Genomic DNA, 52,127 nt, shown 5'->3' on the forward strand with positions numbered 1-52,127 from the left:
ATGGCGCATTCTACTGCATATTCTTCTGCAGCACCTAATAACGCTTCGTTGAAGGGTTTACCAGCTGCAAGCAATTCTCTTTCTTTATCATCTATGAGTTGAGCCGTGCGGAACAATGCTGATTCTGACGTCCAGGTACGGATCGCCATTTCCGCCAGTTTATGTTTGATAGCGCCGAAGTTGGCGATTGGTTGTTTAAACTGTGTACGGGTATTAGCGTATTGTACGGAGGTATTGATGCACTTCTTGGCGGCGCCCAGTGCGGCAGCGCAAAGTTTCAACCGGCCTATGTTCAGGATATTGAAGGCTATCAGGTGACCTTTGCCAATCACTCCCAGTACATTTTCTGCAGGTATTTTTGCATCCTGGAAATAGATCTGACGGGTAGAGGAACCTTTGATACCCATTTTATGTTCTTCCGCGCCCAGTGTAAATCCGGGTGTGCCCTTGTCTACAATAAATGCGGTGAATTTGTCGCCATCTATTTTTGCAAAGACAGTAAATACATCTGCAAAACCGGAATTGGTAATCCAGCTTTTCTGACCATTTAAAATGTAGTATTTACCGTCTTCCGTCAGTTTTGCAGTGGTTTTGGCTCCCAGTGCATCAGAGCCGGAATCCGGTTCTGTAAGGGCATAGGCTCCTTTCATTTCACCACTGGCAAGTTTCGGAATGTATTTTTGTTTTTGTTCTTCTGTACCAAAGTAAAGGATCGGCAGGGAACCGATACCGGTATGCGCTGCCATGGCAACAGAGAAGGAGTGACCTGCACCCAGTCCTTCGTTGATGATTGTAGCGGTCACAAAATCTTTACCTAATCCGCCGTATTCTTCCGGAAAAGAAGCACCTAACAGACCCTGTTCACCTGCTTTTTCCAAAAGCGATTGCATCAAACCCTCTTCCTGTTTGTCTATTCTTTCTACAATAGGTGTTACCTCCTTACTGATGAACTGATCTGCCATGTCTTTGATCATCAGCTGTTCTTCCGAAAAGTCTTCGGGAGTAAACACTTCCTCAGGAGCACTTTCCTTGACCAGGAATTCTGCGCCTTTCAGCGCAGTCTTATTTTCAACTGTTGCGTCCATGTTACTGAATTTTTGGTAGTTCTGTAATTTACTGAAAAAAGCAGAAAGGGGAATCTGTCTGTACCAGGATTATACTGATTATGCTGATTTCCCGGATTCCTTTATTTTTAACTGAATGTAAACCAATTAGATTACTCATCTTTGCAGCTTGTAATTTTTAACAAAAAATAAATCAGCATCATCAGTAATCCTGGTTCAGACAATTTCCGCGGCTAACTTCCCGCTTTGCGCATTATTCACTATCATTGTCCCCCTTTTATGCCTGATTTTTATCTGTCATATTTGAAAAGCCGGTTTCACGGCACCTGCGAAGGTGCGGGCAGTGAACTATTGATTTGTTTGCATGGCTTTGGTGAAAGTGCTGCTCATTTTCGCCCGCTTACCGCCACTTTAGGAGATACCTTTACCATGGTGGCCCTGGACATGCCATTACACGGAAGTACCGAATGGGCCGAAGACCGGGTATTTGAAAAAGAAGACCTGGTTGCCCTGGTGCAGATGATATTGCAACAACAGGGAAAGGAAAGATTTTCACTGTTAGGTTACAGTATGGGCGGACGGCTATCATTATGCCTGGTAGAAAAGTTGGCGGATCGCATCGATCACCTGATCCTGGCAGCAGCAGATGGGCTGAGAAATAACCCCTGGCATATGTTTGTGACACAAACCTCCGTCGGCAACAAATTATTTAAATACAACACCTATCACCCGCAGTTGTTTTTTACCCTGTTGCATACCTGGCGCAAATTAGGACTGCTGAATCAAAGCATCTATAAATTTGCACTGCACCGGATGAATGAGGTGGAGAAGCGGGAGCTGGTGTATAATGTATGGACAAATCTGCGACATATGATGCCGGATAAAAAGCGTTGTAAACAATTATTATCACGTTATAACGTTTTAACCCTCCTGATCTTCGGGAAATATGATCGTGTAATTCCACCTGTATTAGGTACCCGCTTTGCGGATGATTCATTTCCCTCTAAAATTCTGGTACTGGAAAAAGGGCATCAGCTGATATCGGAGCAGCTGGGGCTCATTATCAAAGAAAATCTTTAACCTGGATGCATTTTTTTGTAATAATAGTAATTGGATTGGCTTTAGGCTATGGTATACTGATGCTTTGGTATAGCCTGGGCTGGAAGCGATTGAAGAAGTTTTCCCCGGTGGCACATCCTGTCGGGCATACAAAGGTAACTGTGATTATCCCCGCCAGAAATGAAGCCGATAACCTGCCCGCCTTGCTGGAAGCATTACACCGGCAAACGTATCATGCCACCTTCCTGGAAGTAATTATTATTGATGATTTTTCAACAGACGATACGGCCGCAGTTATCCGTAATTACCCGGCAGAAAATATTCACCTGCTGGAATTAAGTCAGCACCTGGATGAACAGGAGCGGCTTAATTCCTATAAGAAAAAAGCCATTGAAATAGCCATATCACAGGCCACCGGTGATCTTATAGTTACAACAGATGCAGATTGTGTAATGGGGCCGCGCTGGATTGAAACCATGGTGCAATACTATGAGCAACATCAACCTAAATTTATAGCCGCTCCGGTAAGCTTCTACAAAGAACATAACTTCTTTAAAAGATTACAGTCGCTGGACTTCATGACCATGCAGGGCATTACCGGCGCCGCGGCCGCACTGGCGTCAGGTACTATGTGCAACGGTGCTAACCTGGCTTATGAAAAGCAGGCGTTTCACGATGTAGGAGGATTCAGCGGGATCGACAATATCGCTTCCGGTGATGACATGCTGCTGATGTACAAAATTTATAGCGCTTATCCGGAAGGAGTGATGTACCTGAAATGTGAAGATGCCATCGTACGTACCCTGGCAGTAGACACCCTGAAAGACTTCATGAATCAGCGTATCCGCTGGTCATCCAAAGCAGATAAGTATGAAGATAAAAGACTGACCTGGGTATTATTGCTCGTATATCTTTTCAATGCGGGAATGCTGGCCATGGCGGTGATCGCACTCTTTCTGCCGGTGTGGTGGCCCTGGTTCCTGATCATCCTATTATTTAAAGTAACGCTGGAGCTGTATTTCCTGCTGCCCGTAGCCAGGTTTTTCAATAAAACAGAACTGCTGTTATGGTTTATTCCCGGGCAGATATTTCATATTCCTTATATTGTAATTGCAGGCTGGCTGGGAAAGTTCGGTAGTTATCAGTGGAAGGGCCGCCAGGTAAACTAAATACGTCTCCTTTGTCAAATATGCAATCTTCCTGGAAACGATTACGCCGTAATAAGGGTGCGGTGGCTGGTTTGCTGGTCATTACCCTTTCTGTATTTATCAGCGTAACGGCTTATTTCATTGCACCCGATCATACACCGGATGCCAACAGGATGGTGTTGGAAATAGAGGGGCAACATCCCGGATTCCAGATAACCATGCTGGCCATGCGAAAGGAACAGCCGGTAAAGGCTACTGCTGTTTTTCCCCGTTTGCTGTTCGGCGCGGAATCTGACATGACCTGGATCCCAATACGATCATGGCAGTTCAGAGATAGCGTACTGGTCATTCAGCGGTATGTGGATGAATCTACCAGCCGGGAAGAAATTTATCCGCTCACCACTATCTGGTATGGGAAGCCTCCGGCGTCTCCGCTTTCACCCCGTGATTTACAGGCTAACATCGGGAAAGAACGTATTTTTTCCCGCACCTATTGGCTGGGTACCGATAAATTTGGCCGGGATATTTTAAGTCGTTTGATAGTAGGTACCCGTGTAAGTCTTGGTGTAGGCTGCATCGCCGTTGTCATATCCCTCAGTATTGGTGTGATACTGGGTGCGGTAGCGGGTTATTTCAAAGGACGAACCGATGACGTGGTTATGTGGCTGGTGAATGTGGTATGGTCCATGCCTACGCTGTTGCTGGTGTTTGCGCTCACACTGGCGTTGGGCAAAGGTTTCTGGCAGGTATTTATTGCCGTTGGGCTCACCATGTGGGTAGGGGTTGCCCGTATTATCCGTGGGCAGGTGCTGGCGATCCGGGAACTGGAGTTTGTAGAAGCTGCCCGTGCATTGGGTTACAGCCATATAAGGATCATTGCAAAACATATTTTACCTAATATTATGGGGCCGGTAATGGTAGTTGCCGCCGGTAATTTTGCTACCGCCATCGTAGTAGAGGCGGGGCTTAGCTTCCTGGGGGTAGGGGTACAACCGCCGCAGCCATCCTGGGGATTGATGATTAAGGAGAATTATAACTTTATTATCACCCACAATCCTTTGCTGGCGCTGGCGCCTGGCATCGCTATTATGCTGTTGGTGCTGGCATTCAATTTATTGGGAAATGGATTGCGTGATGCCCTGGATGTGCGAAGTAAAATTTGATTTGCATATAAAAAAAAGCTAATTTCATACTCCTATATACACTTGAGATGATATTATTGAAAACCTACTTCCCAGCATTTTTAGCCATTGCACTGATAACTTTTTCTTCCTGTAAGAAGAAGAAAGGAAGCGATCCCGCGCCTGGTACACAGGAGGAAACACTGGCATTTGAACTGCCGGATATGAAGGTTGGTCAGTACAATCAGGTCCTGGACAGTACTTATGGTTTAAAGGTAAACATCACTTCAAAAATACCGGATAAGGGCGTAAAGGTGACGTTGAATGTGGCCACAGAAACGGGTAATATTGCGTTGGGACAGGACGCTATTGCCGATATAAAGACGACACCTTTTACTATTACACTGAAGCATCTGAAACCGTTAAAAACATACGCGGTAACAATTACGCTGGCCTCCCTGGGTAATACCGCGAATGTTACGTCTCCCAAGGTGTTTTATGTTACCAATAAGTCTGCGGAATAAGCGATAATCTCAAAATCAGTCTCTCCCGAATCTAAAATTGTGTAGGTTTGCAAGCTCGCAGACAAAGGAATCGTTTATGCAAATTGCTGTTAATGCCGCTTGTTTACGACAGGACATGCCTGCCGATACCGGGAGAGTGGCAACTGAAATAATACTGGCGATGTGCCGGCAGCAGCCAGGCCATCAGTTCACTTTATTTTTTGATGGGGAGATACCAACCGGACTAAGCTTCCCGGCAAATGTGACCAAAGTAATATTGCCTCTGAAAGGTAATAAAGCCTGGCATCTTTACTGGTGGCTGGAATGGCAGCTGGTACGGGCTATGAAGCCTTTCCGCCCGGACATGTTCCTGGGGCTGGATGGTGCATTACCCCTTCGTAGTAAACTCCCTGCCGGCCTGCTGGTAAGGGATCTGTCCTTTTTAAGAGATGCAGGTTTACAACCGGGCGTACAACAGCGGGCGTTGAAGAAGAATACCGCGAAATACCTGGAACGTGCCAGGAGAATAGCGGTGTTATCTGATACCAGCAGGGACGAAATACTTCGCTATGCTCCGGCTGTGAAAGATAAGCTGACAAGACTGGATACCGGTTTAAGCACGCTTTACAAGCCATTGGAATGGGAGCAGCGGGAATCCGTGAAAAAAGCGTTTACTGGTGGAGCGGAATATTTCCTGGTAACGGGGAGTTTGCATCCACGAAATAATATTATCCCGGTGCTGAAAGCTTTTTCGGCATTGAAGAAGCGGCAGCGCAGTAATATCAAGTTGGTGCTGGCAGGCACTATTACCGCTGCAGGAGCCGACATTGCTGTTGCCTTGCAAAGCTATAAGTTCCGGCAGGACGTTGTTAACGTGGAGGCGGCAGACGAAGATACCCTGGCGAGGCTAACGGGGGCTGCTTATGCGCTCGTGTATCCATCCAGGTTCGAAGGCCTGGCATTGCCCATTTATGCGGCGCACCGTTGCGAAGTGCCGGTAATTGCATTGGATAGTGCGGCAGCCCGGGAAGCAGGCGGAGATACCGTGTTGTATGCTGATCCGGCCAGCCTGGATGACTTATCCGAAAAGATGAGTCTTTTATATAAAGATGAGCAGTTGCGTACACGATTGCTGGCCAAATTGCCTCCCATTAAACCTTTCAGTAGCTGGGAGCAGGCAGCGGCGCAATTATGGACACATTTAACAGCATAAAAGAGACGATATTTTATGTCCGCCTGGCCTTGTTAATGCCGGCCAATTTCCGGCTTCCGGAAAACCGGCGTCTGAAAATCAGCAAATGATGGCTATTTTTGCGCTTTAATTGAAAATCATGAGTACGAAATCTACTATAAAGATCCAGGTTGGGCTGGACGATCAGAAGGTGCCCGAGTCAATAGAGTGGAGCGCTACAGATAATAAAGATGAAAAAATGATCAAAGCCAAGGGCATGATCGTATCTTTCTGGGATCCGGCTGAAAAGGTGGCCCTCCGCATTGACCTGTGGACAAAAGATATGATGGTGGATGAAATGGCGGATTTCTTTTTTCAGACTATGATGACCATGGCCGATACCTATGGAAGAGCCACTCCTTATAAAGATCAGGCCGATGAAATGCGTGCTTTTGCGAAGGATTTCTTCAAGAAATTCCAGGATAAGCAGGCAGCAGAAGGACAATAATCCATTAAACCTTACCATATGTCATTAGAATTAAATATCAACGCAGAAATCAAAACTGCGATGCTGGGTAAAAAGGAAGCTGACCTGCGTGCACTTCGTGCTATCAAGGCGGCTATACTGGTTGCTAAAACGGCCGAAGGAGCAAGTGGAGATCTGACAGAAGCTGATGAGTCAAAGATTTTGCAGAAGCTGGCCAAGCAAAGAAAAGATTCTCTGGAAATTTTCCGTGCACAGAACCGTGAAGACCTGGCAGTAAAAGAAGAAGAAGAGCTGGTTATTATTGAACGTTTCCTGCCTAAGCAAATGAGCGAGGCTGAATTACGTACAGCCATTACCGATATTATTGCCTCCACCGGCGCCAGCTCACCCGCTGATATGGGTAAAGTAATGGGCGCTGCTACCAAACAACTGGCCGGCAAAGCTGATGGAAAGGCTATTTCCGCGCTGGTAAAAGAACTGCTTAGTAAGTAATTTGAAAGGAGCCGGGCATTTTTTGACTGGATAATGGGTGCTGGCCGGAAGGCTAATTACTGGTTCCTGTCAAAAAATGGCTCGTCCTTATAGCTCTATCATGCCTATAGACATTATTTTTGCTATTATCATGGTCTTTGCCCTTTACAGAGGGTATACCCGTGGATTGATAGTAGCCTTGTTTTCGCTGGTAGCAGTCGTACTGGGACTGGCCGCCGCCCTGAAATTATCAGCGGTTACCGCTTTATATGTACAGCAGCACTGGGATATGCATTCCCGTTGGGTGCCTGTTCTTTGCTTCATCTGCCTTTTCCTGGGAGTGATCCTGCTGGTAAGGCTGGGTGCCGGAATGTTACAGAAGCTGGTAGAAATGGTGATGCTGGGTTGGCTGAATAAACTGGGCGGAATACTGTTGTATAGCGTTATATTTATAATAATTTATAGTGTAATGCTATGGATGGCCAACCAGGTATACTGGCTTAGCCCTGAAACAAAGCTACAATCTGTTGTATATCCATATATTGAGAATATTGGCCCGTGGGTGTTGGATCATATTGGACAGGTGATCCCGGTTTTTAAGAATATGTTTGCCCAATTGCAGTCATTTTTCGAGACGGCGGCGCATCATATCCAACCTGGATAACTCGTTTCAAAGATTATTTAGATTAATAAAAAGAATTATTTTAGCGTAAAATTGACTTTCAAGATTTGGCAATGGATTACGAAATCAAAACACAGGGTAAGTTTAATTTTATAGAAGAAGGAGAAGGAGAACCACTGGTATTATTGCATGGACTTTTTGGTGCTTTGAGCAATTTCTCGCACATGATCGAATATTTCAGGCAATATAATAAGGTGGTGATCCCGATGTTACCCCTGTACGATTTAAACATCCTGGAAACATCGGTAGGGGGATTGGCCAAATATGTGCACAAGTTTATTGAAACCAGGGGCTACAAAAATGTAAACCTGCTGGGCAATTCACTGGGAGGTCATGTGGCATTGGTTTACCTGCTGAAACACCCTGAAGCATCTATTAAATCACTGACCCTGACCGGCAGTTCCGGCTTGTTCGAAAATGGAATGGGCGAAACCTATCCTAAACGCGGAGACTATGAGTACATCCGCAAAAAAGCAGAACTTACTTTTTACGATCCGAAAATTGCTACCAAAGAACTGGTAGATGAAATGTTCGAAATTGTAAACAACCGCCTGAAAGTGATTAAAATTATCACCCTGGCAAAATCCGCCATCCGCCACAATCTCGGCGATGAGTTGCAGGACATCAAACAACCAACCTTACTGATCTGGGGTATGAACGACACCGTAACACCCCCTATGGTAGGAGAAGAATTTAAAAAGCTGATACCTAATTCTGAATTGCAGTTTATTGATAAATGCGGACACGCCCCTATGATGGAAGTACCCGATGAATTCAACAAGATCCTGCATGCTTTCCTGGAGAAACTGAAACATCATCCTGCCAGTTAAACCGGTATTTTCCCGGTTGCTTTCTGACTGTACCAAAAGGTGCAGTGGTTTCGCGTACATGTAATTTCTTTTTCTGTTGGCATATTCTTTCCTATTATTGTGTAAGAATACGCTACACATGATTGCCAGAGAACTCATATCTTCAGTACCTGTTCTGCATCCTTCGGATACAGGAGCAAAGGCGCTGCGTCTGATGAACGAATATCATCTGACGCAACTACCGATGGTAGTAGATAGCAAATACCTGGCCCTGGTGGAGGAAGACGAGATCATGGATCTCGAAGACCCTGATGTACCCCTGGAATCTATGGAGTACGGAAGCACCCGCCCGGCTGTCATGGAATATGCTCATCTCTTTGAAGCGCTTAAACTTTTTTACGATTTTAAACTGTCTGCCCTTCCGGTAGTTACCAAAGAAAATGAATACCTCGGTATCATTACCAAAGATAACCTCCTGGCAGCTTTAGCGAGATATAACGGGGTGAAGGAACCCGGTGGTATCATCTCATTTGAAGTAGATCCGCGCGACTACGCACTCAGCGAAATTGCCCGTATCGCAGAGTCAAATGATGTAACCCTGCTGAGCGTAAATACAATTACCAACCCGGTTACCGGTAAGCTGGAAGTGATATTGAAAACAAACAGACAGGAATTACAGGGATTGGTAGCCACCTTCGAAAGGTTTAACTACGTGATTAAATACATTTTCGCAGAAGAACCTGAAGAAGAACTCCTCAAAAAGAATTACGACCTGTTGATGAATTATATCAGCATGTAGTTTTTCCGGACCCGGATTACATTGATTTTATTTTGTTGGATTTATAATGATTAGCGAAGATAAATGTGGATATACCCACATCTGTCTTCGCTGATTTTTTTATCAGCAGCAAGATAAATCCGCATACAGCTTTTCATTATATTTGGACATTGTCAACATGTTTTAAAATTTTACAGGACCTACATGCTGAGATGCTGTTACTACCTGCTGGCCATGATCTGCCTGTTGGGAATAGTGTTACCGGAAATTGCTGAAGGACAGTCTGTTGCTGCAAAGGATAGCAGCTACCTGGTGGTACGTAATATCATCGTAACGGGTAACAAACAAACCCGCACCTCGATTATTTTACGTGAGATCAGTACTGTACCAGGAGATACGATCTATTACCGCGACCTGGCCAATACCCTCGAAGAGCGGCGTAAACAGCTGCTCAATACCTCCCTCTTTCTGAATGTTACCGCCAATATAAAAAACTGGAATGGAGATAATGCCGATCTCGTATTTGAAGTATGGGAACGTTGGTACACCTTTGCTTATCCTATCTTTAAACTGGCAGACCGCAACTTTAACCAGTGGTGGGTAGAAAAAAAACATAGTCTCAGCCGCGTTAATATCGGCGTAAGCGGTAACCAGGAAAATCTGACCGGCCGTAATGACGCGCTGAATGCGGCTTTACAGTTCGGCTACACCCAACGCTTTGCCCTTCAATATAATCTGCCCTATATCGATAAGCATTTTCGTCATGGGATAGGCATCATCGCTTCCTATAAGCGTAACCGTGAGGTGAACGACAGTACCAGCAATAATAAACAACAGTTTTTCCGGAAAGATGAGTTCCTGCGCCAGGTATATATGGTAGGACTTAACTATAGCTATCGCCCGGCAATTAATACCCGGCACCAGGTTTTTTTGAACTATAACTACGAAAAAGTAGCGGATTCTGTCGCCATTCTTAATCCCAACTACCTGGGGCATGGCCGTACCCGTATACGTTTCCTCGATATCACCTATCGCCTGACCTACATTAAAGCCGATAGCTGGGTATATCCCCTGAAAGGGTTTAACCTGGTGGCAGAAGTGGGTAAAAAAGGACTGGGCCCCTGGGACGATATTAATGATGTTCATTTCCGGCTCAACATGGCAAAATACTGGGAACTGCGCCCCAAAACCTTTGCGGCGCTTGGCATTCGCAGCCAGGCAAAGTTCTCGAACGAACAGCCGTATATTAACCAGCAGGCGTTGGGTTACGGAGATGATTACCTGCGCGGGCTGGAATATTATGTGATAGATGGTACGAGCTTCGCAGTGCTTAAATCCACCCTCCGCCAGGAATTATTGTCTTTTAAACTAAAGCTCCCCATCGTTCCTAAAAAATTTAACACTGTTCCTGTGCGCATCTTTGCAAAAGTATTCGGGGACGCGGGTTATGCCTATAGTAAGTACCCGGGCAACGGTTTCCTGAATAACCGGATGTTATACACTGCAGGTGTAGGAGTAGACATTGTTTCGTTCTACGATACCTGCCTCCGGATAGAGTATAGCTTTAACCAGTTAGGGCAAAAAGGACTATTTTTACACACGAGCGTGGATATGTGACTGTGGAGCTGTTAGCTTTTTGCCATTAGCTTTTAGAAAAGCGGCACTAGCAGCTGGCAGCTAACAGCAAAAAGCTTAAAAAAATTATGCAGGTAGCACTATATAGCAGGGGATTTATTACAGAAGATATTGCAAACATCCGCTTATTGCTGGAAGAATTGCAGCGGGCAGAAATAGAGGCCATCATTTATGAACCTTTTTACCGTACCCTCCAGCAGCATATTCCCTTCGAAAGCGTTCCTTTACTTTTTAGTTCTGCAGAAGATTTGCCGGGTAAAATTGACTTTCTGATGAGTCTTGGTGGCGATGGTACGCTGCTGGACACGGTTTGTTATGTGCGGGATACCAATATCCCTGTGATCGGGATTAATTTTGGGCGCCTGGGCTTCCTGGCCAGTATTGGTAAAGAAGAAATTCATGCACTGGTAAAGGCGTTACTGAACCGTACCTATGTGGTAGATCAGCGGTCGTTGTTGCACCTGGACGCTAATGTGCCCCTGTTCGGAGACGTGCCTTATGCCCTGAATGAGTTTACCATTCACAAAAAGGATACTTCCGCCATGGTGAAGATTCATACTTACCTGAACGGAGAATTCCTGAATACTTATTGGGCAGATGGACTGATAGTGGCTACGCCTACAGGTTCAACCGGATATTCACTGAGTTGTGGCGGCCCAATTGTATTTCCGGATGCCGGCAATTTTGTAATTACCCCGGTGGCGCCACATAATCTGAATGTAAGGCCCATCATCGTTCCAAATAATAATATCATTTCTTTTGAAGTAGAAGGACGCAGTGATCAGTTTCTGTGTACTATGGATAGTCGCATGGAAACAATTGATAATACTGTGCAGCTGGCTATTAAAAAGGAAGAATTCAAGCTGAGCTTGCTAAGGCTGGATGACAGCAATTTTCTGCACACGTTGCGCAATAAATTATTATGGGGTATTGACGCACGGAATACGATTAAAATATAGAAATGTAAAATATATTGTTACATTTACAAATATATTGCCCGCTGATTGTAATATAAATTATGCCCGGGAATGAGGCGTTCGTTTAAACAGTAAGCATAATCATCAGCCATACATTAAATAAATCCGGCATTTTAGCGTTTAAGTAGAACTGATTTATGCTGAAACCTTTTCTATATCTAAAATATATCCCCTTATTATTGCTGTTGGCGACAGGTTGTCTGTTTGCAAATCGTGCATCTGCGCAGAATGAGCTGTCATATGTAGGGGAGTTGGGTTTATCCATTGGCGGGGCACAATACTTTGGGGATCTGAATACCCGGGGAGCGTTAAATACGCTGAAACCTGCTGTGGGCATATACTATAGAAAGTATATGAACGATTATGTAGGGGTACGGGTGCATGGCCGGTACATGCAATTGGGTTACTCCGATGTTTACAACAAAAATGAATTTCAAAATCGCCGCAACCTCAGTTTCAATACTAATTTGTTTGAATTGTCCCTGCAGGGGGACTTTAATTTTTTCCGGTTTGAGCCCGGAAGCCTGTATGAGCGGTTTTCGCCCTATCTCACAGGGGGAGCCAGTATTTTTTATTACAACCCTTATACTTATCTTGGCGGCGTGAAATATTTTTTACAGCCTATGCGTACCGAAGGACAGGGAACTGCCTTGTATCCGGATCGCAAGCCCTATAGCCTGGTATCATATGCCTGGTTAATAGGAGGGGGCTTTAAATATAATATTTCCAAAAAAGTGAATGTGGGTCTCGAAGCCCTGTATCGTTTTACACAAACTGATTACCTGGATGACGTAAGTACTACTTACGCCGGCCCTGCTGCTTTTCCTGCCTTACCTAACGGGCAGCCAACAGTAGCAGCGCAATTGCAGGACAGGTCGGGGGTAAAAGGTACACCTATCGGGGTAATGGGCCGGCAGCGCGGGAATAGCCGGGATAAGGATCAGTTTTTAACGATTGAGCTCACGATCAGCATTCTTTTTACTTCTTACAACTGTAAATTTTAATTTAAGAAGAAAATACTTTCTGCCGGCGGCCTTTCCATACCTGCGAACCGCCTTCATCGGTCTCCGAAATTGCCAAAATCCCCACTGGTATTGAATTCGCTGTTAAAACTACGTTAAAACACCTTCTTAGGCTTTGCCAAAAAAGTCATTACTCTATTTTTGTATCTTTGCACCCTTTTAGTAAATCTGTTATAATCTGTTATAATACGCCTGACACAAATGAGCTTGAAGGATAAATTGGACTTACAACGGTTACCGCGCCATATAGCCATTATTATGGACGGGAACGGCCGTTGGGCAAAGGAGCGGGGACAAGACAGGCTGTACGGGCACCACGAGGGGGTAGAAAGCGTGCGAAATATAGTGGAGACCTGTGCAGAACTTGGGATAGGTTATCTGACCCTATACGCGTTTTCTACCGAGAACTGGGACCGCCCGGTTTACGAAGTTAATGGCATCATGGAACTGCTCGTAAACACTATCCGGATGGAAGTGAATACGTTGTCAAAAAATAATATCCGTTTGAGTGTAATAGGTGACATGGATATGTTACCTCCCCAGGCTCAACGGGAAATGGAGGAGGCAATAGCCCTTACAAGCCAGAATACCGGCCTCAATCTCATTATGGCTCTCAGCTACAGTGCAAGGTGGGAAATCGTGAATGCGGCCAGGAAAATAGCCCTGGACGTGAAAAATGGAGCCCTGGACCCAACAGCTGTTACGCCTGAGGTATGGGAAAAATATCTCTGTACCACCGGCCTGCCGGACCCTGAATTAATGATTCGTACCAGTGGGGAATGCAGGATCAGTAACTTCCTACTATATCAACTGGCCTATGCGGAACTGTATTTTACAGATACCCGTTGGCCGGATTTCCGCAATGAACATCTTTACCAAGCCATCTTAAATTACCAAACCAGAGAACGGCGCTTTGGCAAAACAAGCGAACAAATTCAGCAGAATGAAGAAATTATTTCCTAAGGGCCTTCTGGCTATAGCATTATGTTGCAGTGCAGGCATTCGTGTATCCGCTCAGCAAAAAGATACCGTGCCCCCCTCGCAGCCCCCTGCTAATCCGCCGGCCGTTTCTCCTATTAACATGGGAAATCCGCAACAGTACGAAATTGCCGATATTACCGTTGCCGGTACCCAATACCTGGATAAGTCATTGCTGCTGTCGCTTTCCGGCCTCAGTGTAGGTGACAAGGTAACCTATCCGGGTGGTGACCAGTTTACCAAGGCGATCCAAAGCCTTTGGTCACAAAGACTGTTCGCAGACGTGACCATCTACGTAACCAAAATTGAAGACAATAAGATCTGGCTGGAAATAGGATTAACGGAAATGCCCCGTATGTCCACTTTCTCCTTCAAAGGAATTAAAAAAACCGAAGCAGACGATATTGCTACCAAAGCAACTTTGCGTAAAGGAAGTGTAATTACCCAGGCGATGAAACAAAACGTGATCGGGGTAGTACATAAATTCTATGCCGATAAAGGCTTTGGTAACGCCAGTGTAAAAATTGAAGAAAGAGCTGATAGCGGACAGGTGAACTCTAAACACGTCATCTTTACTGTTACTAAAGGAAGTAAAGTACGTATCGAAACAATTAATCTTGTGGGCAACTACAACATTGCCGATAACAAGATCAAGAAAAAGATGAAGGGTACCAAAGAGCGCTCCCGCTTTACCCTACATCCTGATACGGAACATGTGTATGAAGACTCCCTGGCCCAGCCGGACGATTTCTGGCAAACCTATGGGTTCCTGCAGCCCACCCGTGCACTGGAAAAGCTGGATCCTTATTTCCGCTTTAAACTGTTCAGCTCTGCCAAGTTCAACGAAACCAAATACCTGGAAGATAAAAGTAAAGTAGTGGGTCTCTATAACTCCAAAGGTTATCGTGATGCCCTCATCGTAAGAGATACTACTTACAAAACCCGCACGCAGAATCTGAATATTGATATGCAGATTTCTGAAGGAAAGAAATATTATTTCGGTGATATCACCTGGAAAGGTAATACCCGTTATTCCGATTCTGTATTGACCCGCTTACTCGGTATCAAGAAAGGGGATGTATACAACCTGGAGTTGCTGGAAAAGAGAATTGGTAAACAAATGTCACAGGAAGGTGGCGATATCAGTGGTTACTACATGGACTACGGTTACCTCTTCTTCCAGATCGATCCGGTGGAAATCGGGATCCGTGGCGATACCATCGACTACGAAATCCGTTTACGTGAAGGTCCGCAGGCTACCATCAAGGAAGTACGCATTGCCGGTAACGAAAAAACAAATGAACACGTTATCCGCCGTGAGCTGCGTACTATACCAGGTGAAAAATTCAGCCGTCAGGATCTGATCCGTTCTAACCGTGAAATTGCCAACCTTGGCTTCTTCAACCCGGAAAAGATCGGTATGAACCCCGTACCTAACGTACAGGATGGTACCGTGGATATTGACTATACTGTAGAAGAAAAAGCCAATGACCAGCTGGAACTGTCTGCTGGTTGGGGTGGTTATATCGGGTTAACCGGTACCCTTGGTGTAACGTTCAATAACTTCTCCTTACGTAACATCTTCAGAAAAGAAACCTGGGATCCTTTACCAAGTGGAGACGGTCAGAAACTGTCTGTTCGTGTATCTTCCAATGGTAAAGCTTACCGTTCCTATAACTTCTCTTTCACTGAGCCATGGCTGGGTGGAAAAAAGAGAAACCAGTTTTCTGTGAGCTTCTATAGCAGCTACCAGAATCCTTACGCTTATAATGATTATTACAAGCTGCCCGGAGATACCACTACTTCTACCAATGGTCACTTCAAGGTATTGGGTGCTTCTGTATCACTGGGTAAACAGCTGAAATGGCCGGATGACTATTTCACCCTGATTTACTCTTTGAACTATCAGCAGTATAAACTGAAGAACTATAACTATTTTGGTATCCAGGGTTTTGAAAATGGTACCTCTAATAACGTGAACGTTAAACTGACGCTGGCACGGTCTTCTGTGGATCAGCAGATCTTCCCGCGTAGTGGTTCCAACTTCATGTTATCAGCGCAGTATACGCCTCCATATTCCCTGTTTAATCCTGATAAGGACTATTCCAAGGAACCAGCTTCTGAAGCGTTTAAATTTATTGAGTACCAGAAGTACCGCTTTAACGCAGAATGGTATGTTCCTTTGAGCCGTCCGATGGGTAGTGACAATAAAACGTTTGTATTGAAAGTGGCAGCGAAGTTTGGTTATATTGGCCGTTACAACAATCGTACAACGTTGTCTCCATTCGGTAGGTTTGAAATGGGTGGTGATGGTTTGAGTAACTTTGCTATTTACGATCGTGATATCATCTCCCAGAGAGGTTATCCGGTGTATTATACTTCCAATCCAAGTGTTAATCCTGAAAACGGACAGCCTGCTAACTACTCTGGTTTCACGGTGTTTAATAAGTTTGTGATGGAACTGCGGTATCCGTTCAGTCTGAATCCAAGTTCTACGATCTTTGGTTTGGCTTTCCTGGAGGCTGCGAATGGTTATAAGGATATTAAAGAATACAATCCGTTCCTGTTACGTCGTTCTGCCGGTATTGGTATGCGTTTCTACCTGCCAATGTTTGGATTGCTTGGATTTGATTACGGTATTGGGTTTGACCGTCTTACGCCAGGTGGTGGTCTGAAAGACGCGGCTAAGTTTACCTTTATGCTCGGCTTTGAACCAGAATAATGTGAAAATAAATTATATATTGCAAGTTTAACCGTTGTTTTGGTTTTGCAAAAAATCTATTGTAGCATGAAAAAAATATTTATTACAGCCGCTATTGTATTGGCTATGGGCGGTGCAGCAAGTGCACAGCGCTATTGCGTGATAGATACAAAATATATACTGGAAAGTATTCCTGAATACAAGGAATCGCAGAAAAAGCTGGATGCCGTTGCTGAACAGTGGCAGAAAGAAATTGATGCTAAATTCCAGGAAGTAGATAAGATGTACAAGTCTTATCAGGCCGAACAGGTAATGCTGACGGAAGAACTGAAGCGGAAACGTGAAGATGAGATAGTAGCAAGAGAAAAAGAGGCAAAGGATTTGCAGAAGAAGCGTTTTGGTTACGAAGGAGATCTTTTCAAGAAAAGAGAAGAACTGGTAAAACCAATCCAGGACAGGATCTACAATGCTGTACAGAAATTATCTGCCAGCAGAATGTTTGACTTTGTACTGGACAAGGCCGCAGGTGCCACCGTTATTTTCTCTGATCCCAAGCTGGACAAAAGCGAAGAGATTCTGAAATCCTTAGGGGTGAAGAAATAATCGTGTACCTATTTTTTAACTATAAGTATTTAAATTTTTTTAAACACAGACAACATCATGAAGAAGTACGTAATTATTGCTTTTGTGGCGGTTACCGGTTTGTTCAGCGTGAATGCAATGGCACAATCCAAAGTAGCGCATATCAATGCACAAGCACTGGTAGCCAGCATGCCGGAAGCTAAGAAGGCAGAAACTGATCTACAGACTTTTGCTCAGAGCCTGGAAGGTGAGGGCAAAACTATGGTGGATGAGTACACAAAGAAAATGAAGGATTTTGATGACAAGGCGGCCACTATGACCGACAATATGAAAGAAATCAAAGGTCGTGAAATCCAGGATGCTCAGAAACGTATCCAGGACTACCGCGAAGCTGCTGAACAGAAAGTACAGACTAAACAGCAGGAACTGCTGAAACCTATCTACGATAAAGCACGCAAAGCCATTGAAGATGTAGCAAAGGAAAAAGGTTACGGTTATGTAATCGACAGTTCTGCTGGTATGCTGCTGGTTTCTCCTGCTGCAGATGATATCCTGGCAGCCGTTAAGACTAAATTAGGCGTTAAATAATTAATTATTTTAATGTAAAGGTGGAATGCGGCTAACACTGCATTCCACCTTTACATTTAGGAATTTGGATTTTAATTTTACTTTCTAAATATTTTCTGCTACCTTTGCCTTCCGTTTTAAAAAACAGTATACTTTAATTCGGGAGTTTTAGTATAGTACAGGTAAAAACAAAAAAAAGAAATGAAACGTACTTTTCAACCGCATAACAGACGCAGAAAGAGCGTTCACGGCTTCAGAAAGAGAATGGAAACCGCTAATGGCCGTAAGGTATTGGCTTCCCGTAGAGCAAAAGGTCGTAAGAAGCTGACTGTTTCTGACGAGCGTAAGCTGAAATAATTATAGTAGCTAAATACTATTTGCCATAAAAACTTATTCTTTTAGAAAGGAAGAAAGGTTAAAAAGCAGAAAACTTATTGAAACGCTTTTTCGTGAAGGAAAAGCGTTTTCTGTTTTTCCATACCGTGTGGTATACATGCCCCTACAGGAGCCGTGTAAATATCCTGTGCAGGTAGGCTTTAGTGCCGCTACCCGCAAGTTCCCACATGCAGTAGACCGTAACCGCATCAAACGCCTGGGCCGCGAAGCCTGGCGCCTGCAAAAGCAGGAATTATATGAGCACCTCCAGTCACAGTCCCGGCAGCTCGCCGTTTTCCTGATCTATACCGACAAAAAAATAGCCCCCTTTTCTATCCTGCAAGGCAAAATTTCGGTAATTTTAAAAAAGCTGCGGGAAGCGTAAGGCGGAAAGCAAAAAGCTGAAAGCTATGGGAGCAGAGATGATATTTTGAAGTCACCCTGTTGCTAAGTTTTTCGTTGTTTATCCTTCGCTACAATAGCTTTTTGCTTTATGCCTTAAGCTTTCAGCTTCTTTAAAATATCTTTTATATGAATCGTGTAGTGCGCTGGCTGACTTACCCGTTTATTTTCCTGATAAAGATCTATCAATGGTTTATTTCGCCTCTGCTGGGCAGTAAATGCCGTTATACGCCCACCTGTTCTCAGTATGGGATCGAAGCATTTAAAAAATATGGCCCCCTCAAAGGTGGCTATCTCACCATAAAGCGTATATTGTCATGCCATCCCTGGGGTGGGCATGGATATGATCCGGTTCCCTGAACAGTGAAACCGGTTGCCAACTATTAATCGTTCATCTTATACATTCTTGCATGCGTGCGTTTTTTAATAAAAGAAAGAAACTGACAGCAGCGCTGTTGTTGCTGATTACAGCAGCAGGCATCTTTGCTTTCAATGAAAACGATAAATATTTCCAGATTGCCAAGAACCTGGACATATTTGCGGCTTTTTACCGGGAACTGAACACTTACTACGTAGATGACCTGCCTCCCGAAAAAGTGATGCGCAAGGGCATTGAGGCCATGCTGGAAGAAACCGATCCTTTTACAGATTTCGTTTCCGAAGAAAATCTCGATGACCTCAAATTCATGGCCACCGGCAAATACGGCGGCGTAGGCGCCTCCATTAATACCAACGGTGAATGGACTTCCATCACAGATGTATACGAAGGCAGTCCCATGGACAAAGCCGGCGTAAAACCAGGTGATATCATTGTGAGTATGGATGGTAAATCCATAAAAAATGTAGCCCAGGAAGACGTGAGCAAACAACTGAAAGGTGCCGCAGGTACCCCGCTGGACATGGTTTTCAGAAACCCGGTAACTGGTGTGGAAACCCCTAAAAAGATTATCCGTGAAGAAATTAACGTAAAGTCCGTGAGCTATGCCGGCATACTGAAAAACGACATAGGCTACATCAAAATGACCCAGTTCACCGAAAACAGCGGCGCCATGGTACGCCGGGCGGTAGAACAACTGAAACAAACCAACCCTTCCCTGAAAGGAATGGTGCTGGATCTCCGGGGTAATCCCGGCGGTTTGCTGGATGAAGCCGTAGTAGTCGCCAATATTTTTGTAGATAAAAATAAACTCATTGTCAGCACCCGTGGTAAAGTGAAAAACTGGGATCGCAGCTACGAAACATCCGATCAGCCGGTAGACGTACATCTGCCATTAGTAGTACTCACCAATCATTCCTCTGCTTCTGCCTCAGAAATAGTGGCAGGCAGCATTCAGGACCTGGATCGCGGCCTCGTAATCGGCCAGCGCTCTTACGGGAAGGGACTGGTGCAAACCACCCGTCAGCTGCCTTATAACACCAAATTGAAAGTAACTACCGCTAAATATTATACGCCCAGTGGTCGTTGTATCCAGGCAATAGATTATTCTCACCGCAATGATGATGGCAGTGTAGACTATGTACCGGATTCCCTGCGTAAATCATTCACTACTGTTGGTGGCCGCGCCGTGAAAGATGGTGGCGGTATAGAACCGGATGCGAAAGTAGAGCCTACCTACATCAGCCAGGTAGCGATTACCCTCATCCGCAAACAATTTATCTTCGACTATGCTACCAGCTATTATTACAGCCATCCGAAAATAGCTGCTGCCGGTAGCTTCACGCTCACGGATGCGGAATTCGAGGATTTCGAACGCTACCTCGACAACAAAGACTACAGCTATAAAACCCGTAGTGAAGAAGCGCTGGACTCTTTCAAAAGCACTGCTAAGAAAGAAAAGTATTATGATGCGGTTGCCAAAGAACTGGAAACACTGGAAACTAAAATGAAACACGATAAAAAGCAGGACCTGCTGAAAAATAAAGAAGAGATAAAACGCTTGCTGGAAGAAGAAATCGTTAACCGGTACTATTTACAGAGAGGTCGTATTATCAAATCACTGGAATGGGATAATGAAGTAAATACAGCTTCGGACATCCTGCATAATCCTGCTAAATATAAACAGTTGCTGACAGCTGCGAAATAAAAACACAGGCCACCAGGACTACTAATTTATTGATAATAAGAAATATAAAGCGCGCATTTCGGCCTGGTCTGGAATGCGCGCTTTATATTTTTGACTGTTTACTAAAATTATGAATTCCGGTGAATTGTTTATATTTTGAGAAATCTCAGTGAATAATAAACAGTTATCATTTACAACCTAAAAGGGTTAAATCATGCCAGTAAATTCCAATGAAGACTCTCGCCGGAGTTTTATCAGCAAATTTGCCAAAGGAGTAGTGGGCGCATCGCTGCTACCCAGTATTCTGACTGCTGCTGACAAAAAAAGAAATATTGAATCGCTTTCCCGTTTGAGGGAAAAGTATAGTGCAAACGACCAGATTCAGATAGCGCTGATAGGTGCTGGTGGAATGGGTACTGCAGACGCCAACACCGCGATTACTGTACCGGGTGTGAAGCTGATAGCCGCCTGCGACCTTTATGATGGCCGCCTGGCAGATGCTAAAAAGAAATGGGGAAATGATATTTATACGACCCGCAATTACCAGGAAATTCTTGACCGCAAAGACATTGACGCTGTAATTATTGCAGTGCCTGATTTCTGGCATAAGGATATTTCTGTGGCTGCTATGAACAAAGGTAAATCCGTGTATTGTGAAAAGCCAATGGTGCACGATATCACAGAAGGACCTGCTGTAGTAGAAGCACAACAACGCAATGGAAAAGTAGTATACCAGGTAGGTAGCCAGGGGATGAGTTCTCTGGGAAATGAAAAAGCAAGACAGCTGCTGAAAGATGGCGCTATTGGTAAACTGAACTATGCAGAGGGTTTCTGGGCACGTATGTCGCCTACCGGTGCATGGCAGTATCCGATTCCGGCTGATGCATCCACCAAAACGGTTGATTGGGAAGCTTATCTCAAAAACGCACCAAAGCGCGATTTTGACCCATTACGTTTCTTCCGCTGGCGTAATTATAAAGATTACGGTACCGGTGTATCCGGTGATCTGTTCGTACACCTGTTTTCCAGTCTTCACCTGGTAACCGGTTCACTTGGCCCCAACAAAGTAATGGCCACAGGTGGATTACGTTACTGGAAAGATGGCAGGGAAGTACCTGATGTAATGCTGGGTATGTTCGATTATCCTGAAACAGCTATACATCCTGCATTTAACCTGTCGCTTCGTGTAAACTTTGTGGATGGTACCGGTGGCACCAATTACCTGCGTATGGTGGGCAGTGAAGGCTCCATGACAGTTGAATGGGATAAAGTAACCTTGTATCGCAACAACGTACATGTAGACGAGAATGATCCGCTGGCAGCAGCGAATGCGGCTGCGGCCAACACGGGTAAGTCATACGCCTATCACCGTGCAGAGATACTTCCACAGGAAAAAATGGAGTATGAAGCAGAGAAGGGTTATAAAGGAGCTCACTTCGATCACTTCTACAACCTGTTTAATGCGATGCGTACTGGTGGTAAAGTAGCAGAAAATCCTACTTTCGGTTTCCGCGCTGCTGCACCGGCATTGCTGTGTAACGAAAGCTATTTCGAAAATAAGATCATCCACTGGGATCCAACAAATCTTAAAGTGGTGAGCAAGGCATAAAGCCGAAGGCAAAAAGCAAAAAGCTATTGTGTAGTAGAGTAAAGCGTATAACCGCTTATATCTCGTACACAATAGCTTTTTGCTTTTTGCCTTCGGCTTTACGCCTTATTGCGCTGCTTCAAAGCGTTTGCTGATAGCGTTCCAGTCAACTACATTCCAGAATGCTTTCAGGTATTCCGGACGGCGGTTTTGGTATTTCAGGTAGTAAGCATGTTCCCATACGTCTACACCCAGGATTGGCGTACCTTTTACTTCAGCAACGTCCATCAGTGGATTGTCCTGGTTAGGAGTGGAAGAAACCTCCAGTTTACCATCTTTTACCAGCAACCATGCCCAACCTGAACCGAAGCGGGTAGCACCGGCAGTGTTGAATTTTTCCTGGAATGCTTCAAAAGAACCAAAGGTGCTATTGATAGCATCTGCCAGTTTACCACTTGGAGCGCCGCCTGCATTAGGAGCGAGGCTGGTCCAGAAGAAACTGTGATTCCAGTGACCACCGCCATTGTTTCTTACAGCAGGACTGATTTTACCGGCATTAGCTACCAGTTCTTCCAGTGATTTGTTTTCGTTTTCTGTACCTGCAACTGCCTTGTTCAGATTGTCTACATAAGCCTGGTGGTGCTTACCGTGATGAATTTCCATTGTCAGTTTATCGAAATTCGGCTCTAACGCGTCAGTTGCGTATGGTAAGCTCGGAAGTGTAAATGCCATAACTCAATTTTTTATGGGTTTTAAAATATGATTTCTTGATAGTCGCCAAATTTACTGCCAATCCGTTAAAATTTAGCCATTTAATTATTTAGTTATTTAGATATTTAGTTTCAGTTAACCGCTTATATCTGTAAAACCCAATAACCAAACAGTAAAATCGGGAAATCAACCAATGCCTGGGCTTGATCATATGGAAAATTATTTTATATTTACGGATACTCGGTTTAACAGGACGTAACATTAGGCATATTTCGTGTGTGCTTGGTTGTTGTTTACCTATTGTTTGTTTAAAACTTATAGTATGCAGACAGGCTCGGACTCAGGGCAAAATTTTTCCCTCAATGCCTTACAAAAGGAAAATGAGTATTTAAGAAATCGTATTCATTGGCTGGAGAGCGTTTTACATCATGTACCCGCCATGATTTATAGCTACGACAATAACAACAAATCCGTTACCTGGTGTAATGAACGCCTGGCAGAAACAGTCGGATTTTCTTCAGAAGAGATGACAGGCATGGGTATGGAGTTTTTCCGGCACATCATGCATCCGGAGGATTTTAAACTGGCAGCTGTAGCGCAGCAATCGTTCATTAATAACAAGGCACAATTTGGAGGCCTGGCCCGCATACGCAAAAAGGGCGAGGTAGATTATAGTTGGTTGCTGGGCCTGGAAGTACCCTTTACGCATGATAAGAATGGGCGGGTGGTAGAAATCATCTGCGCCTTCCTGGATCTTACCAATGCGATTGATACCAATGCACAGCTATCAGAAGCATTGAGCGCTATCCTGCGCCGGCAGAATGAAAACCTGTTTAATAAGCTGACACCGAGAGAAAAAGATGTACTGGCCATGGCCGTAAAAGGACTCAATAACAAGGAGATCGCCCATTCGTTGAACCTTAGCCGTTATACTGTAGAGACCCACCGGAAAAATATTCGTCTGAAACTGAAAGTGCGCAATACTTCCGAGCTGGTAACCATTGCACGCAAGATAGGATTTGAATAAATAGAAAGGAGAAGATAGGATCAGCATGTACGTTTGCACCCCGCGTAGGTGCCTCACACTTTTTTAGACCCCGTGAATAGAACCCATAATTCTAAATTGTATTTTCCTGTCAGCCAATAACTAGCCTAAAAATTTGTTAAAAAGATTTTTGCTAAAAATTGCTAAATTTTTTAAAAATACCCAATCTTGGGTATTTGCTCGTTTTTCAAACTCCACTAATTTAGTGAATTAAATATTACGTGTGTTTTAAACGCCCGACATGATTATTAGCCGAAATACCCCTATGACTATGATAACCGAGGAAAGAGCATATTATATTTTGCAACTGGAAGAATCTGCAACTGCTGAAGAAATTGTGGCCCGCTATGAAATTCTGAAAGACCAATACAGGAAGATAAAAGATGAAACAGAAGACCTTAGAACACGGCTCGCCTATCAATTAAAACAAATAGAACTGGACGACGTATTTATCTATTTCAGAAGAAAACAAAGAATATAAAGGATAACTGACTAAGCTTTTTTATTATTCATTCGTTGTGTTTTTAAGCTCAGCTTTCATCCATTGTTATTTTCTTTATTACCACCTCCAAATTTCTTCTTTTAATATATCCGTTGGGAAAACTATGCCTATCTACCCCTGTTGGCTTTATTTCAGTATATTTACGAGCTTAAACCCTACCTAAACAATCATACTATGAATGTGTACTTGATTATTTTACTGGTATTGGCGTTCCTGGTTTTAATGTCGTGCTTCGTTACTGTACAACAGGGTAACATTGGCGTAACGACCATCTTCGGTAAATACAACCGGGTATTGTTTCCCGGATTGAACTTTAAAATACCTGTTATAGAAAAGGTATTTAAAAGAGTATCTATCCAGAACAGGTCTGTAGAACTGGAATTCCAGGCAATTACCATTGATCAGGCGAACGTTTACTTCAAAGCCATGCTGTTATATGCCGTATGGAACCAACAGGAAGAAACGATTAAGAATGTGGCCTTCAAGTTTATGGATGAAAGAAGCTTTATGCAGGCGCTGGTGCGCACTATTGAAGGTTCTATCCGTGGATTTGTGGCTACAAAAAGACAAGCAGAAGTATTGGGCCTGCGCAAAGACATTACCGAACACGTAAAAGAGCAGATCGACAAAACCCTGGAAGAATGGGGTTTCCATCTGCTGGATCTGCAAATGAACGACATCACTTTTGATGAAGTGATTATGAAGTCCATGGCACAGGTAGTAGCTTCCAATAATCTGAAAGCGGCTGCTGAAAACGAAGGACAAGCATTGCTGATCACTAAAACCAAAGCGGCAGAAGCTGATGGTAACGCCATCAAAATTGCTGCAGAAGCTGAACGCCAGGCCGCTCAGCTGCGTGGTATGGGTGTGGCGCTGTTCCGGGAAGAAGTAGCCAAGGGTATGAGTATGGCCGCTAAAGAAATGCAGCAGGCTAACCTGGATACCTCGGTGATCCTCTTTTCCATGTGGACAGAAGCCATTAAACATTTTGCTGAAAACTCAAAAGGAAACGTCATCTTCCTGGATGGCTCTTCTGAAGGTATGGATCATACCATGAAGCAAATGATGGGGATGAATAAACTGATGGATTCCAATAAGAAATAATTATCTTCTTTGTTCAAAGAAAGTTTTCATCAATTGTAAACTTTCTTCGCTGCACGGACCGGCTTCCAGTTTTGTTTTAGGATGAAACGGGGACCGGTCACCGGTAGCTCTGCGATAGCTGTTCTTGTCATCTGCCGCCGCATACACAATCCTGCCAATCTTGCTCCAGTAAAGGGCTCCCGCACACATCAGGCAAGGCTCTACGGTTACAAATAAAGTGGCTTCCATTAAATATTTACTGCCCAAAGTATTGAACGCGGCTGTTAATGCTATCATCTCCGCATGCGCCGTACAATCATTTAATCTTTCCACATGATTATAGCCGCGGCCAATGATCCGGTTATTTAATACTACCACAGCACCAATAGGTACTTCTCCGTCTTCAAAGGCTTTGCGGGCCTCCTGCAGCGCCTGCCGCATAAAATGTTCATCGGTCATATATTGCTCTTAGCTCTTAGCAGTCAGCGGTTAGTCTTGCTACCGGAGTAGCGGCAGATGAACGCCAACTGCTTTTAGTGAATGATGTCAATTGAATAGCTCTTAGCTGTTAGCAGTCAGCGGTTAGTCTTGCTACCGGAGTAGCGGCAGATGAACGCCAACTGCTTTTAGTGAATGATGTCAATTGAATAGCTGAAGAATAAAAGCTAGAGGCTAATATCTAACAGCTGAATGAATTCTTCTTCTGAAAGTATTTTAACGGTATTGATTTTCTTGGCTTTTTCCAGTTTGCTGCCGGCATCATCTCCCACTACCAGGTAGTTGAGTTTGCTGCTCACCCCACTCACTATTTTGCCTCCTTCTTTTTCTACCATCTCTTCTGCATCACTACGTTTTAGTTTATGCAGGGTGCCGGTAAATAAAAACGTTTGTCCGTTGAGGTTACCTGATGTAGGTGCTGACTTTTTAGTGTTTTCCATGTTGATGCCCAGCGCAGCCAGTTTATCCAGCATGGCGATGTTATCTTCATTGGCAAAAAACACACGTATAGAACCAGCTACTTTCGGGCCTATATCTTCCAGTGCCAGGATTTGTTCTTCTGTCCAGTTCTGGAGATCCATGATATGCGTTACTGCGTTGGCCAGTGTTTTGGCGGTGGTTTCGCCTACATAGCGTATGCCCAGTCCGAATATGAGCCGGTGTAACGGTTGTGTTTTGGATTGTGCAATGGCTGTTTCCAGGTTGGTCAGTGACTTTTTACCGAAGCCTTCCAGTGCACCTATTTTCTCAAAGTCCAGTTCGTAGATGCCCGGAATATCTTTCAATAGTCCTAATGAGAAGAACTTGCGCACATTGCTTTCGCCAAAGCTTTTAATATCCATGGCGTCTTTGCTCACAAAGTGAATCATTCTTTCCACTACCTGTGCTTCACAGTTGATATTGGTACAGCGCCATACAGCTTCGTCTGCTGTTTTTACCAGCTTATCGTGACATACAGGGCAATGGGTAGGGAACACAATATCCTGTTCACTGCCATCCCGCAGGTCGGCTACAGATTTTACAATGTAAGGAATTACGTCTCCCGCTCTTTCTACCAGGACTGTATCGCCCAGCTTCAGGTCTTTCTCTTTAATCACTTCTTCATTAAAAAGAGAAATAGAGCCAACGGTAACACCGCCAATGGGAACGGGATCAATCTTTGCCACAGGCGTAACAGAGCCGGTGCGGCCTACCTGGAACTCTACGCTGCGTAGCTTGCTGGTAGCCTGTCGTGCTTTGAATTTATAGGCAATAGCCCAACGCGGGTGATGCGTGGTCATGCCCAGTTTATCCTGCAGGTTATAGTCGTTCACTTTTACCACCATACCATCTATTTCATATGGCAGGTTATCGCGTTCATTTTCAAACCACAAACAATGATCAATCACGGCCTGAATGCCTTTAACTACTTTCTTTTCTTTGGCCGGGCTGCGGAATCCCAGGGTAGATAATAGTTCCAGCGTACCACTATGCGTTGTGAGCGCATCGGGTTCTGTTTGCCCCTGGTTCATGGTATGATAGCTCATATGGTACAGAAAGGCTTCCAGTCCACGTTTGGCGACTTCGTTAGGATCTACCATCCGGAGGGAACCTGAGGCCGCATTGCGCGGATTAGCCAGTGGCAGCTGATTGTCGGCAATACGTTTTTCATTGAAGGCACTAAAGGTGTTTTTATTGATCAGTACTTCTCCGCGGATTTCTATCTGGTGAATGCCGTATTTGGAGAATTTGGCAGACAATGGAATAGAGCGGATCTGTTTAATGTTGGTGGTAATATCTTCTCCCGCTACACCATCGCCACGGGTGGCGCCCCGTGTGAGCTGATCATCTTCATAAATCAGGGAAATGCTGGCGCCATCAAACTTAGGTTCAATGCAATATTCTATTTCAGGAATGCCGGCACTTTCCCGGGCCTTGCGGTCCCAGTCCAGCAGATCATCTGCATTGTAGGAGTTCTCCAGACTGAGCATAGGCACGAGGTGGGGTACCGTAACAAATTCCTTGGTAAGCCCTTTGGCTACACGCTGGGTAGGGGAGTCCGCTGTGATAAGCTCCGGATGTTCCAGTTCCAGCTTTTTAAGCCAGGCGAAAAGCTGATCGTATTCATAATCACTTATCACTGGTTCGCTCTGCACGTAGTAACGCCAGTCGTTGTAACTGATCACACGGCGAAGGGCATCCAGCGTTTCATCAATGGATTGCAGCAGTTGCTGCTGCTGTAAGTGGCTTAGCAGATCTTTGGCCAGCTGCGCCAGGGTTATTTCTATCTCCTTTGTGTACATAATATATGAAACTGAGACGTAAATTTAAACTTATCTTTCACGTTAGGGATATCTCTTCAAAAAATTCGGTGGATTTTGTTTTAAATGTGGTAATTTTTTCTTTCATTTGATTATAATTCTGCGTAAGAACAATTAACTGCGTTTTTCTGTAATTCCACGTTCCTTATGATGTCTATGTACACCAAGAACATCAATACGCACCTTGTAGAAATAAAGGACTATTTCAAGGTAGCGATTTCTGTAGACTGCGTTATTTTCGGCTTTAACAACGATGAGCTGAAGGTATTACTGATCGAATCAGATCTGAAAGAATACAAGGGGAAATGGTCGCTGCTGGGCGATATTGTCCGGCCGGAGGAAGAGCTGGACGAAGCTGCTTATCGCGTCTTGAAAGCCCGTACAGGCCTGGATACTGTGTACATGGAGCAGGTACAGACCTTTGGTGCTATTCAGCGGCATCCTGCAGGCAGGGTGGTTACAGTAGCTTACTACTCCCTGGTGAATATTGAGCACGTAGAGCTGAAGACGCATAATAACGAACTGCACTGGCATAGCGTTAAAGATCTGCAAGACATGGCCTTTGACCACAAGCAAATCCTGGATACCTGCCATGAGCGCCTGAAACAGCAGGTACTGGTACAGCCTATCGGATTTAACCTGTTACCCCGTAAGTTCTCCCTCCGCGAGCTGCAAAATCTTTATGAAGCCATATTGGATATGGAACTGGACCGCCGCAACTTCAGGAAAAAGTTTTTATCCATGGATTTACTGATGGATTTGAACGAAGAAGAGGAAGATGTACCGCATCGTCCTGCCAAGCTCTACAAATTTAATTTTGATAAATATGACCAGCGTAAGAAGCGCTACCTGGGTATAGGCTTCTAGTGACGTTGTGATGGTACTTTTTTAGCCCGCACACCCCTGTTTCTTACTATTTCTGTTAATTTTCATGAGGTTAAAATCCTTTACCAATAAGGATTTGGCAACGTACGTACCTGCAAATAATTTGCAGCATTCTTTTTCTTCAGAAAAAGAAAAAAAAGTTTGTATTTAACAAAAATTTAAGTAAGATTGTGTAAGATATACACATCCTAGAAAGCAACTTATTATTCGACATAAAACCAAAATTTACGACTGATTCGCACTAAGATTTTTTCACAGTATATTTCGTATGTAGAAAATTCCACTAAACAAGATTTAAAGACTACAAAATCATTCATCAATAAATTGATTTTATAGTTCCACGTTATGAATCATAAGACTGCTAAGCATTACTGCCTTGTGTCTTACTTTACGCTTTCCCTTGTACAGGCATTGTACAGGGGAAAGTTGTTTTAGGGAAATACTAAGCGATTTCGGAATCAGTTAAAAATTTTGCAACAAGACAAGGCCCCTGTTCAATCAATTCTAATTCTGGGTAAACCCGTGCTATACCGGCAGTTCAGCAGGTTTTTCCGTAACTTGCATTCTTCCTGTGGAGGAATGACAAAGACTGGATTACGACTAACGGATACCTAAAACTTACCATCATATTATGTCTTATACACCACAACATAAGGTTCGCATTGTAACAGCAGCAGCTTTATTCGACGGTCATGATGCGGCCATCAATATTATGCGGCGCATTATGCAGGCAAAAGGTGCCGAGGTAATTCATCTCGGGCATAACCGTTCTGCAGCGGAAATTGTAGACTGTGCCATCCAGGAGGATGCACAGGGAATAGCGGTAACATCCTACCAGGGTGGGCACGTGGAGTTTTTCAAGTATATGTATGACCTGCTGCAGGAAAAAGGCTGTGGCCATATAAAAATTTTTGGCGGCGGCGGCGGTACCATTCTGCCGGTAGAAATTGCAGAACTGCATGCATACGGCATTGCACGCCTCTATTCACCCGATGATGGCCGGCAGATGGGATTGGAAGGTATGATTGAAGACCTGATCAGCCAGTGCGACATTGCTGTGAAACCATTGACAGAAGGTGGTAATGTAGAAGATATCCCGCAACTGCAAAAAGAAAAGAACCCGAAAATCATCGCCCGGTCTATCAGCCTGGCAGAAAATGATATGCCGGTAGCACTGCTCAAAGGACAGAAAACCAACACGGCTGTAACGGTGGATGATACTGCAACAGCACATATCACCCATACCGCAGCTGATCCGGAAAGATCTCCCGTATTGGGCATTACCGGAACAGGTGGGGCCGGTAAAAGTAGTGTCACCGATGAACTGGTACGCCGCTACCTGAATCATACGAATGATAAAACTGTAGCCGTAATTTCAGTCGATCCATCCAAAAAGAAAACGGGTGGGGCTTTACTGGGCGACAGGATCCGTATGAACTCCATTCATCACCCCCGCGCCTACATGCGCTCCCTGGCTACCCGCGAAAGCGATAAAGCCATCAGTGAGCATATACAGGAAGCAATCGACATCTGCAAACTGGCCGCCTTCGATTTTATCATCCTGGAAACCTCTGGTATAGGACAGAGCGATACCGCTATCACCGACTACTGCGATGTATCCCTGTACGTAATGACACCAGAGTACGGTGCTGCTTCCCAGCTGGAAAAGATTAACATGCTGGATTATGCAGATGTGATTGCCATCAACAAATTTGATAAAGCTGGCGCACTCGATGCTTTGCATGATGTGCGCAAACAATATAAGCGCAACCACGGCCTCTGGGACGCCAAAGAAGATGCGTTACCAGTAGTCGGTTCGATTGCTTCTCAATTCAATGATCCGGGCATCAACCTGTTGTTCGAAAGGGTAATGGAGAAAGTAGAAGAGAAAACCGGTGCCAACTTCGGCCCTATGGCCCACGAAAGTGTAAAATCTACTTCTACCAAATCACAGATCATTCCACCGGCAAGGGTACGCTATCTCGCCGAAATAGCAGAAGCCATCGGAGATTACAGCAAATGGACAGATGAGCAATGCAAAATCGCCACGCAGCTGTACCAGGTAGAAGGTGTTATGGCTTTGCAGCCAGCCCTCGCCGCCTCCCTCGCCGACATCAAAGCACACCTGGAGAAATCATTACCTCCGGAGTGCAAAAAACTGGTGGAAGAATGGCCTGCCCTGCTGAAAAAATATACCGCTGATTTTTACGAATTCCAGGTAAGGGATAAAGTGATTAAATTACCACTCTATTCTGAAAGCCTCAGCCATAGCAGGATTTCCAAGGTTAGTTTACCTAAGTATAAAGACTGGGGCGATATTCTCCGCTGGCAGCTTACAGAAAATCTGCCTGGTGAGTTCCCTTATGCTGCGGGCGTATTTCCATTAAAAAGAGAAGGAGAAGATCCTACCCGTATGTTTGCCGGAGAAGGCGGACCGGAAAGGACCAATAAACGGTTTCACTATGTTTCATTGGATCAACCGGCAAAGCGCCTGTCTACTGCATTTGACAGTGTAACGTTATACGGCGAAGATCCTGCAGTAAGACCGGATATTTACGGTAAAGTAGGTAACTCCGGTGTGAGCATCGCTACTGTAGATGATGCTAAAAAATTATACAGTGGTTTTGATCTTTGTGATCCTAAAACCTCTGTATCCATGACGATCAATGGCCCCGCACCTATACTGCTGGCATTTTTTATGAATGCCGCTATTGATCAGCAATGTGAAAAATACATCAAAGAAAATGGGTTGACCGACAAGGTAGCCGCACTGATAAAAACGAAATTCAAAGATCATCCGCTGCCGCATTACAGCGGCGACCTGCCGGCAGGTAACGATGGCCTCGGACTCCAGCTGCTGGGCATTTCCGGCGAAGAAGTGCTGGATCGGGAGGTATATGAAAAAATAAAAGCACACGCATTAAGTACCGTTCGTGGTACCGTACAGGCAGATATTCTGAAAGAAGACCAGGCTCAGAATACCTGCATTTTCTCTACTGAGTTTGCATTGAAGTTAATGGGGGATGTGCAGGAATATTTCATCACAGAAAAAGTACGGAACTTCTATTCTGTGAGTATTTCCGGTTATCATATTGCCGAAGCCGGCGCCAATCCTATTACACAGTTGGCGTTCACGCTGTCCAACGGGTTTACCTATGTAGAGTACTACCTGAGCAGAGGGATGAACATTGATGATTTTGCACCTAACCTGTCTTTCTTTTTCAGCAACGGTATGGATCCTGAATACGCGGTAATAGGCCGTGTAGCCCGCCGCATCTGGGCAAAGGCCATTAAGTATAAATACAAAGGAAATGATCGTTCACAGAAGCTGAAATATCATATCCAGACTTCCGGCCGCAGCTTGCATGCACAGGAAATTGATTTCAATGATATCCGCACCACACTGCAGGCATTGTACGCTATCTATGATAACTGCAATTCCCTGCACACGAACGCATATGATGAAGCCATTACCACGCCTACTGAAGAAAGTGTGAGAAGGGCCATGGCTATACAGCTCATCATCAACCGGGAACTGGGTACCGCTAAAAACGAGAACCCGGTGCAGGGTGCCTTCTTCATCGAAGAGTTGACGGACCTGGTAGAAGAAGCCGTACTCAACGAATTTAACCGTATCACAGAACGTGGCGGCGTTTTAGGCGCGATGGAAAGGATGTATCAGCGTAATAAAATACAGGAAGAAAGCCTGTATTATGAATCACTGAAACATACCGGCGAATTCCCGATCGTTGGTGTAAATACTTTCCTGAATAAAAATGGGTCACCTACTATTATTCCGGCGGAAGTAATCCGGTCTACTACAGAAGAAAAAGAATTTCAGATACATACGCTGGAAGCCTTCCAGGACAGACATCAGCACAAGAGCGCTGCAGCGCTGAAGCAGCTGCAGCTGGTAGCAGTAAGCAATGGTAATCTCTTCGCAGAACTGATGGAAACAGTGAAGCATTGTTCTCTCGGACAGATTACACATGCACTGTACGAAGTAGGTGGACAGTACCGGAGAAATATGTAATTAAAGCGGAAAGCTTAAAGCAGAAAGCAAAAAGCTATTGAAGCGAATGATCAGAGCGGGTATTGTTTCCGCTTTATTCATTCGCTTCAATAGCTTTTTGCTTTCTGCTTTAAGCTTTCCGCTCTTTACATTATATTAGTATTACCTTTTACTGAACCATTATCTCCCTGGAGCAGGGCGCCTATTTTTACAGCTTCACTTATCATAATCGTTATGAAGAAAATATTTTTCGTTTTCCTGTTTTTCGTTGGTTTACAGTCAACTGCGCAAATCAAAGATACAGTAGCAAAGCGTATTACGTTACCCAATGGCTGGGCTTTAACGCCTGTGGGGCATTCATTGCCATTGGGTGATTTACCACTGAACATGATACTTTCGCCTTCCGGGAAGTATCTGGCCGTTACCAATAATGGGCAAAGCCGGCAAACCATCCAATTGATAGATGCAGTAAAAGAGCAGCTGCTGGATGAAGTAACGATTCCGAAGTCATGGCTGGGACTGGCCTTTAGCAAGGATGAAAAGAAGTTGTATGCTTCCGGGGCCAACGATAATGTAATCTGGCAATATGCGATCACTGATAATAAATTGCAGGTAACAGATAGTATCCGGCTGGGCCTCGCCTGGCCGAAAGAAAAAATTTGTCCTACAGGTATGGTAATAGACCCGTCACGTAACCGGCTGTACGTAGTAACCAAGGAAGACAATAGTCTTTATGTGATCGATCTGCAGCAAAATAAAGTCATCTCACATATTCCTTTGGGGGCAGAAGCGTATACCGTCCTGCTGTCAAAAGATAGAAGCCACCTCTATATTTCCCTCTGGGGTGGGGATGCCGTGGCTGTTTTTGACATCGCTTCTGAGAAAATAAGTAATACGATTACTGTAGGCAGCCATCCCAATGAAATGATTCTGTCTGCCAATGGGAAATACTTATATGTAGCTGATGCAAATGATAACTCGGTAGCCGTTATCAATACTGCAGATCATAAAGTAATTGAATGGTTGCAAACGGCATTGTATCCGGATGCGCCCACGGGTTCTACTACAAATGGACTGGCATTATCAGCTAATAATAAACAGCTGTACATTGCTAACGCAGATAATAATTGCCTGGCCGTTTTTGATGTGACCAATCCTGGTAAAAGCAGGTCTAAAGGATTTATACCAGTAGGTTGGTATCCTACCTGTGTAAGAGTAACAGGAAAGAAAGTATTTGTTGCCAACGGTAAAGGATTTACCTCTATGGCTAACCCTGATGGCCCTAATCCAATCAACAAGAAAGAGGAGAGTGGCTCACATCAGGCGAATACAAGGAAAGACAGGCCGGTACAATATATCGGCGGTTTGTTTAAAGGGACATTATCTGTTTTTAATGAACCGACAGATGCCTTGTTGAGTCGCTGGTCTGGATGGGTATATGAAAATACACCTTATACAAAAGCGAAAGAACATACCGCTGCCGGAGAAGCCGGTAACCCGATTCCAAGGACTGCCGGACAAACTTCTCCCATTAAATATGTTTTTTACATTATCAAGGAAAACCGTACCTACGACCAGGTATTGGGAGATATGACCGCAGGAAACGGAGATAGCAGTTTGTGTATTTTCCCTGAGCGTATTACACCTAATCAGCATCGTTTATCAGGTGATTTTGTGTTACTGGATAATTTTTATGTAGATGCAGAAGTTAGCGCAGATGGGCATAACTGGAGTATGGCCGCCTATGCTACCGATTATGTAGAGAAAACCTGGCCTACCAGCTATGGTGGTCGTGGTGGTACTTATGACTATGAGGGCAGTCGTAAAATAGCGTATCCTAAAAAAGGATTTATCTGGGATTATTGTAATCGTGCAGGTGTGACTTACCGTACTTATGGCGAGTTTGCGGGTAAGGGAAAAGCGGCGCTCAAATCACTGGAAAATAATTTCTGTACAGATTATCCTTCTTTTGATCTCAATATCCAGGATGTAGCCCGTCAGCAAATCTGGCAACATGATTTTGATTCTTTGCTGGCCATTGACGCGGTGCCACATTTCAACAGTATCCGTTTGGGTAATGACCATACCAGTGGTATGCGGAAAGGGGCCTATTCGCCTTATGCTGCCGTGGCGGACAATGACCTGGCAGTAGGGCAGTTGGTTGATTACATCTCCCATAGTAAGATATGGAAGGAAAGCGCCATTTTTATTCTGGAAGATGATGCCCAGAATGGCCCTGATCACATAGATGCTCATCGTTCTACGGCCTATGTTATTAGTCCTTACATCAAGAGAAATGCAGTCAGTCATAATATGTATTCCACTTCAGGAATGTTGCGTACCATAGAATTGATACTGGGTTTGCCTCCTATGAGTCAGTATGATGCTGCCGCCAATCCTATGTGGGAGTTATTTTCCGCTACGCCTGATTTGACACCTTATACAGTTTTACCCGCCCGGGTAGACATTCACGAAAGAAATGTGGCCTGGAATGAAAGTGCGCGCCGTTCCGCCACTTTTGATCTGGCGCATGAAGATCGGGTACCGGACCTGGAGTTGAATGAGGTGGTGTGGAAGGCTATCCATGGAGAGCATGCTGTGATGCCAGCCCCCAGGAGAAGTGCTTTTGTGAAGTTACAGGCTACGGAAGAAGAGGACGATTGATAAATCGATTAAGCAAATCCAGGAAACTTTTCTATTTTAGGGGTTCCTAAATTCAAAAAACGTTATGGTTGCAAGGAGAGATTTTCTAAAGAACAGCGCCCTGGTAGCAGGCGTTGTTGGGCTGGGACTGCCCAAAACAGTATTTGGCTGGAACGGATATACCTCCCAGCGCCCACCACTGGCAAAGCGGAAATTTACCAGCGAAGCAGTGGAAAAGACGATTGTGAAGGTAAAAGCGCAGATCGCGGATACCAAATTAGGCTGGTTGTTTGAAAACTGTTTTCCTAATACACTTGATACCACCGTTAATTTTAAATCAGAAAACGGCAGACCCGATACTTTCGTGATCACCGGCGATATCAATGCGATGTGGCTGCGCGACTCCTCTGCGCAGGTATGGCCTTATCTGCCACTGGTAAAGGATGATGCGAAACTGAAGGAAATGGTAGTGGGCGTGATTAATCGCCAGACAAAATGTATTCTCATTGATCCATATGCCAATGCTTTCAATGAAGGACCAACCGGTAGTGAGTGGGATAAAGATCTGACAGATATGAAACCGGAACTGCATGAACGTAAATGGGAAATTGATTCCCTGTGTTATCCGGTACGCTTGTCTTATAACTATTGGAAAATAAGTGGTGACAATACGCCCTTTGATGCTAAATACAAACAGGCGGCTCAGTCCATCGTAAAAACATTTAAGGAACAGCAGCGTAAAGATGGCCACGGTCCGTACAAGTTCCAGCGTATCTCTGCAGTGCAGTCCGATACAGTGGCAAATGGAGGCTGGGGGAACCCAATATCTCCGGTAGGCCTGATCGTGTCTATTTTCCGCCCTTCTGATGACGCCACCGTATTTCCTTTCCTGATTCCTTCCAATATGTTTGCCGTAGTATCTCTGCGTCAGCTGGCGGAAATCAGCGAAACTATTTATAAAGATGCCGCCTTTGCAAAAGAATGTACTGCGCTGGCAGATGAAGTGGACCGCGCTATCAAAGCATATGCTATTGTGGAACATCCTAAGCTGGGCATGATGTATGGTTTTGAGGTAGATGGATTTGGCAATCGTTTATTCCTCGATGATACAAACGTACCTAGTCTCTTATCCATCCCATACCTGGGCTATACAGGTATCGATGATCCACTGTACCAGGCATCCAGGCATTTTGTGTGGAGCAATTTCCAGCCCTGGTTTTACAGAGGCAAATATGGTGATGGCGTAGGTAGTCCGCATACGGGGAACGACTATATCTGGCCAATGAGTGTTATCATGAGAGCTTTAACCAGTCATGATAAAGAAGAAATAGCAGACTGCATCAAAACATTACGCAATACAGATGGTGGCACTGGTTTCATTCATGAATCTTATCATAAGGATGATCCGACTAAGTTTACCCGCCCCTGGTTTGCCTGGGTGAATACCTTATTTGGTGAACTGATCCTGAAAGTAAGTCAGGAATATCCTGATCTGCTGAAAAGACAATACGCATAAATCGTCCAGATAACTTTAATCAGGGATTTTATGAGGTATGTTCAATAAATTGTGAACATAAATCATGAGATCCCTGATTTTTTATTAGATAGTACCGGTATTCTTAAATCAATAAACCTGACAGTATTAATGGTAGCAGCAAATATTTACCAGCAACGGATAGATCAGTTCAATGAATCGATGAGAAAGGAGAAAAGATTAACCTCTATTTTATCGTGGGCACGGTTAATCAGTTTCCTGCTGGTAGGCACCAGCGTGGTACAGCTGATCAGGAACGGATGGATGGGAGGCTGGCTGGTGCTGGCCATAGCCGGGGCTATTGCATTTGCCCGGTTACTGATACTTTATACCAAAGCACTGCAAAGACTTCAATTATTCGAAACCTTGCTGGAGCTTAACAGGAAGGAGTTACAGCTTGTCACCTCCTGGCAGTCATCGTTTGAAGACGGGAATGAATTTGTGGATGATAAGCATGATTTTACCAGTGACCTGGATGTATTTGGACCATCTTCTATCTTTCAGCATATCAACAGAACAGGTACTTTGTCCGGTAAACGTATGCTGGCAGCAGCTTTACGTACACCGCTTAAAAGTAAGGCTGCTATCCTGGATACTCAACGGGCCCTGAAAGTGTTGGCCCCCGAATTGGAGTTCCGGCAACTGCTCACCGCTAATGCCCTGCTGGCAAAGGAAGAGGAGAGTGACCGCCGCGAAATTGCCGCTTGGTTGGAAATGCCTTTCCATTTTATCAATAGTAAACTGATAAATATTGCCATCTGGGCAAGTCCTTCCCTGGCAGTAGCCGCCATTGTGTATGGTAGCGTGAGCGGGCATTGGTATCCCTTAACGATTATGATTGTGGTGAATTGGTTTTTATTGGGCATTAATCAAAAGGATATTATGGCCCAGTATGGGCTTATGTCTCATAAGGAGCGCATATTGGACAAGTTTTCGATTTTGCTCAACCTTATTAAAGGTGGTTCTTTTAAGGAATCGACATTGCTTCAGGAGCAGCAGGATATTGCGAAAGAGGCCGATGTGGCATTGAAAGGGCTGGCGCGTGTAAGCGGTGCCTTTGATCAGCGTTTGAACCTGTTGGTAGGGTTAATCCTCAATTCCCTGATGCTGTACGATTTTCATTGTATCCTGCGACTGGAGCGCTGGAAGCAGCAACACAAGCTCCATATCGTCAAATGGTTTGATGTGATTACGCAGTTCGAATTATGGAATAGTATGGCCACTTATGCGTATAATCATCCCCAGTTTTCCTGGCCGGAACCACAGGAAGCGTGTGTACTGGAGGCTACTGCGCTGGGGCATCCATTAATCCCCGCCAGCGAATGTGTAAAGAACGATGGTGCTGCCGGGAAAAAAGACAGTTTCCTGATCATTACCGGTTCTAATATGTCCGGGAAGAGTACCTTCCTGCGCAGTGTGGGCGCCAATTTGCTGATGGCCATGTGTGGTGCGCCCGTATGTGCGGAACGACTGATTTTCAGCCCTATGCATATCATGACCTCCATGCGGATCAAAGATTCCATTGCCAGTCATACGTCTTATTTTCAGGCAGAATTGCTGCGTTTACAGCATATTATCCGTCAATTGAAAACAGGGGAGCGGGTATTTATTTTATTAGATGAAATTCTCAAAGGCACTAATTCGGAAGACAAACTCTCCGGCTCCCGCAGCCTGATCGAGCATTTCCTGCAGTATAATTGCCTGGGGATGATTGCCACGCACGACCTTGAGTTGGGTCAACTGGAAGATGCGTATCCCAATCGGATCCGAAACTACTGCTTTGAAAGCACTATACAGGACAACCATCTTTACTTTGACTATCGCATCCGGGAAGGCATTGCTCGTAATAAGAATGCCACCTTCCTGATGAAACAGATGGAGATTATCTAACCTTACCGCTTAAAACAAATTATGTAAATAACTAAATATTTTAGTAGTTTTACTAAAATATTTAGTCTATGACTTTGCCGTTCCAGGAAGGGGGATCAGAGCCTCAATATTATAAAGGCCGTGGTGCGCAGATAAATCCGAAGAATAAATTTCTGACGGACGAATATGCGCAGGAACACGCCGAAGGTATTGATGAGTGGTGGCAGGCGGATGTACCCACCCAGATATTTGAAGAACATGCAAAGACGCTGGTCAACAAGGTAGATAGTCCGGATGTGGGGATGTGGTTTTCCATGAACCCCTACCAGGGTTGCGAGCATGGCTGTATTTACTGCTATGCCCGGAACTCGCACCAGTATTGGGGCCTGAGTGCCGGTCTTGATTTTGAGCGTAAAATCATAGTGAAACATAATGCTCCTGCACTGCTTCGTAAGTTCCTGGACAACAAGAACTGGGTGCCCAAGCCCATTTCCCTGTCGGGCAATACTGACTGTTATCAGCCGGTGGAGCGTAAGATGTGGCTTACCCGTCAGCTGCTGGAAGTAGCGCTGGAGTACAAACAGCCGGTGGGCATCATTACTAAAAACTCATTGGTATTACGGGATCGCTACCTGTTGCAACAGCTGGCCCAGGAGAACCTGGTATGCGTATACCTATCCGTTACCACGCTACAGGAGGATCTGCGGTTGAAAATGGAGCCCCGTACGGCTACTGCGGTACAAAGACTTAAAGTGGTGAAAGAGCTGAGTGATCTCGGTGTGCCCGTTGGCGTTATGACGGCCCCCATTATACCCGGACTGAACGACCATGAGATTCCCCGCCTGCTGGAAGCGGCAGCGGCCAATGGGGCCAGGTATGCAGGCTATACGGTGGTAAGGCTCAACGATGCTGTGAAGATCATTTTTAATGACTGGCTCTATAAAAACTTTCCCGACCGGGCAGATAAAGTATGGCATCTCATAGAAGGAATGCACGGAGGCACCGTGAATGATAGCGAATTTGGACGCCGGATGAGAGGGGAAGGGAACTTCGCGGACCTGATTAAGCAACAATTTAAAATTCACACTAAAAAGAACGGATTGAACCAGGATCGCTTCGAATTCAATACAGACGCGTTCCGACGGCCAAATTCACAATTGAGTTTGTTCTGAGATAACCGTATGAAATAGTTGCAGTTTAAACTAAATGTTAAGTCTAGGAAAAAAGTAGGGTGTTTTTTTGTGTAATAAAAAAAATAAAAATTATCTTTGTTCCAAGAACAAAAATAACTGTGCAACTTATATCAACATACAAGATTTTAGCGATGGCCTGCAAACAAAAGCAGGTCAAGGCCAGATTGCGGGCGTGTTGCACCGATTGTTAACGATAGAAAAAGTTATCAAACGATATAAACAAAAGTCCCGCACTAGAGAAAGTGTGGGACTTTTTGCTTTTGAAGCAGTACTGAAATGACGACATTGAAAGAATTTCAAAAGATAACTGTAATGCAAAAAAAATACACCTCATGGTGTAAACGGGATGGCTTTGCCTTTAAAAAGCCATACGGACATGGTATGCGGTAATGTGAGATCACTCTCTATACATTATTACTCCCGGTCCGTAAATACGGCCGGGTTTTTTTGTGGCCAAATCCGGCATAAAAATGGCAAACAAAATATTTTTTAAATGAAGTTATGCGCTAACCCATTTCATTAGCAAACAGCAAAGTGCATAATCCCAAAAACGTTAGATGATGAGAAACGTTATTCAAATTGTAAGAGAGGCTTTACTCACCAATTTCAAAGAGTTGGATCAGTGGTTTGAAAAAGACCAGGCATTACTGCACTTCAAACCAGACCGCGATCAATGGAACATCAGAGAAGTATTGGAGCATATTACGCTGACCAACTATTTCCTGCTGTTGATTATTAATAAGAGTACCCGTCGTGCGCTGGAACGTAAAAAGACCGGCCACACCGTGATACTCCCCGCGGATTACCAGGATAAATTAGGTCAGATAGACGTCATCGGTAGCAAATCCTTTGGTTGGGTAAGGCCTGAACATATGGAACCTACCGGATTTAAAAATATACAAGAGGTAAAAGCCCTCCTGAAACAGCAATATGCACAATGCATGTATAACCTGTCTCTCCTGAAAAATGGAGAAGGAGTACTTGTATTCACTAACATGTCTGTAAATCAGCTGGGTAAGCTCGATATATACCAATACATCTATTTCCTCACCAAGCATATTGAACGGCATATCCGTCAAATGCAACGGCTCCAGACAGAGTTCGAAGAGAGTGCGGTATTAATATAATTTTTTAAGGTCGACCATCAACATCTGTATTTGTTAGTCCCGATTGGTTACTGAAGCCGGAAGTATGCACACTTCCGGCTTTTTACTGCTGTTAAAACTGACTATCTACAAAGGATATACGCTGAAGAGCGTAGATCAGCAGGATCGTTAAATAACCTATATCTACGATCATTTACCATAAATGTTAACAGCAAGGAGATGAGTAGATAGGGTGTATGTAATGGTGCACAAGAATAGTTCCGATCCGGTACAGGAATCTTGAAACCCGCTGCAGGTAATAGATACAGCCGTTAATTTTTTAAATAAAAAAGTGTTGCTAAATAAAGCATAGAAAAAATATTTGAAAATATTTTGTTAAAAATTTGCAATATCAAAATATATCCTGTTATCTTTGCATCGTTAAAATTGATAATAAAAAACTTATAAAAATGAAACGCTTCAATCTATATATGGACAACGCAATTCCTTGCTCCGAGCAGGGCAGTGGCGGATTCCGGGCGTTTTATGTTTACAGGTAGATCAAGAATATTTGTAAAAATAACAGAAGCCCGGGTCCTTGGATCCGGGCTTTTTTGTTATCGTTTTTATGATAATGAATTTACCAGCAATTACAGAACGGGTTCAGATCCGCCGCAGTAAATGGTTTCAGGATAGCATTAATTCAATTAATGTTAAATGGCCGGGTTATGTCTTAACGTAGTGTATACGTTAACGTTAGTAACCCGGTCCGTGAAAACAGACCGGGTTTTTTTGTGTTGCAAAAAAAGATTATTTGAGGAGGTACATATAAAACAGGCAGGCGGAGTAATCCTGCTCCGCTTTCTTCTCCTTTTGAAGATATATTTTTTCGTCTCTGTTTGCAATTTAACCCCCAACAATCAGGTTATCATAAGGATAACTTGTAATTTCCCCCATGATAAATATGATTTACCCAGGGCTCACCGCCCTGGGAAATCTTTATCAGCAGGAAGTATTCACATTCAAGAGATAACGTAACATGAAGCATATAGTTAATAATAACATCGAAATCACTGATGGTGAGCATTTTGATCCGAAGGGAGTGTATACCGTTAATTTTAATGCGATTCCGGATATCAACAATATTTATGAAGTAGATGGCGATAAAGCCGCCGCTGCTTTTGCAAAAACATATGTAAATATTATTACGCATACCCATCGCTATACCGATTATGATAACAAAAAGAAAAAGTATAAGCATAATCAAACACTGATGGTGTTGAATAATAACTGCGTAGTAGCGTTCTGGCAATCATGGTGCGAAATATTGCATAATGGACAAATTCCGGCTTTCGTTACCGAAGTAACGGAGATGGTTACACGCTATAAAGAAAAGCAGCGCAGAGAACCACATGAAATAAATCTCATCACCAGTGGACGTAAAGGACTGGAGCTGAAAAGCCTGGAAATAAAGCGTACCCGTCTGGATATCGGGATGTTTTATGATGAAGAATTTAAAGAGATCGATAAAGTAATACAGCAACGACTGAAGAAGGATAAAGACAAGGGGATTGTATTGCTGCATGGCTTACCAGGAACAGGAAAAACGACTTACCTGCGTTACCTGATCGGCAGAATCAAAAAGCGGGTACTGTTTGTTTCTCCCGACCTGGCTAACAATATTATGAACCCTGAATTCATGGAACTGCTGATTGATAATCCAAATTGTGTGGTGATCATTGAAGATGCAGAAAATGTAATTATGGATCGTAAGTTTTCCGGTAATTCTTCTGTATCTAATTTGCTGAACTTATCGGATGGCTTGCTGGCAGATTGTTTGAATATACAACTCGTATGTTCTTTTAACAGCGACTTATCCGCCATCGACAGTGCTTTATTGCGTAAAGGGCGGTTAATCGCCAAATATGAATTTAAGCGGCTGCAGGTGGATAAAGCACAACAGCTATCAAAGCACATGGGCTTCGACAGCGTGATTAATAAACCCATGACGATTGCAGAAATAGCGAATCAGCATGAACCTTCTTTCGAAAGGAAGCAACATGTGATTGGGTTCAGAAGAGAAGCGCTGGAAGAAATAGCATAAACTGAAAATATGACTAACAAAAGAAAATATTTGTCCATCTATATCAGCATGTTAAGGGAGTTCCGATCGAACACCTAAACATGTTTTATGAACGATTATTTATTGGAGTTAAATGACCTGCTGTCTGCTTCACGTATAAGAGCGTCCAGGCAAAGAAAGCGTGCTGCCATTATGCATCAGGACAAGCAAATGCTGAAACTTTACCGGGAGAAAATGGCCTTATGGGAAGTTTTTGACCGTCGCGGTTACGTACCATTGGAACCGCCCATTGTAAAAGGGTACAAACGCTTTTTCGTATTAAGGGAAGATGTAGCGCGGAGTAAAGATGCCGGATTTTATCAGGGTATTCTTGATGAAATTAACACAGTGACTTATTGCGCGGAAAAAAGTTTCCGCGTGAGCAAACGCTACAAAAGAAGATGGAGGTATATTGATTATGTACAACAGTTGTATAAACCAGATGAAGCGACCTTTAAAATGATGGGATTCGGACGGCGTGCAGCGGAATGCTTTGAAGAAGTCATTAAGCAGGATAAACGTACAAAGAAGCCGGTAAAGAAATATCGATTCAAAGAACCCTGGCGTTTTGTACTCAGAGTAAGACCCAACATTATCATGCAGCGGAGAGCAGAGGCGCCGGAATTACTGGCCAGGATCGATCAAATAAATCGTTTCCTTGATAGGAATAAATTGCAGCCAAGACTTTATAAGATAATGGATGGCTGGTATGACTGCTGGAGGAGAGAGTGGCTGGGCGATTGCAATGGCCGGTATCTCATCGATAGATATTTACTACCGGATGCCTTTATACGAAAAGAAGTAGAAGAGGGAATTGGCGCAAACCTATTTGTTAACCTTAAAAAACTAAAGTCATGAAAAAAAATCAAATGTCCATATACAACAGCTTGAGCAATCGCTTCCACAAAAAAGTGGAAGCAATTAAGTGGGAAATGAATCATTGGTTATGGACACTCCGATACAAACGGAAATTGAAAACTATATTGCAGCATCACGAATAAGAACAGTCAGAAGAAGAATACGTGATACGCGCAAGCAATTTGAAAAGCAACTATTACAGTTGCGCAGAGAAGAGAGATCTCTGTGGGACGCATGGGGGAAGCGCGGATATATGCCCCTGGAACCGCCGGTAATGAAAGGTTACAAGCGTTTCTTTGTTTTAAGGGATGATGTGGCCAGAGGGAGGCAGGCGGAATTCTACCAGGAGTTGCTAAAGAAAATCAACACGTATGATTATAGTCATCGGAAGGATTTTAAAGTGAAGAAGAGATCTCATGGAAGAAAGAAATTAGTGGTGAGAGAGCAGCATTTAGCGCAACCGGATCTTGATCAGTTTATAAAATTAAAGTTATCTGCTAAAGAGGCGGATTGTTTTGAAGAACGTCTTTTCTTTCATAGACAAAGCCTGATACCAGTCCGGCGCATGGTTATTAAAGAACCCTGGAGATTTGTGTTGCGGGTAAGACCCAATATGATCACACAAACGAGGATGATAATACCTGAGCTAAGTTCACAAATTCAACAGTTGAAGAATTACATAGATCATCATTATTTGGATCATAAGATCAGGAAATTAGTGGATGGCAGCGTATACCGGTGGAGTGGCTGGCTCAGTATTGAAAAAGGAAAGTATAAATTTAAGAAGAAGCCCCTGCAACAAATGTTGCAGGAAGAATGGTATGACAAAAATAACCCCATATGTCAAATTTTAAAGTAGGCGGTAAAACCTTACTGGAATTAGGTTACCCAAAAAGTCCTGTGTTCCGTTTAGCCATCAATGTAATGGACGAACATTTCAGTCATCTGACCCGTGACGAAGCGATAGATATTTTGAAGAAAGTGTTGGCAGATCCTGCTGCTTATGTAGCGGATGATAAGTTAGGGAAGGTGGCAGAACAGTTGCTGACCCCAACTGCGCCGGAAGAAATTGCATTGCGTGAAACGCCGGTGCCATACGTCGTTTTCGGGCTGGACAATATTGCGGACGGCGCGATACAGCAGCTGAATAATGCAGTTCGTTTACCCGTAGCCGTAGCCGGATCTTTAATGCCGGATGCACATCAGGGGTATGGGTTGCCTATAGGTGGGGTATTGGCTGCCGATAACGCCGTGATTCCTTATGGTGTCGGGGTGGATATTGGTTGCCGTATGTGTTTGAGTATACTGGATTTGCCGGAGCAGTCCTTGCTAACAAATGAAGACGAATACAAGAAGCAGCTGGTGAACTGGACAAAATTTGGTGCGGGCGTGGAGTGGAAGAAAAGAGAAGCTGATCCGGTATTGGAAAGAACTGAGTTTAAGGAAATACGTTTCGTGAAGAATCTGTTTGATAAAGCTGCTGGTCAATTGGGAACTTCCGGTTCCGGTAACCACTTTGTGGAGTGGGGAATTGCGACTATCACAGATGCACAGAATGAGTGGGGATTAGCACCTGGTAATTATGTGGCGTTGCTATCGCATTCCGGTTCCCGTGGACTGGGGGCGCAGATAGCGGGGCATTATACGCAGGTGGCAAAAGATCTTTGTCCGTTGCCGGAGAAGGCGAGGCATCTGGCTTACCTGGATCTGAATTCAGAAGCAGGACAGGAATACTGGTTGGCTATGAATCTGGCGGGTGATTACGCGTCAGCCTGTCACCATTTGATTCATAAGCGGCTTATCAATGCAATGGGTGCTACTTTGCTGGCAAGAGTAGAGAACCATCATAACTTCGCCTGGAAAGAGACATATGAGGGTAAAGAAGTGATTGTGCATCGTAAAGGGGCAACCCCGGCAGGTAAAGGCGTACTGGGAGTGATTCCGGGATCTATGACGGCACCTGGATTTATTGTGCGGGGAAAAGGAGAAGTAAGCAGCCTGCAGTCAGCATCGCATGGTGCAGGGAGGCTGATGTCCCGTACTCAGGCGCAGAAATCAATTACGGACCGGCAGTTAATGCAGGTATTGCAGGAGCATGGGGTTACGTTGATTGGAGGAGGGTTGGATGAAGCGCCCGGTGCATACAAGGATATCAATACTGTGATGGCAGCCCAAGCAGACCTGGTGGAAGTGATAGGGAAATTTGTTCCTAAGGTAGTGAGAATGGCCGATGGCGGACCTCCGGAGGACTAATAAAGATATATGCAATGACGCGATGGCGGAAGATGACGAAAGTTGTTTTCCGCTTTTCGTTTTTATTAGTCTAGTGAAATAGTAGGATATTTAAATTTTATTACTTATCATTGTGGTAGTTTACCACCACCAGATACTTATTTATGATACCTATACATGGGCTGGCACCGTGTATGAGCCTATGTCTTATGATCAAGGATTTCCGGATTTAAAATTTAATAAAGTGCATTTAAACTACCTGGCATTGGCAGTTCCTTTTTTCCTGACATTCATTGGGTTGGAATACCTGGTGTCACGTAAAAAAGGCAAGACTTATTTTAAGTTTAATGATTCCATTACCAACCTGAGTGTGGGTATTGCCGAGCGCTTACTGGATACGTTTACCGTGGGGCTTTTCTATTTTGTATACGATTACCTGTATCGTCATTACGCCATATTTGATATTAAATCCAGTGTATTGTTATGGGTAGCTTTACTGATATGTACCGATTTTATCTGGTACTGGTATCACCGGTTGGCGCATGAAGTAACGGTTTTTTGGTGCGCGCACGTAGTGCATCATCAGAGTGAAGAGTTTAACTATACTGTATCCGCGCGTATCACGGTGTTCCAGGCATTTGTACGTACTGGTTTCTGGGCAATACTGCCGGTAATAGGTTTCCCACCCGCCATGATCACGAGTATGCTGCTGGTGCATGGACTATATCCGTTTTTTATACATACCCGTACTATTGGCAATTTGGGTATTCTTGAATATATCCTGGTTACACCATCTCATCACCGGGTACATCATGCCAGCAATCCTCAGTATCTAGATAAGAATTATGGAGATGTATTTATCATCTGGGATAAGTTATTCGGCACTTTTGTAAAAGAAGAGGAGGAACCGGTGTATGGTTTAACCAAGCCATTGGAAAGTAATAGTTTTCTATGGCAGCATTTTCATTTTATACTGGAGATGCTTTATTCTGCCAGGCAGGCGAAAGGATGGCGAAACAAGCTGCGTATTATTTTTGGTAAGCCGGACAATGTTGATCCGGGAGCACGGGAGGTGCTGGAGGAGAAATTCCTGCTGCGTAACCCTCATATAACGGAAACGCCTAAGTTGTTTAATTATGTACTGTGGCAAATAGTAGTCACACTGCTGGTATTATTTTCCTTCCTGTTACTGGAGCATTATGTACCTGTATTTATACAGGTATGTGTAGCCTTGCTGATATTGCTTACGCTGATCAACTGTGGTGCTATTATGGAGCAAAAGAAGTGGGTATTTTATCTGGAGTATGCCCGTTACCTGGTGTTATGTTTTGCGGGTTACTATATATGGCCTCATCCAGGGTTTCTTTGTGCAGCTGCTATTATTATGATTACTGCTTTTTATTTCCAGTCACATCTGAAAGAACATTATCTACGGCTGGTATATGGTTACTACCGTTCATAGCTAAGATAGTCCGGCCTGAAAGTTATTTCGGGCTGGATGATACTTTCATGTTAATGTTTAGGGATAAATTATTGTCTTGGAACCTGCGATTTGAGTATTTTCCGGGCGAAATGTATCCTGCTTTTGATAGTTCCCAATGGTTCCTGTAGAATATTTGCAATCTCGAAATATTTGTAACCCTCGTAATAAAGCATAAATGGCTTTTTGAAGATATTGGGCAAGTGGTACACTGCCACATGAATATCTTTCATTTGTAAGTTAGAGGCCGCTTTATTGGTGACTGTATGTTGCTGATAATTTATGAAGAAATCGCTGGCGCTGGGTTCTGCGACCATGCGATGTTTCAGTTTTTTCCTATAATGATTAATAAAAATATTCCGCATAATGGTGAATAGCCAGGCGCGGATGTTGGTGCCTTCCAGGTATTTCTCCTGGTTGGAAAGGGCTCTGAAAAGGGTTTCCTGGTAGAGATCTTTTGCCTGTTCGGCATCTTTCGTGAGGGTAAAAGCAAAGGGTTTCAGGAAATCAGCGTTTCCAATAAGCAAGGTGTTAAATTCAACAGACGACATAATGTTTAAGTTTTGCCTTAACTAATTTAAACAAAAAAAGGGGTAAAAGATGTATTCAGAGGATGCCAAGGGGCGGTTAAAACATGACATTTTTTAGTTAATACAATTGATTCTCAAGCAATTTATCCCAGGCTAATACTTAGATCAATAAAAACGGTGGTAGTTTAAGTAGTAATCGTAATTTTTCAAAACAGGTAATTCATGGACAACTCTCAGATAGATAAACGTAAAAGAATAACAAAAGGATTTTAATAAAAAGGATTTATTGTATTAAGTAAAATCATATATTATAATTATCTTAAAATTAGCCGCAGGATAATATTTGGACGCATATTTGCAAGAGACATTGCAAATTTTAAATTATATGTTTCGACAGGTAAAAAACACTTCCTGATATTTTCAGTACAAAAGTGGTAGTAAATTTGATTGCTCTAACATTTATATGTTATTTTTAATAGATTTGCAACTCATTTGGCATTTCGTCCAACTGAGTCCGGTTAATTATCCAAAAAAGAATTATTAGAGAGTTTTTATCCTATTAATACATGTTCAAGAAGATTTTGCTGATCCAGCTGTTCCTGTTTTTTGCTTGTTGTGTGAGTGCACAGGTCCCATCTATAAGCCCGGGTCAGGCTAGCCAGGTGAATGTTGATAATTTATCCGACGATCAGATCAAACGCATTGTTTCTGAAATGAAGCAAAATAATATGTCAATGTCTGACATTGATTCATATGCTGCTCAGAAAGGAATCCCGGATAGTGAGGCTGAAAAGCTAAAAGCGCGTATTTTACAGCTTGGTTTGGATAAGTCATTGGACCAATCATTAAAAAAGCCTGCCGGTTCGCAATCTAATGGAGATGATTATAAAGGCCGGTTGTTCAATAACTCCGATACCTCAACCATCGATTTATTCAAGCAGAAAACGAGTGTCGATACCAAACGTAAAAGAATATTCGGTGCGGAGTTGTTCAATAACAAAAACCTTACTTTTGAGCCTAATCTCAGGATGGCGACTCCTCCAAATTACAAATTAGCTACTGATGACCAGGTAATGGTTGATGTATATGGCTACGCAGAAGCACAGTATAATCTAACAGTTACATCTGAAGGATATGTTMGAATCCCTAACCTTGGACCTGTTTATGTTAATGGTCTTACTATGGAAGAAGCCAAGGCCCGGATCACAAAGCAGCTATCAACTATCTATTCAACTATTCCTGCAGGAAAGACATTTGTTCAGGTTTCATTGGGAAATATTCGTAGTATCCGCGTCCTCCTGATAGGGGAGATTGAAAATCCAGGAACTTACACATTGCCTTCCTTAGCCTCTGTAGCAAATGCCCTTTATGTATCCGGAGGACCTAATGACAATGGATCATTCAGAAATATACAAGTGATCCGGAATGGTCAACCCGTTGTTACTTTCGATTTATATGATTTTATTTTCAGAGGAGATTTGACTAATAACATTATTTTACAGGATCAGGATATTGTAAAGGTTAATCCATACAAGACAAGGGTAGAATTGATTGGTGAGGTGAAACGTCCTGCCATATTCGAGGCAAAAGATAACGAAACACTGCTTAATATTCTTGATTTTGCAGGTGGATATACAGATGCTTCATTTAAAGAGAATATTACTGCTTATCGAATTAATAATAAGGAGAGAGAAGTCATCAATGTGCCTGCTGATATGATTGCTACGTTTAAATTGAAGCCTGGAGATCAGTTTTTTGTTGATTCAATCTTAAACCGCTTTAGCAATCGGGTGGTTATTACAGGTGCTGTTTTCCATCCCGGAAATTATGGACTGGAATCTGGTATGTCAATCGCTGACCTTATTAAAAAAGCGGATGGAGTAAAGGAAGAAGCATCAATGAACCGGGGCATTGTACGTAGGCTGCAGGAAGACTTTACACCAGCGATTATCAGCTTTAACGTGCAGGATGTTTTAAATGGTAAGACGGTGATTCCGTTGAAAAAAGAAGATGATGTTATTATCTTTTCAAAACAGGATTTGCGAGAAGAATATCGCATTGTTATTAGTGGGGAAGTGAATAAGCCAGGGATATTTCCTTTTGCAGACAGTATGCATCTGGAAGACTTAATTTTATTGGCTGGAGGACTTAGAGATGCCGCTTCGTTAAAGCATGTTGAAATTTCCAGGAGGATAAGAAAGGGCGATTATGATAGTAAGGATAGTACGAGAGCGATTATTAAACAGTTTGATATCAGTGCCGACTTAAAAAATATTTCCGACGAAAATGTTGTACTGGAGCCGTTTGATGAGGTTGTTATTAGGAAATCCCCGGCTTATAGTGAGCAAGCCAATATGCGTGTAGATGGAGAGGTATTATATCCAGGGTCATATTCCATTTTAAGCAAAGCAGAACGGATTTCAGATGTTATTAAAAGATCGGGAGGCCTTAAACCGGAGGCATTTCCAGAAGGAGCCCTACTGTTACGTAAAACATATTTGAATAGTGGAGATAGTGCGCTGTTATCAAATAAACTGGAATTATTCTATAATAAGTTGCAGGATAGTTCTGATATTACCAGTGTAAGAAATACAGTAAACCACCCTTATCAACTCCTGGGCATAAATCTTGACAGGATAATGAGTAGGCCCGGATCCAAGTATGATATTCTGCTGGAAGAAGGAGATATTTTGAAGATTCCTAAAAAATTGCAGACAGTGCAAGTTTTTGGAGAAATCTATTTTCCAAAAAAGGTAAGGTACGATGCTGATGTACGCTTTAGAGACTATATCAGAGGCGCAGGAGGATTTACAGGTTCTGCCCTCAAAAGGAGAAGCTATATTGTTTATGCCAATGGAGAAGTAAAGAATACCCGTAAAGTATTTTTCTTTAATAAGTACCCTAAAGTAAAGCCCGGAGCTGAAATATACGTGCCAACCAAGAAAGATAGAAAAGGGCTTACTCCACAGGAAGGAGTGGCAATAGGAAGCGCAGTAGCATCATTAGCATTAGTCATTGTGACTATTTTAAACATAGTCAAATAATTATTTAAGCAAAGTATTTAAGTTCATGGGTTACTCCGAAGACACTATAGATCATACCGAAGATAAGCCTGATGTATCTTTCAGAGACTTTTTACTCAAATTATCTGATTGGTTTTCTTTCTTATGGAAAAGAAAATGGATCATTATACTATTTGGTGTTATTGGAGCTGGATTGGGATTAACAGCAGCTCTTATAAAAGCAAAAGAGTATGAAGCACAGCTCTCCTTTGTGCTGGAAGACAGTAATGCAGGGGGCCTTGGAGCCTATGCCGGTTTCGCCAGCCAATTTGGATTAGATATTACAGGAGGCGCTTCCAG

At 43.7% G+C, this 52,127-nt stretch carries 44 protein-coding genes (1 of these 44 running past the window's edge); 39 read left to right on the forward strand and 5 right to left on the reverse strand.

The genetic code is table 11. The features are described from left to right. Window positions 1-1,085: the 5' portion of an acyl-CoA dehydrogenase family protein gene (locus AB4Z08_RS31525; protein ID WP_441577765.1), read on the reverse strand. 709 nt of this gene lie to the left of the window's left edge; 1,085 of the gene's 1,794 nt are visible here — the first part of the coding sequence; its start codon is at window positions 1,083-1,085; its stop codon lies off the left edge, out of view. Window positions 1,086-1,367: 282 nt separating this feature from the next. Here AB4Z08_RS31525 and AB4Z08_RS31530 point away from each other — a divergent pair, with 282 nt between their 5' ends. From AB4Z08_RS31530 to AB4Z08_RS31635, 22 genes are all read left to right on the forward strand, one after another. After that, complete coding sequence (locus AB4Z08_RS31530; RefSeq protein WP_441577766.1) at window positions 1,368-2,144, forward strand: alpha/beta hydrolase; 777 nt, start codon at window positions 1,368-1,370, stop codon at window positions 2,142-2,144. A gap of 5 nt (window positions 2,145-2,149) precedes the next feature. After that, window positions 2,150-3,292, forward strand: a complete 1,143-nt coding sequence (locus AB4Z08_RS31535; protein ID WP_441577767.1) for a glycosyltransferase — start codon at window positions 2,150-2,152, stop codon at window positions 3,290-3,292. Window positions 3,293-3,312: 20 nt separating this feature from the next. Then, window positions 3,313-4,434 carry an ABC transporter permease gene (locus AB4Z08_RS31540; protein ID WP_441577804.1) on the forward strand — a complete coding sequence of 374 codons (1,122 nt, stop codon included), beginning with the start codon at window positions 3,313-3,315 and terminating at the stop codon, window positions 4,432-4,434. A 47-nt stretch (window positions 4,435-4,481) separates the two neighbouring features. Then, window positions 4,482-4,916 (forward strand): hypothetical protein, encoded by a 435-nt coding sequence (locus tag AB4Z08_RS31545; RefSeq protein WP_441577768.1) that lies wholly within the window; start codon window positions 4,482-4,484, stop codon window positions 4,914-4,916. A gap of 76 nt (window positions 4,917-4,992) precedes the next feature. Next, a complete protein-coding gene (locus tag AB4Z08_RS31550) occupies window positions 4,993-6,108 on the forward strand; it encodes a glycosyltransferase (protein ID WP_441577769.1) in 1,116 nt (371 codons plus the stop codon). A gap of 118 nt (window positions 6,109-6,226) precedes the next feature. Then, window positions 6,227-6,574, forward strand: coding sequence for a gliding motility protein GldC (gene gldC / locus AB4Z08_RS31555; protein ID WP_441577770.1), 348 nt, complete (start codon window positions 6,227-6,229; stop codon window positions 6,572-6,574). 18 nt (window positions 6,575-6,592) lie between these two features. Further along, complete coding sequence (locus AB4Z08_RS31560; RefSeq protein ID WP_441577771.1) at window positions 6,593-7,045, forward strand: GatB/YqeY domain-containing protein; 453 nt, start codon at window positions 6,593-6,595, stop codon at window positions 7,043-7,045. A 100-nt stretch (window positions 7,046-7,145) separates the two neighbouring features. Continuing rightward, the gene (locus AB4Z08_RS31565; protein ID WP_441577772.1) at window positions 7,146-7,688 is read left to right on the forward strand and encodes a CvpA family protein; all 543 of its coding nucleotides are present in this window, start codon (window positions 7,146-7,148) and stop codon (window positions 7,686-7,688) included. A gap of 71 nt (window positions 7,689-7,759) precedes the next feature. Then, complete coding sequence (locus tag AB4Z08_RS31570; protein WP_441577773.1) at window positions 7,760-8,536, forward strand: alpha/beta fold hydrolase; 777 nt, start codon at window positions 7,760-7,762, stop codon at window positions 8,534-8,536. A 118-nt stretch (window positions 8,537-8,654) separates the two neighbouring features. After that, window positions 8,655-9,314 carry a CBS domain-containing protein gene (locus AB4Z08_RS31575; protein WP_331959711.1) on the forward strand — a complete coding sequence of 220 codons (660 nt, stop codon included), beginning with the start codon at window positions 8,655-8,657 and terminating at the stop codon, window positions 9,312-9,314. A 183-nt stretch (window positions 9,315-9,497) separates the two neighbouring features. Next, window positions 9,498-10,910 carry a POTRA domain-containing protein gene (locus AB4Z08_RS31580; RefSeq protein WP_441577774.1) on the forward strand — a complete coding sequence of 471 codons (1,413 nt, stop codon included), beginning with the start codon at window positions 9,498-9,500 and terminating at the stop codon, window positions 10,908-10,910. An 86-nt stretch (window positions 10,911-10,996) separates the two neighbouring features. Then, on the forward strand, window positions 10,997-11,887 hold the full coding sequence (locus AB4Z08_RS31585; protein WP_441577775.1) for an NAD kinase: 891 nt from the start codon (window positions 10,997-10,999) through the stop codon (window positions 11,885-11,887). A 155-nt stretch (window positions 11,888-12,042) separates the two neighbouring features. Further along, window positions 12,043-12,909 (forward strand): DUF6089 family protein, encoded by an 867-nt coding sequence (locus AB4Z08_RS31590; protein ID WP_441577776.1) that lies wholly within the window; start codon window positions 12,043-12,045, stop codon window positions 12,907-12,909. 219 nt (window positions 12,910-13,128) lie between these two features. Continuing rightward, window positions 13,129-13,890 (forward strand): isoprenyl transferase, encoded by a 762-nt coding sequence (locus tag AB4Z08_RS31595; protein ID WP_441577777.1) that lies wholly within the window; start codon window positions 13,129-13,131, stop codon window positions 13,888-13,890. Continuing rightward, window positions 13,871-16,627 (forward strand): BamA/OMP85 family outer membrane protein, encoded by a 2,757-nt coding sequence (locus AB4Z08_RS31600; protein ID WP_441577778.1) that lies wholly within the window; start codon window positions 13,871-13,873, stop codon window positions 16,625-16,627. Before AB4Z08_RS31595 ends, AB4Z08_RS31600 begins: the two co-directional genes overlap by 20 nt. 66 nt (window positions 16,628-16,693) lie before the next feature. Then, entirely contained in the window at window positions 16,694-17,209 is a 516-nt protein-coding gene (locus AB4Z08_RS31605) for an OmpH family outer membrane protein (RefSeq protein ID WP_291925254.1), read from the forward strand. 57 nt (window positions 17,210-17,266) lie between these two features. Further along, window positions 17,267-17,776, forward strand: coding sequence for an OmpH family outer membrane protein (locus AB4Z08_RS31610; RefSeq protein WP_441577779.1), 510 nt, complete (start codon window positions 17,267-17,269; stop codon window positions 17,774-17,776). A 180-nt stretch (window positions 17,777-17,956) separates the two neighbouring features. Further along, a complete protein-coding gene (gene rpmH, locus AB4Z08_RS31615; protein WP_012788729.1) occupies window positions 17,957-18,112 on the forward strand; it encodes a 50S ribosomal protein L34 in 156 nt (51 codons plus the stop codon). 25 nt (window positions 18,113-18,137) lie between these two features. Next, a complete protein-coding gene (locus AB4Z08_RS31620; protein ID WP_441577805.1) occupies window positions 18,138-18,515 on the forward strand; it encodes a ribonuclease P protein component in 378 nt (125 codons plus the stop codon). A 146-nt stretch (window positions 18,516-18,661) separates the two neighbouring features. Then, entirely contained in the window at window positions 18,662-18,892 is a 231-nt protein-coding gene (gene yidD / locus AB4Z08_RS31625) for a membrane protein insertion efficiency factor YidD (RefSeq protein WP_441577780.1), read from the forward strand. A 50-nt stretch (window positions 18,893-18,942) separates the two neighbouring features. Further along, window positions 18,943-20,616: a S41 family peptidase gene (locus tag AB4Z08_RS31630; protein ID WP_441577781.1), complete on the forward strand. Its 1,674-nt coding sequence runs from the start codon at window positions 18,943-18,945 to the stop codon at window positions 20,614-20,616. 193 nt (window positions 20,617-20,809) lie between these two features. After that, a complete protein-coding gene (locus AB4Z08_RS31635) occupies window positions 20,810-22,204 on the forward strand; it encodes a Gfo/Idh/MocA family protein (protein ID WP_441577782.1) in 1,395 nt (464 codons plus the stop codon). 105 nt (window positions 22,205-22,309) lie between these two features. Here AB4Z08_RS31635 and AB4Z08_RS31640 read toward each other — a convergent pair whose 3' ends face one another. Next, on the reverse strand, window positions 22,310-22,915 hold the full coding sequence (locus AB4Z08_RS31640; RefSeq protein WP_441577783.1) for a superoxide dismutase: 606 nt from the start codon (window positions 22,913-22,915) through the stop codon (window positions 22,310-22,312). 301 nt (window positions 22,916-23,216) lie between these two features. On the opposite strand from AB4Z08_RS31640, the gene AB4Z08_RS31645 reads away from it, so the two are divergent. From AB4Z08_RS31645 to AB4Z08_RS31655, 3 genes are all read left to right on the forward strand, one after another. Beyond that, the gene (locus AB4Z08_RS31645; protein ID WP_441577784.1) at window positions 23,217-23,921 is read left to right on the forward strand and encodes a LuxR C-terminal-related transcriptional regulator; all 705 of its coding nucleotides are present in this window, start codon (window positions 23,217-23,219) and stop codon (window positions 23,919-23,921) included. A gap of 289 nt (window positions 23,922-24,210) precedes the next feature. Next, on the forward strand, window positions 24,211-24,420 hold the full coding sequence (locus tag AB4Z08_RS31650; protein WP_441577785.1) for a hypothetical protein: 210 nt from the start codon (window positions 24,211-24,213) through the stop codon (window positions 24,418-24,420). Window positions 24,421-24,615: 195 nt separating this feature from the next. Beyond that, window positions 24,616-25,545, forward strand: a complete 930-nt coding sequence (locus tag AB4Z08_RS31655) for an SPFH domain-containing protein (protein WP_331956665.1) — start codon at window positions 24,616-24,618, stop codon at window positions 25,543-25,545. Here AB4Z08_RS31655 and AB4Z08_RS31660 read toward each other — a convergent pair whose 3' ends face one another. Together AB4Z08_RS31660 and ligA are read right to left on the reverse strand one after the other, a co-directional pair. Further along, window positions 25,546-25,983, reverse strand: a complete 438-nt coding sequence (locus AB4Z08_RS31660) for a nucleoside deaminase (protein ID WP_441577786.1) — start codon at window positions 25,981-25,983, stop codon at window positions 25,546-25,548. A gap of 206 nt (window positions 25,984-26,189) precedes the next feature. Next, window positions 26,190-28,304: an NAD-dependent DNA ligase LigA gene (gene ligA / locus AB4Z08_RS31665; RefSeq protein WP_441577787.1), complete on the reverse strand. Its 2,115-nt coding sequence runs from the start codon at window positions 28,302-28,304 to the stop codon at window positions 26,190-26,192. A gap of 165 nt (window positions 28,305-28,469) precedes the next feature. On the opposite strand from ligA, the gene AB4Z08_RS31670 reads away from it, so the two are divergent. From AB4Z08_RS31670 to AB4Z08_RS31725, 12 genes are all read left to right on the forward strand, one after another. After that, the gene (locus AB4Z08_RS31670) at window positions 28,470-29,189 is read left to right on the forward strand and encodes an NUDIX hydrolase (protein WP_441577788.1); all 720 of its coding nucleotides are present in this window, start codon (window positions 28,470-28,472) and stop codon (window positions 29,187-29,189) included. Between the two features lie 649 nt (window positions 29,190-29,838). Beyond that, the gene (locus AB4Z08_RS31675) at window positions 29,839-33,240 is read left to right on the forward strand and encodes a methylmalonyl-CoA mutase family protein (RefSeq protein ID WP_441577789.1); all 3,402 of its coding nucleotides are present in this window, start codon (window positions 29,839-29,841) and stop codon (window positions 33,238-33,240) included. 213 nt (window positions 33,241-33,453) lie between these two features. Beyond that, the gene (locus AB4Z08_RS31680) at window positions 33,454-35,883 is read left to right on the forward strand and encodes a bifunctional YncE family protein/alkaline phosphatase family protein (RefSeq protein ID WP_441577790.1); all 2,430 of its coding nucleotides are present in this window, start codon (window positions 33,454-33,456) and stop codon (window positions 35,881-35,883) included. Between the two features lie 64 nt (window positions 35,884-35,947). Then, complete coding sequence (locus tag AB4Z08_RS31685) at window positions 35,948-37,378, forward strand: glycoside hydrolase family 125 protein (RefSeq protein ID WP_441577791.1); 1,431 nt, start codon at window positions 35,948-35,950, stop codon at window positions 37,376-37,378. Window positions 37,379-37,507: 129 nt separating this feature from the next. Continuing rightward, on the forward strand, window positions 37,508-39,286 hold the full coding sequence (locus AB4Z08_RS31690) for a MutS-related protein (protein WP_441577792.1): 1,779 nt from the start codon (window positions 37,508-37,510) through the stop codon (window positions 39,284-39,286). 68 nt (window positions 39,287-39,354) lie between these two features. Continuing rightward, window positions 39,355-40,437: a PA0069 family radical SAM protein gene (locus AB4Z08_RS31695; RefSeq protein WP_441577793.1), complete on the forward strand. Its 1,083-nt coding sequence runs from the start codon at window positions 39,355-39,357 to the stop codon at window positions 40,435-40,437. 581 nt (window positions 40,438-41,018) lie between these two features. After that, the gene (locus AB4Z08_RS31700) at window positions 41,019-41,585 is read left to right on the forward strand and encodes a DinB family protein (RefSeq protein ID WP_441577794.1); all 567 of its coding nucleotides are present in this window, start codon (window positions 41,019-41,021) and stop codon (window positions 41,583-41,585) included. Window positions 41,586-42,582: 997 nt separating this feature from the next. Continuing rightward, a complete protein-coding gene (locus AB4Z08_RS31705) occupies window positions 42,583-43,647 on the forward strand; it encodes an AAA family ATPase (RefSeq protein WP_441577795.1) in 1,065 nt (354 codons plus the stop codon). Between the two features lie 87 nt (window positions 43,648-43,734). After that, window positions 43,735-44,523 carry a hypothetical protein gene (locus AB4Z08_RS31710; RefSeq protein WP_441577796.1) on the forward strand — a complete coding sequence of 263 codons (789 nt, stop codon included), beginning with the start codon at window positions 43,735-43,737 and terminating at the stop codon, window positions 44,521-44,523. Window positions 44,524-44,611: 88 nt separating this feature from the next. Next, entirely contained in the window at window positions 44,612-45,382 is a 771-nt protein-coding gene (locus tag AB4Z08_RS31715; protein WP_441577797.1) for a hypothetical protein, read from the forward strand. After that, on the forward strand, window positions 45,364-46,776 hold the full coding sequence (locus AB4Z08_RS31720) for an RtcB family protein (RefSeq protein WP_441577798.1): 1,413 nt from the start codon (window positions 45,364-45,366) through the stop codon (window positions 46,774-46,776). Before AB4Z08_RS31715 ends, AB4Z08_RS31720 begins: the two co-directional genes overlap by 19 nt. A gap of 223 nt (window positions 46,777-46,999) precedes the next feature. Further along, entirely contained in the window at window positions 47,000-48,217 is a 1,218-nt protein-coding gene (locus AB4Z08_RS31725) for a sterol desaturase family protein (RefSeq protein WP_441577799.1), read from the forward strand. A 68-nt stretch (window positions 48,218-48,285) separates the two neighbouring features. Here the strand turns inward: AB4Z08_RS31725 and AB4Z08_RS31730 are convergent, their stop codons facing one another. After that, a complete protein-coding gene (locus AB4Z08_RS31730; RefSeq protein WP_441577800.1) occupies window positions 48,286-48,786 on the reverse strand; it encodes an RNA polymerase sigma factor in 501 nt (166 codons plus the stop codon). Window positions 48,787-49,331: 545 nt separating this feature from the next. On the opposite strand from AB4Z08_RS31730, the gene AB4Z08_RS31735 reads away from it, so the two are divergent. Both AB4Z08_RS31735 and AB4Z08_RS31740 read left to right on the forward strand, forming a co-directional pair. Next, window positions 49,332-51,809 (forward strand): SLBB domain-containing protein, encoded by a 2,478-nt coding sequence (locus tag AB4Z08_RS31735; protein ID WP_441577801.1) that lies wholly within the window; start codon window positions 49,332-49,334, stop codon window positions 51,807-51,809. 25 nt (window positions 51,810-51,834) lie between these two features. Then, on the forward strand, window positions 51,835-52,127 hold a 293-nt coding region (locus AB4Z08_RS31740), incomplete at its 3' end, for a Wzz/FepE/Etk N-terminal domain-containing protein (protein ID WP_441577802.1).

The organism is Chitinophaga sp. RAB17, from assembly GCF_052114225.1.
In the GTDB taxonomy this organism is placed as follows: domain Bacteria; phylum Bacteroidota; class Bacteroidia; order Chitinophagales; family Chitinophagaceae; genus Chitinophaga.

What these genes read in the sequence shown, in the direction of transcription:
- AB4Z08_RS31535 (WP_441577767.1), top strand. Translation starts at nt 2,150, where the DNA reads ATGCATTTTTTTGTAATAATAGTAATTGGATTGGCTTTAGGCTATGGT.
- AB4Z08_RS31540 (WP_441577804.1), top strand. Translation starts at nt 3,313, where the DNA reads ATGCAATCTTCCTGGAAACGATTACGCCGTAATAAGGGTGCGGTGGCT.
- AB4Z08_RS31545 (WP_441577768.1), top strand. Translation starts at nt 4,482, where the DNA reads ATGATATTATTGAAAACCTACTTCCCAGCATTTTTAGCCATTGCACTG.
- AB4Z08_RS31550 (WP_441577769.1), top strand. Translation starts at nt 4,993, where the DNA reads ATGCAAATTGCTGTTAATGCCGCTTGTTTACGACAGGACATGCCTGCC.
- gldC (WP_441577770.1), top strand. Translation starts at nt 6,227, where the DNA reads ATGAGTACGAAATCTACTATAAAGATCCAGGTTGGGCTGGACGATCAG.
- AB4Z08_RS31560 (WP_441577771.1), top strand. Translation starts at nt 6,593, where the DNA reads ATGTCATTAGAATTAAATATCAACGCAGAAATCAAAACTGCGATGCTG.
- AB4Z08_RS31565 (WP_441577772.1), top strand. Translation starts at nt 7,146, where the DNA reads ATGCCTATAGACATTATTTTTGCTATTATCATGGTCTTTGCCCTTTAC.
- AB4Z08_RS31570 (WP_441577773.1), top strand. Translation starts at nt 7,760, where the DNA reads ATGGATTACGAAATCAAAACACAGGGTAAGTTTAATTTTATAGAAGAA.
- AB4Z08_RS31575 (WP_331959711.1), top strand. Translation starts at nt 8,655, where the DNA reads ATGATTGCCAGAGAACTCATATCTTCAGTACCTGTTCTGCATCCTTCG.
- AB4Z08_RS31580 (WP_441577774.1), top strand. Translation starts at nt 9,498, where the DNA reads ATGCTGAGATGCTGTTACTACCTGCTGGCCATGATCTGCCTGTTGGGA.
- AB4Z08_RS31585 (WP_441577775.1), top strand. Translation starts at nt 10,997, where the DNA reads ATGCAGGTAGCACTATATAGCAGGGGATTTATTACAGAAGATATTGCA.
- AB4Z08_RS31590 (WP_441577776.1), top strand. Translation starts at nt 12,043, where the DNA reads ATGCTGAAACCTTTTCTATATCTAAAATATATCCCCTTATTATTGCTG.
- AB4Z08_RS31595 (WP_441577777.1), top strand. Translation starts at nt 13,129, where the DNA reads ATGAGCTTGAAGGATAAATTGGACTTACAACGGTTACCGCGCCATATA.
- AB4Z08_RS31600 (WP_441577778.1), top strand. Translation starts at nt 13,871, where the DNA reads ATGAAGAAATTATTTCCTAAGGGCCTTCTGGCTATAGCATTATGTTGC.
- AB4Z08_RS31605 (WP_291925254.1), top strand. Translation starts at nt 16,694, where the DNA reads ATGAAAAAAATATTTATTACAGCCGCTATTGTATTGGCTATGGGCGGT.
- AB4Z08_RS31610 (WP_441577779.1), top strand. Translation starts at nt 17,267, where the DNA reads ATGAAGAAGTACGTAATTATTGCTTTTGTGGCGGTTACCGGTTTGTTC.
- rpmH (WP_012788729.1), top strand. Translation starts at nt 17,957, where the DNA reads ATGAAACGTACTTTTCAACCGCATAACAGACGCAGAAAGAGCGTTCAC.
- yidD (WP_441577780.1), top strand. Translation starts at nt 18,662, where the DNA reads ATGAATCGTGTAGTGCGCTGGCTGACTTACCCGTTTATTTTCCTGATA.
- AB4Z08_RS31630 (WP_441577781.1), top strand. Translation starts at nt 18,943, where the DNA reads ATGCGTGCGTTTTTTAATAAAAGAAAGAAACTGACAGCAGCGCTGTTG.
- AB4Z08_RS31635 (WP_441577782.1), top strand. Translation starts at nt 20,810, where the DNA reads ATGCCAGTAAATTCCAATGAAGACTCTCGCCGGAGTTTTATCAGCAAA.
- AB4Z08_RS31640 (WP_441577783.1), bottom strand. Translation starts at nt 22,915, where the DNA reads ATGGCATTTACACTTCCGAGCTTACCATACGCAACTGACGCGTTAGAG.
- AB4Z08_RS31645 (WP_441577784.1), top strand. Translation starts at nt 23,217, where the DNA reads ATGCAGACAGGCTCGGACTCAGGGCAAAATTTTTCCCTCAATGCCTTA.
- AB4Z08_RS31650 (WP_441577785.1), top strand. Translation starts at nt 24,211, where the DNA reads ATGATAACCGAGGAAAGAGCATATTATATTTTGCAACTGGAAGAATCT.
- AB4Z08_RS31655 (WP_331956665.1), top strand. Translation starts at nt 24,616, where the DNA reads ATGAATGTGTACTTGATTATTTTACTGGTATTGGCGTTCCTGGTTTTA.
- AB4Z08_RS31660 (WP_441577786.1), bottom strand. Translation starts at nt 25,983, where the DNA reads ATGACCGATGAACATTTTATGCGGCAGGCGCTGCAGGAGGCCCGCAAA.
- ligA (WP_441577787.1), bottom strand. Translation starts at nt 28,304, where the DNA reads ATGTACACAAAGGAGATAGAAATAACCCTGGCGCAGCTGGCCAAAGAT.
- AB4Z08_RS31670 (WP_441577788.1), top strand. Translation starts at nt 28,470, where the DNA reads ATGATGTCTATGTACACCAAGAACATCAATACGCACCTTGTAGAAATA.
- AB4Z08_RS31675 (WP_441577789.1), top strand. Translation starts at nt 29,839, where the DNA reads ATGTCTTATACACCACAACATAAGGTTCGCATTGTAACAGCAGCAGCT.
- AB4Z08_RS31680 (WP_441577790.1), top strand. Translation starts at nt 33,454, where the DNA reads ATGAAGAAAATATTTTTCGTTTTCCTGTTTTTCGTTGGTTTACAGTCA.
- AB4Z08_RS31685 (WP_441577791.1), top strand. Translation starts at nt 35,948, where the DNA reads ATGGTTGCAAGGAGAGATTTTCTAAAGAACAGCGCCCTGGTAGCAGGC.
- AB4Z08_RS31690 (WP_441577792.1), top strand. Translation starts at nt 37,508, where the DNA reads ATGGTAGCAGCAAATATTTACCAGCAACGGATAGATCAGTTCAATGAA.
- AB4Z08_RS31695 (WP_441577793.1), top strand. Translation starts at nt 39,355, where the DNA reads ATGACTTTGCCGTTCCAGGAAGGGGGATCAGAGCCTCAATATTATAAA.
- AB4Z08_RS31700 (WP_441577794.1), top strand. Translation starts at nt 41,019, where the DNA reads ATGAGAAACGTTATTCAAATTGTAAGAGAGGCTTTACTCACCAATTTC.
- AB4Z08_RS31705 (WP_441577795.1), top strand. Translation starts at nt 42,583, where the DNA reads ATGAAGCATATAGTTAATAATAACATCGAAATCACTGATGGTGAGCAT.
- AB4Z08_RS31710 (WP_441577796.1), top strand. Translation starts at nt 43,735, where the DNA reads ATGAACGATTATTTATTGGAGTTAAATGACCTGCTGTCTGCTTCACGT.
- AB4Z08_RS31715 (WP_441577797.1), top strand. Translation starts at nt 44,612, where the DNA reads ATGGACACTCCGATACAAACGGAAATTGAAAACTATATTGCAGCATCA.
- AB4Z08_RS31720 (WP_441577798.1), top strand. Translation starts at nt 45,364, where the DNA reads ATGTCAAATTTTAAAGTAGGCGGTAAAACCTTACTGGAATTAGGTTAC.
- AB4Z08_RS31730 (WP_441577800.1), bottom strand. Translation starts at nt 48,786, where the DNA reads ATGTCGTCTGTTGAATTTAACACCTTGCTTATTGGAAACGCTGATTTC.